This is a genomic window from Marinomonas gallaica, from assembly GCF_049821165.1.
GTDB classification, from domain to species: Bacteria; Pseudomonadota; Gammaproteobacteria; order Pseudomonadales; family Marinomonadaceae; genus Marinomonas; species Marinomonas gallaica.
Genome location: NZ_CP187511.1, coordinates 762,672 through 820,342, shown reverse-complemented (window position 1 = coordinate 820,342; position 57,671 = coordinate 762,672). Strand labels below are relative to the sequence as shown.

52 protein-coding genes and 1 pseudogene (2 of these 53 cut by a window edge) are annotated in these 57,671 nt (G+C 47.3%); 32 read left to right on the top strand and 21 right to left on the bottom strand.

The window, feature by feature from the left end:
* From ACPUEK_RS03795 to ACPUEK_RS03785, 3 genes are all read left to right on the top strand, one after another.
* Positions 1-1,260, top strand: partial view of a TolC family outer membrane protein gene (locus ACPUEK_RS03795; RefSeq protein WP_425642383.1) — the 3' portion only. It extends 381 nt beyond the left edge of the window; the window shows 1,260 of its 1,641 coding nt (coding positions 382-1,641); its start codon lies beyond the left edge, outside the window; its stop codon occupies positions 1,258-1,260.
* A gap of 161 nt (positions 1,261-1,421) precedes the next feature.
* A complete protein-coding gene (gene gshB / locus ACPUEK_RS03790; RefSeq protein ID WP_067222306.1) occupies positions 1,422-2,375 on the top strand; it encodes a glutathione synthase in 954 nt (317 codons plus the stop codon).
* A 6-nt stretch (positions 2,376-2,381) separates the two neighbouring features.
* On the top strand, positions 2,382-3,245 hold the full coding sequence (locus ACPUEK_RS03785) for an energy transducer TonB (protein WP_067222304.1): 864 nt from the start codon (positions 2,382-2,384) through the stop codon (positions 3,243-3,245).
* Between the two features lie 243 nt (positions 3,246-3,488).
* Here the strand turns inward: ACPUEK_RS03785 and rpoH are convergent, their stop codons facing one another.
* From rpoH to ftsY, 4 genes are all read right to left on the bottom strand, one after another.
* A complete protein-coding gene (rpoH, locus tag ACPUEK_RS03780; protein ID WP_425642382.1) occupies positions 3,489-4,355 on the bottom strand; it encodes an RNA polymerase sigma factor RpoH in 867 nt (288 codons plus the stop codon).
* Positions 4,356-4,484: 129 nt separating this feature from the next.
* Positions 4,485-5,507: a permease-like cell division protein FtsX gene (gene ftsX / locus ACPUEK_RS03775; protein WP_067033916.1), complete on the bottom strand. Its 1,023-nt coding sequence runs from the start codon at positions 5,505-5,507 to the stop codon at positions 4,485-4,487.
* Positions 5,508-6,179 carry a cell division ATP-binding protein FtsE gene (gene ftsE, locus ACPUEK_RS03770; RefSeq protein ID WP_067033931.1) on the bottom strand — a complete coding sequence of 224 codons (672 nt, stop codon included), beginning with the start codon at positions 6,177-6,179 and terminating at the stop codon, positions 5,508-5,510.
* 38 nt (positions 6,180-6,217) lie between these two features.
* Positions 6,218-7,510, bottom strand: coding sequence for a signal recognition particle-docking protein FtsY (gene ftsY / locus ACPUEK_RS03765; RefSeq protein WP_425642381.1), 1,293 nt, complete (start codon positions 7,508-7,510; stop codon positions 6,218-6,220).
* 167 nt (positions 7,511-7,677) lie between these two features.
* Here ftsY and ACPUEK_RS03760 point away from each other — a divergent pair, with 167 nt between their 5' ends.
* The 12 genes from ACPUEK_RS03760 (at position 7,678) to ACPUEK_RS03705 (ending at position 20,927) form a co-directional block, all read left to right on the top strand.
* Positions 7,678-8,967: a hypothetical protein gene (locus ACPUEK_RS03760; protein ID WP_425642379.1), complete on the top strand. Its 1,290-nt coding sequence runs from the start codon at positions 7,678-7,680 to the stop codon at positions 8,965-8,967.
* Positions 8,964-9,548: a 16S rRNA (guanine(966)-N(2))-methyltransferase RsmD gene (gene rsmD / locus ACPUEK_RS03755; RefSeq protein ID WP_425642378.1), complete on the top strand. Its 585-nt coding sequence runs from the start codon at positions 8,964-8,966 to the stop codon at positions 9,546-9,548. Before ACPUEK_RS03760 ends, rsmD begins: the two co-directional genes overlap by 4 nt.
* A 92-nt stretch (positions 9,549-9,640) precedes the next feature.
* The gene (locus tag ACPUEK_RS03750; protein WP_425642376.1) at positions 9,641-11,527 is read left to right on the top strand and encodes a methyl-accepting chemotaxis protein; all 1,887 of its coding nucleotides are present in this window, start codon (positions 9,641-9,643) and stop codon (positions 11,525-11,527) included.
* A 161-nt stretch (positions 11,528-11,688) separates the two neighbouring features.
* Complete coding sequence (gene metX, locus ACPUEK_RS03745) at positions 11,689-12,846, top strand: homoserine O-succinyltransferase MetX (protein WP_425642375.1); 1,158 nt, start codon at positions 11,689-11,691, stop codon at positions 12,844-12,846.
* Complete coding sequence (gene metW, locus ACPUEK_RS03740; protein ID WP_067033976.1) at positions 12,846-13,436, top strand: methionine biosynthesis protein MetW; 591 nt, start codon at positions 12,846-12,848, stop codon at positions 13,434-13,436. The genes metX and metW overlap by 1 nt, the downstream gene beginning before the upstream one ends.
* Before the next feature lie 15 nt (positions 13,437-13,451).
* Complete coding sequence (locus ACPUEK_RS03735; protein ID WP_425642374.1) at positions 13,452-13,883, top strand: DUF4426 domain-containing protein; 432 nt, start codon at positions 13,452-13,454, stop codon at positions 13,881-13,883.
* 10 nt (positions 13,884-13,893) lie between these two features.
* Positions 13,894-14,499 carry an RdgB/HAM1 family non-canonical purine NTP pyrophosphatase gene (gene rdgB, locus ACPUEK_RS03730; RefSeq protein ID WP_425642373.1) on the top strand — a complete coding sequence of 202 codons (606 nt, stop codon included), beginning with the start codon at positions 13,894-13,896 and terminating at the stop codon, positions 14,497-14,499.
* Positions 14,496-15,665, top strand: coding sequence for a radical SAM family heme chaperone HemW (hemW, locus tag ACPUEK_RS03725; protein WP_425642371.1), 1,170 nt, complete (start codon positions 14,496-14,498; stop codon positions 15,663-15,665). Before rdgB ends, hemW begins: the two co-directional genes overlap by 4 nt.
* Positions 15,666-15,941: 276 nt before the next feature.
* On the top strand, positions 15,942-17,528 hold the full coding sequence (locus ACPUEK_RS03720; protein WP_067222271.1) for a BCCT family transporter: 1,587 nt from the start codon (positions 15,942-15,944) through the stop codon (positions 17,526-17,528).
* A 264-nt stretch (positions 17,529-17,792) separates the two neighbouring features.
* Complete coding sequence (locus tag ACPUEK_RS03715) at positions 17,793-18,356, top strand: TMEM165/GDT1 family protein (protein WP_425642370.1); 564 nt, start codon at positions 17,793-17,795, stop codon at positions 18,354-18,356.
* Positions 18,357-18,368: 12 nt separating this feature from the next.
* Entirely contained in the window at positions 18,369-20,222 is a 1,854-nt protein-coding gene (locus ACPUEK_RS03710; protein ID WP_067222267.1) for a DUF294 nucleotidyltransferase-like domain-containing protein, read from the top strand.
* 9 nt (positions 20,223-20,231) lie between these two features.
* Complete coding sequence (locus tag ACPUEK_RS03705; protein ID WP_067033996.1) at positions 20,232-20,927, top strand: 3'-5' exonuclease; 696 nt, start codon at positions 20,232-20,234, stop codon at positions 20,925-20,927.
* A gap of 13 nt (positions 20,928-20,940) precedes the next feature.
* On the opposite strand, the gene ACPUEK_RS03700 is transcribed toward ACPUEK_RS03705, so the two are convergent.
* Together ACPUEK_RS03700 and ACPUEK_RS03695 are read right to left on the bottom strand one after the other, a co-directional pair.
* A complete protein-coding gene (locus tag ACPUEK_RS03700) occupies positions 20,941-22,554 on the bottom strand; it encodes an alpha-glucosidase family protein (protein WP_425642368.1) in 1,614 nt (537 codons plus the stop codon).
* 51 nt (positions 22,555-22,605) lie between these two features.
* Positions 22,606-23,577 carry a carbohydrate kinase family protein gene (locus ACPUEK_RS03695; protein ID WP_425642367.1) on the bottom strand — a complete coding sequence of 324 codons (972 nt, stop codon included), beginning with the start codon at positions 23,575-23,577 and terminating at the stop codon, positions 22,606-22,608.
* Between the two features lie 202 nt (positions 23,578-23,779).
* Here ACPUEK_RS03695 and ACPUEK_RS03690 point away from each other — a divergent pair, with 202 nt between their 5' ends.
* Both ACPUEK_RS03690 and ACPUEK_RS03685 read left to right on the top strand, forming a co-directional pair.
* Positions 23,780-24,541 carry a response regulator gene (locus tag ACPUEK_RS03690; RefSeq protein ID WP_067034003.1) on the top strand — a complete coding sequence of 254 codons (762 nt, stop codon included), beginning with the start codon at positions 23,780-23,782 and terminating at the stop codon, positions 24,539-24,541.
* On the top strand, positions 24,516-25,970 hold the full coding sequence (locus ACPUEK_RS03685) for an ATP-binding protein (protein WP_067034006.1): 1,455 nt from the start codon (positions 24,516-24,518) through the stop codon (positions 25,968-25,970). The genes ACPUEK_RS03690 and ACPUEK_RS03685 overlap by 26 nt, the downstream gene beginning before the upstream one ends.
* On the opposite strand, the gene ACPUEK_RS03680 is transcribed toward ACPUEK_RS03685, so the two are convergent.
* From ACPUEK_RS03680 to ACPUEK_RS03670, 3 genes are read right to left on the bottom strand one after another with little or no spacing between them, the layout of a single operon-like run.
* Positions 25,950-27,665 (bottom strand): putative bifunctional diguanylate cyclase/phosphodiesterase, encoded by a 1,716-nt coding sequence (locus ACPUEK_RS03680; RefSeq protein ID WP_425642366.1) that lies wholly within the window; start codon positions 27,663-27,665, stop codon positions 25,950-25,952. The genes ACPUEK_RS03685 and ACPUEK_RS03680 overlap by 21 nt on opposite strands.
* Before the next feature lie 23 nt (positions 27,666-27,688).
* Positions 27,689-28,108, bottom strand: a complete 420-nt coding sequence (locus ACPUEK_RS03675) for a response regulator (protein ID WP_067222262.1) — start codon at positions 28,106-28,108, stop codon at positions 27,689-27,691.
* Positions 28,095-29,672: a sensor histidine kinase gene (locus tag ACPUEK_RS03670; RefSeq protein WP_425642365.1), complete on the bottom strand. Its 1,578-nt coding sequence runs from the start codon at positions 29,670-29,672 to the stop codon at positions 28,095-28,097. Before ACPUEK_RS03670 ends, ACPUEK_RS03675 begins: the two co-directional genes overlap by 14 nt.
* Positions 29,673-29,966: 294 nt before the next feature.
* Here ACPUEK_RS03670 and ACPUEK_RS03665 point away from each other — a divergent pair, with 294 nt between their 5' ends.
* The 8 genes from ACPUEK_RS03665 (at position 29,967) to ACPUEK_RS03630 (ending at position 38,262) form a co-directional block, all read left to right on the top strand.
* Positions 29,967-31,214 (top strand): ABC transporter substrate-binding protein, encoded by a 1,248-nt coding sequence (locus tag ACPUEK_RS03665; RefSeq protein ID WP_067034014.1) that lies wholly within the window; start codon positions 29,967-29,969, stop codon positions 31,212-31,214.
* A 70-nt stretch (positions 31,215-31,284) separates the two neighbouring features.
* On the top strand, positions 31,285-32,214 hold the full coding sequence (locus tag ACPUEK_RS03660; protein ID WP_067034018.1) for a carbohydrate ABC transporter permease: 930 nt from the start codon (positions 31,285-31,287) through the stop codon (positions 32,212-32,214).
* On the top strand, positions 32,207-33,088 hold the full coding sequence (locus ACPUEK_RS03655) for a carbohydrate ABC transporter permease (RefSeq protein WP_067222261.1): 882 nt from the start codon (positions 32,207-32,209) through the stop codon (positions 33,086-33,088). Before ACPUEK_RS03660 ends, ACPUEK_RS03655 begins: the two co-directional genes overlap by 8 nt.
* A 68-nt stretch (positions 33,089-33,156) precedes the next feature.
* Positions 33,157-34,266 carry an ABC transporter ATP-binding protein gene (locus ACPUEK_RS03650; protein ID WP_425642364.1) on the top strand — a complete coding sequence of 370 codons (1,110 nt, stop codon included), beginning with the start codon at positions 33,157-33,159 and terminating at the stop codon, positions 34,264-34,266.
* Positions 34,267-34,446: 180 nt separating this feature from the next.
* On the top strand, positions 34,447-35,610 hold the full coding sequence (locus tag ACPUEK_RS03645; RefSeq protein WP_425642363.1) for a LysM peptidoglycan-binding domain-containing protein: 1,164 nt from the start codon (positions 34,447-34,449) through the stop codon (positions 35,608-35,610).
* Positions 35,611-35,619: 9 nt separating this feature from the next.
* Positions 35,620-36,012, top strand: a complete 393-nt coding sequence (locus tag ACPUEK_RS03640; RefSeq protein WP_425642362.1) for a hypothetical protein — start codon at positions 35,620-35,622, stop codon at positions 36,010-36,012.
* A gap of 283 nt (positions 36,013-36,295) precedes the next feature.
* Complete coding sequence (gene ushA, locus ACPUEK_RS03635) at positions 36,296-37,912, top strand: bifunctional UDP-sugar hydrolase/5'-nucleotidase UshA (protein ID WP_425642361.1); 1,617 nt, start codon at positions 36,296-36,298, stop codon at positions 37,910-37,912.
* Between the two features lie 158 nt (positions 37,913-38,070).
* Positions 38,071-38,262: a YgaP family membrane protein gene (locus ACPUEK_RS03630; RefSeq protein WP_067101292.1), complete on the top strand. Its 192-nt coding sequence runs from the start codon at positions 38,071-38,073 to the stop codon at positions 38,260-38,262.
* Positions 38,263-38,304: 42 nt separating this feature from the next.
* Here ACPUEK_RS03630 and ACPUEK_RS03625 read toward each other — a convergent pair whose 3' ends face one another.
* Both ACPUEK_RS03625 and rph read right to left on the bottom strand, forming a co-directional pair.
* Positions 38,305-38,820 (bottom strand): hypothetical protein, encoded by a 516-nt coding sequence (locus tag ACPUEK_RS03625; RefSeq protein ID WP_425642360.1) that lies wholly within the window; start codon positions 38,818-38,820, stop codon positions 38,305-38,307.
* Between the two features lie 158 nt (positions 38,821-38,978).
* Positions 38,979-39,704: a ribonuclease PH gene (gene rph / locus ACPUEK_RS03620; protein ID WP_067222254.1), complete on the bottom strand. Its 726-nt coding sequence runs from the start codon at positions 39,702-39,704 to the stop codon at positions 38,979-38,981.
* 132 nt (positions 39,705-39,836) lie between these two features.
* Between rph and ACPUEK_RS03615 the strand changes: the two genes are divergently transcribed.
* A complete protein-coding gene (locus ACPUEK_RS03615; RefSeq protein ID WP_425642359.1) occupies positions 39,837-40,703 on the top strand; it encodes a YicC/YloC family endoribonuclease in 867 nt (288 codons plus the stop codon).
* 34 nt (positions 40,704-40,737) lie between these two features.
* Here ACPUEK_RS03615 and ACPUEK_RS03610 read toward each other — a convergent pair whose 3' ends face one another.
* The 4 genes from ACPUEK_RS03610 to ACPUEK_RS03595 form a co-directional block, all read right to left on the bottom strand.
* The gene (locus ACPUEK_RS03610; protein ID WP_425642358.1) at positions 40,738-41,988 is read right to left on the bottom strand and encodes a type II toxin-antitoxin system HipA family toxin; all 1,251 of its coding nucleotides are present in this window, start codon (positions 41,986-41,988) and stop codon (positions 40,738-40,740) included.
* Entirely contained in the window at positions 41,985-42,290 is a 306-nt protein-coding gene (locus tag ACPUEK_RS03605; protein ID WP_425642357.1) for a helix-turn-helix domain-containing protein, read from the bottom strand. Before ACPUEK_RS03605 ends, ACPUEK_RS03610 begins: the two co-directional genes overlap by 4 nt.
* 348 nt (positions 42,291-42,638) lie before the next feature.
* Positions 42,639-43,988 carry a type II toxin-antitoxin system HipA family toxin gene (locus tag ACPUEK_RS03600; RefSeq protein ID WP_425642355.1) on the bottom strand — a complete coding sequence of 450 codons (1,350 nt, stop codon included), beginning with the start codon at positions 43,986-43,988 and terminating at the stop codon, positions 42,639-42,641.
* The gene (locus ACPUEK_RS03595) at positions 43,978-44,301 is read right to left on the bottom strand and encodes a helix-turn-helix domain-containing protein (RefSeq protein ID WP_425642353.1); all 324 of its coding nucleotides are present in this window, start codon (positions 44,299-44,301) and stop codon (positions 43,978-43,980) included. Before ACPUEK_RS03595 ends, ACPUEK_RS03600 begins: the two co-directional genes overlap by 11 nt.
* Before the next feature lie 159 nt (positions 44,302-44,460).
* On the opposite strand from ACPUEK_RS03595, the pseudogene ACPUEK_RS03590 reads away from it, so the two are divergent.
* Positions 44,461-44,679, top strand: a pseudogene (locus ACPUEK_RS03590) (AAA family ATPase); the annotation flags it as partial.
* Between the two features lie 182 nt (positions 44,680-44,861).
* On the opposite strand, the gene ACPUEK_RS03585 reads toward ACPUEK_RS03590, so the two are convergent.
* The 3 genes from ACPUEK_RS03585 to ACPUEK_RS03575 all read right to left on the bottom strand — a co-directional run bounded on the left by ACPUEK_RS03585 (position 44,862) and on the right by ACPUEK_RS03575 (position 48,918).
* Positions 44,862-45,203 carry a type II toxin-antitoxin system RelE/ParE family toxin gene (locus ACPUEK_RS03585; protein WP_425642352.1) on the bottom strand — a complete coding sequence of 114 codons (342 nt, stop codon included), beginning with the start codon at positions 45,201-45,203 and terminating at the stop codon, positions 44,862-44,864.
* Complete coding sequence (locus ACPUEK_RS03580) at positions 45,196-45,420, bottom strand: type II toxin-antitoxin system Phd/YefM family antitoxin (RefSeq protein ID WP_067221141.1); 225 nt, start codon at positions 45,418-45,420, stop codon at positions 45,196-45,198. Before ACPUEK_RS03580 ends, ACPUEK_RS03585 begins: the two co-directional genes overlap by 8 nt.
* A gap of 357 nt (positions 45,421-45,777) precedes the next feature.
* Positions 45,778-48,918 (bottom strand): DUF3427 domain-containing protein, encoded by a 3,141-nt coding sequence (locus tag ACPUEK_RS03575; RefSeq protein WP_425642350.1) that lies wholly within the window; start codon positions 48,916-48,918, stop codon positions 45,778-45,780.
* 199 nt (positions 48,919-49,117) lie between these two features.
* Here ACPUEK_RS03575 and ACPUEK_RS03570 point away from each other — a divergent pair, with 199 nt between their 5' ends.
* The 5 genes from ACPUEK_RS03570 to ACPUEK_RS03550 all read left to right on the top strand — a co-directional run bounded on the left by ACPUEK_RS03570 (position 49,118) and on the right by ACPUEK_RS03550 (position 54,103).
* Positions 49,118-50,035 (top strand): LysR family transcriptional regulator, encoded by a 918-nt coding sequence (locus ACPUEK_RS03570; RefSeq protein WP_425642349.1) that lies wholly within the window; start codon positions 49,118-49,120, stop codon positions 50,033-50,035.
* 195 nt (positions 50,036-50,230) lie between these two features.
* Positions 50,231-50,995 (top strand): oxidoreductase, encoded by a 765-nt coding sequence (locus ACPUEK_RS03565; protein ID WP_425642347.1) that lies wholly within the window; start codon positions 50,231-50,233, stop codon positions 50,993-50,995.
* Between the two features lie 178 nt (positions 50,996-51,173).
* Positions 51,174-51,308, top strand: coding sequence for an entericidin EcnAB (locus ACPUEK_RS03560; RefSeq protein WP_067034048.1), 135 nt, complete (start codon positions 51,174-51,176; stop codon positions 51,306-51,308).
* 225 nt (positions 51,309-51,533) lie between these two features.
* A complete protein-coding gene (locus tag ACPUEK_RS03555) occupies positions 51,534-52,211 on the top strand; it encodes a type 1 glutamine amidotransferase domain-containing protein (protein WP_067221153.1) in 678 nt (225 codons plus the stop codon).
* A gap of 245 nt (positions 52,212-52,456) precedes the next feature.
* Positions 52,457-54,103: a 2OG-Fe(II) oxygenase gene (locus ACPUEK_RS03550; RefSeq protein ID WP_425642346.1), complete on the top strand. Its 1,647-nt coding sequence runs from the start codon at positions 52,457-52,459 to the stop codon at positions 54,101-54,103.
* A 19-nt stretch (positions 54,104-54,122) separates the two neighbouring features.
* Here ACPUEK_RS03550 and ACPUEK_RS03545 read toward each other — a convergent pair whose 3' ends face one another.
* The 3 genes from ACPUEK_RS03545 to ACPUEK_RS03535 all read right to left on the bottom strand — a co-directional run.
* Complete coding sequence (locus ACPUEK_RS03545) at positions 54,123-55,895, bottom strand: sensor domain-containing diguanylate cyclase (RefSeq protein WP_425642345.1); 1,773 nt, start codon at positions 55,893-55,895, stop codon at positions 54,123-54,125.
* 216 nt (positions 55,896-56,111) lie between these two features.
* A complete protein-coding gene (locus ACPUEK_RS03540) occupies positions 56,112-56,834 on the bottom strand; it encodes a TrmH family RNA methyltransferase (protein WP_425642344.1) in 723 nt (240 codons plus the stop codon).
* A gap of 3 nt (positions 56,835-56,837) precedes the next feature.
* Positions 56,838-57,671: the 3' portion of an NAD(P)/FAD-dependent oxidoreductase gene (locus ACPUEK_RS03535; RefSeq protein WP_425642342.1), read on the bottom strand. The gene runs 786 nt beyond the window's last position; only the last 834 of its 1,620 coding nucleotides appear in the window; its start codon lies off the right edge, out of view; it ends in the stop codon at positions 56,838-56,840.

Sequence of the window (57,671 nt, the reverse complement as noted above, 5' to 3'; positions counted from 1 at the left end):
CTTATTCAGGTCGAAAATAAAGCACTTGAAGTCACGCAAGCCTACACAGATGTCTTAAGAAACCGTGAGCTGTACCAGTTGGCTGAAACCAACTTAAATACTCATAATCGAATTTATAAGCAAATTCGTACAGCAAGTGAGTCGGGTGTAGGCCGTCAATCAGATTTTAGCCAAATCTCTGCTCGTCTTGCCAAAGCCGAAGCAAACCGCTTATCTGCTTTAGACAACCTTCGTGCCTCTGAGGCAAATTATAAGAACATCGTGGGCGATATGCCGCCAGCAGAACTGATCTATCCTGAACCTGATCGTTCAATGCTGCCGACGAATTTAGCCGATGCCGTGGATCAAGCGCTAAAGAACAACCCAGCAATTGATTCAGCGAAGTGGGATGTTACAGCAACCGAGCATTACCTAAGCTCAACTAAATCTAATTACTACCCTGAGTTAAATCTTGTCGTTGAGCGCTCTTTTGACGACAACATTGATGGCAGAAAAGGGGCCGACGAAGATCTAACCGCTATGCTTCGTCTTTCTTACAACCTCTATAATGGTGGCGCAGACAAACACACGCGCAAAGCAGCTATTCAACAGAACACTCAAGCTTCTGAGATTCAACGTAATACCGTTCGTGAGGCTGAGCTATCTGCCCGATTGGCTTGGGCATCCTATGAAGCAACGTTGGGTTCAAAGTCATACTTACAACAATATGTCACGGCCACTAAAGAATCTCAAATGGCCTATGCACAGCAGTTTAACCTTGGTCGACGCACCCTACTCGATGTATTAGACAGTGAAAACGAGCTATTTGAAGCACGCCAAGATTATGTGAATGCAGACTATGACGAACTGTATGCAGTCTTCCGTTTGTTTAATGCGAAAGGGGATTTAATGCGCGCCTTACGTATTTACCAACCTAAAGAGCTTGGTTTTGAACAAGAGACGCTACCAAGAAAACGTACAACTGCCTCTGCTGAAATGGCTCAGCCTGTGACTCCGACACCTCAACCTGTAGCGCCAGTGCCACAAGCAACTCAGCCGCAGTATCAGGCACCGGTACAACCACAATACAACGCTCCCACTCAGAGCAGCTATCAACCCCCTGTTAGAACAGCTCAACCTGTAGTGCCAGTGCCGCAAACAGCCCAGCCGAGTTATAATACGGCCGCGCCAAATAGCAGCAATTTCCCACAAGGCAACACCTCTGTTAACGATGACGGTGTTATCTTTATCGATGCAACCGACAACACTGGCGGTTGGTAAACAAACTGAGCGGCACAGCACCTCGCTGTGCCGCTTTTTCTTGTCCGATATTTTCTCACTCAACCCTTATCTTTCCTGTCCCGAGTCCTTATACTCTTCCCTATATAAAACTTTTGCCATAGACCCAATAGGCCTGTGCGCTGTAACAGGAAAAGTACATCATGACCATTAAACTCGGCATCGTAATGGATCCTATCCAAGCCATTAATTACAAAAAAGATACCTCTCTCGCCATGCTATGGGCAGCCGCCGATAAAGGTTGGTCTTTGTATTACATGGAGCAGTCTGACCTCTTTCTCGACAATGGTCGTGCCTTTGCTATGACTAAGCCGCTGAGCGTTTTCAAAGACCCTGATCACTTCTATGAACTCGGTGAAGAGAGCATGATGGCTTTGGGTGATCTGGATGTTATTTTAATGCGCAAAGATCCGCCATTTGACAGTGCATTCATGCACAGCACCATGATTCTAGATCAAGCCCAGCGCGACGGTACACTAGTGGTCAACAACCCAAAATCTCTTTTAGAGTGTAATGAAAAGCTGTTCGCGACACAGTTCCCGCAATGCTGCCCTGAAGTGCTCGTTACTCGCCGTGGTGATCTACTCAAAGCGTTCCATAAAAAGCATAAAGACGTGATTTTCAAACCATTGGATGGCATGGGCGGTAGCTCCATTTTCCGCCTTAAAGAAGACGACTCCAATGTGGGAGTGATCATCGAGACCTTGACGAGTCTGGGGACTGAACAGATCATGGCCCAAAAATACATTCCAGAAATAAAACAAGGTGACAAGCGTATTCTTATCGTCGACGGCAAGCCTATTCCTTATGCTTTGGCTCGCATTCCAGCTGCGGGTGAAACACGGGGAAACCTAGCTGTTGGCGGTCGTGGTGAGGGGCGTGAACTCAGTGAACGAGACCGTTGGATCTGCGATCAAGTCATTCCTACGCTAAAAGAAAAAGACCTAATGTTCGTCGGTTTAGACGTCATCGGCGACTATCTAACGGAAATCAATGTCACCAGCCCAACCTGTGTCCGCCAATTAGATGACCAATATGGATTGAACATTGGCATGACCCTCATGGACGCCATTGAGGCGCGTTTAAACGCTCGATAATTCGCTATGCGCAGCGCAGATCGCTTTTCAATCACCCTGTTTATTGCCATCAGCCTACACTTGATGGCAATTACACTGGTGAACTTTGATTTCTCCATGGGACAAGCTGCTCCTAGGAAAGCGCTCGAAGTAACACTGGTTCAGCACAAATCTGACGCGCCTAAAGAAGCCGATTTCATTGCCCAAGCCAATCAACAGGCAAGTGGCACAGAGCTACGCAAACAGAAGCTAACCACCACAGAAACCGCTCAATTCCGGTCAGACGAGATTCAAGACATCACCCCTCCCGTCCAACCCGAATTGGCGTCAGCAGAACCCGTCAAAGACCCGCAACTCATCGCCAGTCGCAATCAGAGTGATGTCTTTCGGGTACTGGACGACCCAGAACAACAGAACAAAACCCTGGAAGAGCAGTTTCTGGGCAAGACTCAAGTGCCGAGTAGACTGTCGAGCGATATCGCAACACTCGAAGCGCTACTTGATCAACAACGTCAATCCTATGCCAAACGCCCACGTATTCGACGCCTAACCTCAGTCTCCGCAAAATCCGCCATTGATGCCAAATACCTCGATGACTGGCGCCGCAAAATCGAGCGAATCGGTAATATTCACTACCCTTCTGAAGCTAAGCAGAACCACCTTTATGGCCAGCTGCGCCTAGCAGTCGCCATCATGCCGAATGGTTATGTCGAAAGTATTGAGGTACTGCAGTCCTCTGGTATACGCGTGCTGGATGATGCCGCCATGCGAACCGTCCGCTTAGCAGAACCCTTTGATAGCTTCCCTACGGAACTAAAAAAAGAAGTGGACCAACTCGAAATCATCCGCACCTGGCAGTTTGTACCAGGTAATCGATTACGCAGTCAGTAATCTCTCAACAACGCCATTAGCTAAAACCATTAACCTTCCTAGATAGAAAGCGTCTTATGTATCAGGGAAGCGCTGACGCGTCGAAGCATGAGACATAGCGCAAGCCAAACTGATACATAAGACGCTTTCCACACAATAGAATTAGCCAAGTGGCTATAAAGTGCTAGCAGTGAGTTAAGTTTTTCAAGACACAAAAAAGCCCTCACATGAAGGGCTTTTTAGTTGTTAATTAGGGATAGAAGCTTAGTGAAACTGTGCTTCGCCCATGGCTAATCGAATCTTTTTCATCGCATTCTTTTCAAGCTGACGGATACGTTCAGCCGATACCGAATATTCATCGGCAAGATCATGCAAGGTAGATTTATTTTCACTCAACCAACGCTTAATCAATATATCTCGACTGCGGTCATCAAGCTCTAGCATCGCACTTTCAAGACGACGGTTAGAGTCGGCTTCCCAGTTGCCATGTTCAAGCACCATCGCTGGATCGTAGCTCGAATCTTCTAAATAGTTAGCAGGTGCTTGGTATGCGCTGTCATCATCGTCATCACCACTGGCATCAAATGCCATATCAGAAGAGCTCATGCGCCCTTCCATTTGACGTACAACTTCAGGCGTTACACCGAGATCGCTGGCAACCGACTCAACTTCAGAATTACTTAACCACGTGAGTGTTTTCTTAGCACTGCGTAAGTTAAAGAACATTTTGCGTTGTGCTTTAGTCGTCGCGACTTTCACAATACGCCAGTTCTTCAGAATGAATTCATGAATTTCGGCTTTAATCCAATGCACGGCGAAAGATACCAAGCGCACGCCCACTTCTGGATTGAAACGCTTAACCGCTTTCATTAAGCCAACGTTACCTTCTTGGATTAAATCGCCTTGGTTCAGGCCGTATCCAGAGTAACTTTTAGCAATATGTACGACAAAACGCAGGTGAGACATAACCAACGAGCGTGCAGCCTCTAAATCGCTTTGGTAATAAAGACGTTCTGCTAACTCGCGTTCCTCATCCGCTGACAAAATTGGAATGGTACTAACGGCCTGAACATACGACTCAAGATTTTGACCTGGAGTCATCATGTCGATTGGCTGGAGAGCTTGACCCATTTCTATTTTACCTCTTCGTGTTCATACTGAGTATGAGCAAATACTAGCAACAAAGTTCACACTGTGTGTGCGGTAAATGTGGAGAATTGACCTCAATTTGTCAATATTACGAGGGGGATTCTTCCTCAATTACTGCAACTCAATATCGCGGATATGGCGACTTACTGCGACCCAAGAGCCGAACACGCCAATCACTGCGCTGATAGTTAAACACATTATAATTTCAACTGCATTAAAACTTTGTAGCTCGAAACCTGCGTGATAAAGCTCAATCAATTGCTCAGCAGGCGAACTCACCCACCACGACAACATAAGTATGCAGATTGAGGCGAATAAACCGCCTAGCACGCCAAACCAGAACCCCATGTATAAGAAAGGTCGACGAATATAACTGTTCGTTGCCCCTACAAGTTTCATGACAAGCACTTCATCACGACGACTTTCAACCGCCATACGAATCGTGTTACCAACAATCAACAACACTGCAATGACCAGCAAAGCAGAAATGGCGTATACAAAGCGCTCACCAAAGCTGATCATCGTCGCAAGACGCTGCAACCACTCTGCATCTAACTGCGCATATTCAACTTGCGGCAGACTTTGTAAATGGTCTCGTAGTGCTTGTAAGTCCGGCAGGGTATTGAGATCAACAATCGCTTTGGGGATAACTTTTAAAACGATCGGCAACGGGTTTTCAGGCAACGTAGACATGATCTGCTCATAACCGCTGGACTGCTCGAAGTAGCGTAGGCCTTCTTCTTTAGAAATGTACTCGACTGACAATACATCGGCTCGGCTCGACAATTGATGAGACAACGAAAGCGCTTCGGTGTCCTCTAACTGAGAAAACAAATACAGCGAAATAACCGACTGCTGCTCCCAACGGTCAGTCACCGATTGCACGTTTTTCAATAAAACAAATAACCCGCCTGGCAAAGATAGCGAGATCGCAATGACCATAATTGTCATAGCGCTGGCAAGAGGATGACCTAGCAGCCGAGTCAAACTTTCAATAAGGAAGGCTTGATGCTGACGTAGGTACAATTTGAAATCAAACCCTTGGGCACGCCAAGCAGGCTTTTGCTTTGCTGAATGTGCCTGACGAGTCGCGCCACGCTGTGCAGCAGAGCGCTGTTGAGGAGGTCTTGCCATTTAAGCAAACCCTCCATCATTGACCATTCGGCCTTGATTTAACGTCAATACACGATGACGCATGCGCGCCACCAGCGCCAAGTCATGGCTCGCCACCATAACCGTCACACCAACTCGATTAAACTCTTGGAATAAGTTCATAATTTCAGCAGACAACCGGGGGTCTAGATTACCTGTTGGTTCGTCGGCCAGCAGCAATTGAGGTTTGTTAACCACCGCACGCGCAATGCCGATACGCTGCTGCTCACCACCAGACAACGCCATCGGGTTGAGTTTTTCTTTGCCCAACAGCCCCACTTTATCCAATGCCGCGCGTACGCGTTTGCCTGTTTGATCGTCATCCGCTCCGCTCACTTGCAACGGTAAAGCCACATTGTGAAACACGCTACGATCAAACAAAAGTTGGTGATTTTGGAATACCACACCGACACGGCGGCGGTGGTAAGGAATCGCATGTTTACCTAACGTACGAAGATCGACGCCATCGACTAAAATAGTCCCTGTAGTTTGACGTTCAATCATCATAATGAGTTTCATCAAGGTACTTTTACCGGCCCCTGAATGGCCTGTGAGAAAGGCCATTTCCCCTTGTCGTAGATGAAAACTCACCTGCGACAAAGCATCATGACCGCTCTCATATTTTTTCCCTACTCGTTGAAACTCAATTTCCACGCAGACATCCCCTGTTGTTGACTGGTTTAATCTAACTGTTACTCACTCTCAAATAAAGCGTCAACAAATTCTTGAGACTTAAACGGACGTAAATCGTCTGCTTGCTCGCCCACACCAATGTATCGAATAGGCAAACTGAATTGCTTTGCAATCGCGAAGATGATGCCGCCTTTCGCGGTACCATCTAATTTTGTCAACGTAATACCGGACACACCGACGGCTTCGGTAAACAGCTTTGCTTGGCTTAACGCATTTTGACCAGTCCCCGCGTCGAGTACCAACATCACTTCATGTGGCGCCGCCACATCGAGCTTCTTCATGACACGAACCACTTTTTCAAGCTCGCTCATCAAGTTCGCTTTGTTCTGCAATCGGCCTGCTGTATCTGCAATGACAATATCGACACCGCGGGATTTCGCAGATTCGATGGCGTCGTAAATCACAGAGGCTGAATCCGCGCCCGTATGCTGTGCGACCACAGGGACATTATTGCGATCGCCCCATACTTGAAGTTGCTCAACGGCGGCCGCGCGGAAGGTATCACCGGCGGCCAACATCACACTCTTGCCTTCGGCTTGATACTTCTTCGCCAACTTACCAATGGTCGTCGTTTTACCCACGCCATTAACGCCTACCATTAAGATAACAAATGGGCCGTCTTTGTGTTCAGGTACTAACGGTTTTTCGGAGTTCACTAAGATGTCCTGCAACTCACCTTTTAAGGTGCGCATGAGAGCATCGGTGTCTTTCAGCTCTTTACGGCTCAGCTTGGCATTTAAGGAGTCAATTAATGACTGTGTAGCCGCCACCCCCACATCCGCCATTAGTAGTTGCGTTTCCAGCTCTTCGATTAAATCGTCATCGACTTTTTTACTGCCCATGAGAAGAGAAGACAAGCCAAAGCCACCACGAGTACGCGCCAACCCAGCTTTAATGCGCTGGGACCAAGAAAGCGCCGGTACTGGAGTCGGAGCCGGTTCGGGTTGAGCAACGGCATCAGGAGCAGACTCTTCCGGCGCAGCCACAACAACCTCAGGCTTCTCATCTTTTGTTTCCGTAGCCGCTTTTGTCCCCGTAGCCGCTTTTGTCTCGGCCTCGACAATTGGCTCACTAATGCCTTCAGGTTCGGACGACTCAGGTTGTGGCTCGGCAGACGTGTCTAGCGGCTTTTGTTTCGCCGCTTTAATGTCGGCATCCATGCTTTTCATAACAGAACGTTTAATGATGAAAGCAAAGATGGCCAATATCACACCGATAGCAATCGGTGCGAAGCGAGCGTATTCACCAAAATATGGTGTTAAATAAGCGATTATCTGATCTACAAATTCCATTCACATCTCTCTAGATTGATCCCAATGGATGGGTAATTGAATCGCGACGCCGAGCAAACCAAGGCGTAGTTGCGTTAAAAACGGTGATTTTAGCATCATTCCTATTAGCAAAAAGCCCCACTTTCGTGGAAAAATGTACTCTATCTCATTCTTCAAGCGACAATTCTATGTTTAAACGCGATAAGCCGTTATTTAGTCGTCCCGTATTAGCCGTCATTATAGTAGTCACCACTCTTGCTGTTTGGCTGCTAAATTTAACCAGTACGCGTGTTAACCTTGCGACACCTAACATCGAAACTTGGCAAACCGCATCCGGAATTCCTGTGTATTGGCTTACGCAAGATGACTGGGAAGGCAGTGATAAGCTATCACTTGCCATTGTGTTTAATAGTAATGCGCAATCACCTCAGCTCACGGCCGCCACCCTGTCTTTGCTCACAGGCCCAACACTGCCACTGAGCACGGCGACGATTAATCAGCGCTTAACCCCCATTGCAGCCGCGGCAGAAACACGATATTCCGTAAGCCAACAGCAGATTAGCGTCTCACTCAGCAATCGACCGCAGTTTCTTACAGCGACCTTAAATGTGCTCAGCGCATGGCTAAACAAAACGCAATTTAAAGAGGCCGCATTACAAAGTTGGCAACAGCACCAGCGTAACGATATTGGTCAGCAGCAATTGATGCTGCAACTTTTTCCTAACTCCGCACTAGCGACGCCCTCGTCTGTACAACAAATCACCGTAAAGCAACTAACGCAACACTTTGGTTTAATCAAACAGCAGGTATCTCACATCGTCATCACTGGAGCGCTGAACGACAATACCATTGAACCCTTACAGCAAGGGCTCAATGCTCTCACACAATCCATGCAACAAGGTTCTGCAAACAGTGATAGGCAGCTTGCTACAGCACCGTCATCGTCTGAGATTGGTGATCAATCACTCAGTGCCGTGTATGGCGCACTAGGAATTGCTCCAATCACCTCTGTTACGGATTGGCTCACGCTTCAAGTCTGGGCAAAAGACAGCTTACAAGCACAGAAGAAACGTTTTAACAGCCAAGCAGGACAATGGCAGCTGCACTTAGAGTCGCCACAAGCCTTCGTGAATTGGCAAATAGAAACACCTCAGTCTGTATTGTTAGCCGACCCAGCATCGTCTCAATCGCATACAAGCTGGATTGCACCTGACCAGTTACCGAGCTATCAAGAGCAAGCGGCGTTTAACGCGCTGAAAGATCAGCTTCTACAGCAATTACCCGCTCTTAGCCAAAATCCAGATTGGTGGCGTGCAATTGCGACCAGTGTCGCGATGCCGAAATCCCCCTTATCACTGAATGATTTTGCTCAACACTACAGTGAAGCCGCGAACTCTTTTACAATAGAGCAATACCGACAGCACCTCGAACAGCTGTTGATTCCATCATCTCGTCAAGAAGTTCTAATAAAGCTATGAGAAAACCTACTAAGGCCAATAACACTAAAGGCCAATCAAAACTGCGCATCATTGGTGGTGATTGGCGTTCTCGCCAGTTACCCATTTTAGATTTAGACGGATTACGTCCCACCACTGACCGCGTGCGCGAAACGGTTTTTAACTGGTTAAACTTCGATATTCCTGGGGCGAGCTGTTTGGATCTGTTTGCTGGGTCTGGTGCACTGGGATTGGAGGCGCTCTCTCGTGGTGCAAAAGAATGCACGTTTGTAGAACTTAACCGAGCCGTTGCACAGCAGATCACCCATAATCTCACAACGTTAAAAGCCAGCAATGGAAGTGTGATTAACCGCGATGCAATGGCTTACCTTAACACCCCACCAATAGCCTTCGATATCATCTTCTTAGACCCACCTTTTAGAAAAGGGTTGCTTGAAAAAATCATTCCTATGATTTCTGAAGGATGGCTCAAACCCAATGGTTATATTTACATCGAAAAAGAGAGTGAAAACGCCCTGAGCTGCCTACCAAACCACTGGCAGCTCGAAAAAGAAAAGTGCGCTGGACAGCTCACTTACGCCTTATACAAAGTAATAACTTAAAATTACTATTTAAAATTGCACGATGCTTGCATACTGAACACCCAATGCTCTATTTTTGAACGATATCGTTATTTAATGGTTGAAGGTGATGTATGTTGAACAACCTGTCCTTTAGGGCCAAACTGCTGTGTTTGCTAGTTTGTGCTGTCGTTGGTTTTACGCTTGTTACACTGGTCGCTATCAATGGAATGAATGCCCAACAAGAGGCCAATCAAAAACTGCGTGTTTATGGGGATATCGGCTCCAGTGTCGATAAGGTCAGCCTTGGCATTCTGGAAGCCGCCGATCAGCTACGCAATCTTAATGATGCTAACTACACGGCGTACATCACCACACTGGAAGCTCGCAAACAGAAAGACATAGAAATTTTCAAAAAAGACATCAACATGGCTGACCAAGAACAATTGGTCAGTGCCTTACAATCTTCACAGTCTACGTTAGAAAATTATGCTAATGCCCTATTAGATTTGGCAGAAAAGCGTAGCATCATTGGCTTCAGTAATACATCTGGTTTGAAAGGCAAAGTGTCTATGCTAGGCGAGCAAATTGCTACGAATGTCGAGCGCCTAAGTCTATTGCGTCGTGAGTTTGTCAACGTCCGCAAATTTGAAGCCACTTATCTTAGCCATCCAGACGCTGAAGTACTCGCCGATCTGCAAAAAAGCTATGACCGTTTTATTTCCAAGGTAAATGACTTTGGCTTCAAAGACAGCATCGGTCCGGTGGCCGCAGAATATTACGAGGCACTATTAGCTTACGGGCCAGCCTTCGACTCACTGCGACAAGCAGAACAACGCTTCGATCAAGAAAAGAACCAATTTGCCGAAGGTCAAATGGCTCTCGCTGAGTTGATTAGCAATTATGTCCAACAAGCGGAAGTCGCCTCAGACCGACAAAGTAATCAATCGCTTTACACATTAATAGCCGTCTCAATTGCGGTCTCTCTTGTTTCATTATTATTGATGATGAGCATTGGTCGTAGTGCGCGTAATACACTCATGCAAGTCATCGCAGATTTAACCAAGGTTAAAGAAGGCGACATGACCGCCAAAGCCGCTATTAACAACAAACGTAATGACGAGTTTGATGCGCTCAGCAAATCACTTAATGAAATGACCGGCGGTTTAGGCAATGTGTTGAGTGACGTTGTCATGACCACCTCTAGCGTGAGCTCAATGGTCAATGATTTAAATGGCGCCATTACCAATATTGCGGACAATAATCGCTCCGTCACCGAACGTACCAGCTCTCTTGCGGTTGCAACGGATGATATATCCGGCCGTATCACCAACCTATCTTCAACCACCGCTGAGCTTCGCGAGCATTCAAGCGAAACCTATGAATCTGCGAAAGCCGGTGCCAAAACCATTCGTGTGGTATTGGATAACCTGAAAGGCACCGTGGATGCAGTTAACCTAACGGGTAAACAACTCGATGAACTGGGTCGTTTGTCTTCCGACATTGATAACGTGATCGGCATGATCAATGATCTAGCGAACCAAACCAACTTGCTTGCATTGAACGCCGCGATTGAAGCGGCCCGTGCAGGAGAAGCAGGCCGTGGTTTCTCGGTAGTCGCCGATGAGGTCCGTTCGCTCGCCGAGAAAACCGTCGACGCCACCTCAAAAATCACAGACATTGTCAGCACCATACAGACGTCCACCAAAACAGCAATAGAGACGATGGAACAAGGCCAAGAACGTCTACGTGTTATCGAGCAAAATGGTGGTGAAGCAGAAAGTGCCATTCGCACCATCGAAAATAACGCGCAGACCAGCTCACAGGCCTCTGATGAAATGGCGACCTCTATTCAAGACGTTGCCAGCACCGCCGTACAAATGAGCACTGAAATGGATCAAATCGCTCAACAACTGAGCGAAGACAGTCACTCCATAGAACTGATTGTTAACAGCGCTCATCAGATTCACGACATGGCAAGTAGCTTGGCGGACAAAACCCGCGTCTTCACCCTACGCTAATCGTTCTAAAAGCGCCCGACCAGTACGATTACTGGTCGGGTTTTACGTCCCTCTCTTGATGCCCTGTAGCGCAAACGCTAGACTGTGCCTCCATTAAAAGAATTCTATCGGTCGCTCACAGCGCGGCATTTCGCTTACTTTCATCAGGAAACGCACAACCTATGCCGGATACCATTCCTGTCGATTCTGTGGGGCTTATCACACCACAGGTAGCACACTTCGATACACCGTTAGTGCTGGCTTGTGGTCAGACTCTGCCTAATTATCAGCTTGTTTATGAAACGTATGGAGAACTTAACGCTGACGCCAGCAACGCTATCTTGATTTGCCATGCGTTGAGCGGCGATCACCATGCGGCAGGGTATCATTCCATGGAAGATCGTAAACCAGGCTGGTGGGATTCTGCGATCGGCCCAGGTAAGCCGATTGATACCAACCACTTCTTCGTCATCAGTTTGAATAACCTCGGTGGCTGCTCAGGTAGCACTGGCCCAACAACGGTCAATCCCGCTACGGGTAAAGTCTGGGGTGCTGAGTTCCCCATGGTGACCGTGGAGGACTGGGTCGAAACCCAAGCGCGCTTTGCGGATCGTTTTGGTATTCAAACCTTTGCGGCCATCGTCGGTGGCAGTCTAGGCGGCATGCAGGTCTTAGACTGGAGCGTACGTTACCCTGACCGTCTTCAAGCCGCGGCCATTATCGCCTCAGCACCTAAGCTATCGACACAGAACATCGCCTTTAATGAAGTCGCACGCCAATCTATTCGCCGTGATCCACAATTCCATGACGGTCAATACATCGAACAAGACACCATACCGACCAATGGTTTAGGCTTAGCCCGCATGTTAGGACACATTACCTATTTGTCCGATGATTCGATGGGCAATAAATTTGGCCGCCAAATGCGCCACGATACCTACCAATACAACTACGAAGTTGAGTTTGAGGTGGAAAGCTACCTACGTTACCAAGGCGAAGCCTTTACCAAGCGCTTTGATGCCAATACCTATATGCTGATGACCAAAGCTCTGGATTACTTTGACCCGGCGGCGCGCGAAGGCGGTGACTTGGCAAAAGTACTCAGCAAAGCACAATGTGAATTCCTATTAGTCTCGTTCACAACAGACTGGCGTTTTTCCCCTGCTCGCAGCGAAGAGATCGTTGATGCTTTGATTCGCTCAGGCAAACATGTGAGCTACACCAAAATCGAAGCCATTGAAGGCCACGATGCATTCTTATTCCCGATTCCACGCTACATGAATGCCCTGCGCGGTTTTTTAAGTCGTGTTGCTAAACGTTTACCTAAGGAGAATGCCTAATGCGTGCAGACTTACAGCTCATCAGTGATTGGATCCCGTCCAACTCTCGCGTATTAGATTTAGGCTGTGGCGACGGCGCGTTGCTTGCCCACTTAAGCGAGCACAAAAATGTCGCAGGTTATGGTTTAGAGATCGACGCTGAAAACATTAATATGTGTATCGAAAGAGGCATCCCTGTTCTAGAGCAGGACATTGACCAAGGACTTCAGAACTTTGAAGAACAAGGGTTTGAAGTGGTTGTGATGGCGCATGCGCTTCAGCAGTTCCGTCGACCAGATTTGTTGCTCGACGAAATGTTACGCATTGGCAAAGAAGCGATCATCACCTTCCCTAACTTCGGTCACTGGCGCAACCGCGTACACTTAGGCATTAAAGGTCACATGCCTGTGTCCGAGTTCTTGCCTTACAATTGGTACGACACTCCCAACATCCACTTCTGTACTTTTAACGATTTTCGCGACTTATGTCAGGACAAAGGCCTAAAAGTACAACGCTGGGCCGCTGTTGATGGACAATTGCATGATCATTGGTGGACTCGTTTAATGCCCAATTTATTTAGCGAGACTGCTATTTTCAAAGTAAGCCGCTAACGTCGGAGAGAGATTATGAAATGGTTTCTAGGTGTTTTTACCACCCTATTGGTATCGTTTGCCCACGCAGATCAAGTGACGGACTTCGGACCCTATCAGCTGCATTACAACACCTTCGAATCCACTTTTTTAACGCCTCAGATTGCTAATCAATACGGTCTCATTCGCAGCAAAGGTCGAGGCTTGTTAAATGTGGCCGTGACCACTCAAGATCCGGGGGCACTGCCACAATCTCAACGCGCAATCGTGTCCGCTAAGGTAACCAACCTATTGGGGCAGATCGTGTCATTAGAGTTTATGACCATTGAAGAAGGCGACTCGATTTACTATCTAGCGCCTTTCACTAAAACCGATGACGAAATTTTAAAATTTACCGTCCAGGCGAAACTCAGTGCAGACAACCAACCCATGACGGTCACATTCCAACGCCACGTTTACGTGGACTAAAGGTAATCAGATGAGCCAAACCATCGTGCTCGCCAGCAACAATGCTGGCAAGATCAAAGAATTTAATGCCCTATTAAGTCAATTTAACTTTGAAGTAAAACCTCAAAGAGACTTTCACGTTGAGGATGCTGACGAAACCGGTTTAACGTTCGTCGAAAACGCCATTCTTAAAGCGCGTCACGCCTGTGCCGCAACAGGGTTACCTGCATTAGCCGATGACTCCGGTATCGAAGTGGATTTCTTAAAGGGTGCGCCGGGGATTTACTCAGCGCGTTTCGCAGGCGACCACGGCAACAATGAAGCTAACAACGCACTGCTGCTTGAAAAACTTGATGGTGTGCCTGCCGAACAGCGCAGCGCACGTTTCCATTGTGTGCTCGCTTTTATGCGTCATAAAGACGATCCAACGCCTATTATTGCCCATGGCACATGGGAAGGTCGTATTTTGGAGTCCGCTGAAGGTGTCGAAGGGTTTGGCTATGACCCCATCTTTTATGTGCCTGAAAAAGGCTGCAGCTCAGCTAGCTTGCCAAAAGAAGTCAAAAACCAGCTAAGTCATCGCGCCAAAGCCTTAAAAGATCTGGTCGAGGCGTTTAAAGCCCGTCAAATGCTATGAGCCATTTACCGCCTCTAAGCCTTTATATTCATGTCCCTTGGTGCGTACGAAAATGTCCGTATTGTGACTTCAATTCACATCAAGCCGATCGCTTTGAAGAAAATGGTCAACTGCCGGAGCAAGCCTACTTAGACCAATTGCTGGCGGATCTCGACGTGGACTTGGCGTATGTCGCCGGACGTCCTATTCAAACAGCGTTCATTGGCGGTGGCACACCAAGCTTAATGAGTGCGGATTTCTACTATCAGCTGTTTGATGCGCTGCGTGAGAAGCTCGATTGGGTGGATGGCGCTGAGATCACCATGGAAGCCAATCCTGGTACGTTTGAACAAGAGAAATTCGCCCACTTTCGCAAAGCAGGCATCAATCGACTATCCATTGGCATCCAAAGTTTCCAGCCAAACCTGTTGAAAACCCTAGGAAGAATCCACAACCGCGAAGAAGCCATCCAAGCTGTGGATAAGTCTCGCTTAGCCGGTTTCGATAATATCAACTTAGATTTGATGCATGGTTTACCTGATCAAAGCCTCGAAATGGCCTTAGCAGACTTACAACTTGCTATTGATCTCAACCCAGAACACCTCTCTTGGTACCAGCTAACCATTGAGCCAAATACGGAATTTTACCGCCGCCCGCCCACTCTGCCAGAGGACAACACCCTCTGGAATATTCAAGATGCCGGGCTTGAGTTGCTTGAGAAAAATGGCTACCAGCAGTATGAAATTTCTGCCAATGCCAAACAAAACCGTCAAGCTCAACACAATTTAAACTATTGGCGTTTTGGTGATTACATCGGCATTGGAGCAGGTGCGCATGGAAAGATCACACTGGCAAATGGGGAAATATTTCGTACACGAAAGACCCGACATCCGAATCACTACCTCAATAACCTGCCTGAAGCACTGTCTATCAAAGAAGCTATTAATGTAGAGGATTTACCCTTAGAGTTCATGATGAACCGCTTACGTCTGTTTGAAGCATTTTCGCTAAAGGACTATGAAATCTACGCCTATCGTACTGTGCCAACACAGCTTTTCGAGGCTTGCCAGCGAGCGGTCTCGTTAGAATTGCTGGATAAAGAGCGCTTTGATGCAGGAATTATCTGCACCACAGAGAAGGGAAAACTGTTCCTTAATGAGCTGCTTGAGCTGTTTATTAACGAATAAAAAATCCCCTTACAATCATTTGACATCTAAATAACTTACTGCCATTCTCGGTTTTGCAAGCCATAGGCGCTATTTGATGCTTATGGCGTTGCGTATTCAAAAGCTGCCAGCTCAGGGTTATGAGCTGATCGTTATCAACGCGAACGTAATCCAACTTACCGGTATTGCCTCGCAGAGCGACAATTGGAATGGCTGCTTAGAAGTTGTGTTTTATGTTCAGTTTATGGACGGCCTTCATTCCAATTGTTACCACCAAATACGATTTGGAGAAACAATATGAGCAAAGGTTCCTCGGAGAAAGGCCGGGAAGAGTACGATACGTCCTATAAAGCGGGTCAGGACAACGTACAATTCCTCGGATTAGATGTGCATAACCCTGTGTTTGGCATCTCGGCATTTATTATCTTCGCTTTCGTCATCGGCTCCATCGCCTTTCCTGACAACGCTAAAGATGTCTTAATGGCCGCACGTGGCTGGTCGATCAATCAATTCGACTGGTTTTTCATGGTCGCTGGTAACATCTTCGTCCTATTCTGTTTAGCGCTGATTGTCTTGCCTATGGGTAAGATTCGTCTCGGCGGTACAGAAGCTAAGCCGGAACACTCCACTCTTACATGGTTCTGTATGCTCTTCGCAGCAGGTATGGGTATCGGCCTAATGTTCTGGAGTGTGGCAGAGCCTGTGGCGTACTATACCGGCTGGTATGGCACTCCGCTCAATGTTGTGGCTAATACGCCCGAGGCAGAATCACTTGCCATGGGGGCTACCATGTTTCACTGGGGTCTTCATCCTTGGGCTATTTACGCGATCGTTGCTCTGTCGCTTGCTTTCTTTGCCTACAACAAAGGCTTACCGCTTACCATCCGCTCAGCATTCTATCCCTTATTTGGCGAACGCGTCTGGGGTGTACTAGGTCACTTTGTCGACATTCTGGCCGTTATTGCCACCATATTTGGTCTTGCAACGTCGCTTGGCTTTGGTGCACAACAAGCGACCAGTGGTTTGAACTTCTTATTTGATATCCCAAACACTCTGACAACGCAGATTATCGTCATTGCTGTGGTAACAGGGGTGGCTATTATTTCCGTTGCTCGTGGTTTAGATGGCGGTGTGAAGTTGCTGTCTAACATCAACATGATCATTGCGGCATTGTTAGCGGTTTTTGTTCTTGTTGTCGGCCACACAGGTGCCATTTTTGGAGCGATGGGAACCATCTTCGTCGGCTACCTAGAGAATATTATCCCGCTCAGTAACATGGTCGGCCGTGAAGACCAAACCTTCTACCATGGCTGGACTGTCTTCTACTGGGCTTGGTGGATCAGTTGGTCTCCATTTGTCGGCATGTTTATCGCACGTGTTTCACGTGGCCGTACTATTCGTGAGTTTATTACAGCTGTATTGCTAGTACCTACACTGGTGTCTATGGTGTGGATGGCAATCTTTGGTGGCTCAGCGATTGAGCAAGTCCAGCAAGGTGTTGGCTCACTCGCAGAAAACGGCATTACTGATGCGTCATTGGCCATGTTCCAAATGTTTGAGCACTTACCACTTACTTCGATCATTTCATTCATTGCGATTGTCTTGGTGTTGGTGTTCTTTGTAACGTCTTCCGACTCCGGCTCTCTGGTAATTGACGGCATTACTGCAGGTGGTAAAACTGATGCCCCAATGTCACAACGTGTGTTCTGGGCTATTCTTGAAGGTATTATCGCGGTCGCACTGCTTGTGGGGGGTGGCTCTGAAGCCTTAACCGCAATTCAAGCGGCAGCAATTACCATTGGTTTGCCATTTACCGTGTTGCTACTGGTCATGTGTGTCAGCTTGTTTAAAGGCTTACAATCAGACCTTAAATTTGTGCGTTAGTCATAACGTTTAATAATTATAAAGGCGGGGCAACCCGCCTTTATTGTTTTTATAGGGCCGCTTCGTTTATACTGCCCGTCCTCTTAAGGGAGTAATCTTCTTCGTTCACGAAGATCCACTGTCAACATAATTGAGCCTCACGCTCATGGCAATGGAGTCCATACGCATCACGCGCTGGATTGATGAGACTTAAGACGATCGCTTGTTCCAGGTGGGCACAAGCTATTCGTCTTATGTTTAATCGCCCACCGTTGGATACACTTAATGGAAGCCGTCCTTACCTCAATCTCTACCGTTGCTCTAGCCGAAATGGGTGATAAAACCCAATTGCTCGCGCTGTTTCTCGCTGCTCGATTCTCGTCAAAGTTCCAAATAGTGCTTGGCATCGTTGCTGCGACCATCATTAACCATTTAATCTCTGCGTGGATTGGCGTTCAAATTACTAACTGGATTCCGGGTACTTGGGTAAACTGGGTAATCGGTGCTAGCTTTATAGTCGTCGGCCTGTGGATACTGATTCCAGATAAAGATGACAGCGAAGAGAGCAAATTCCTAAAGTCTGGAGCCTTTTTCGCCACTTTTATCTTGTTTTTCATTGCAGAAGTGGGCGACAAGACACAGATTGCTACCGTATTATTAGGTGCTAACTATCATTCGGTACTATGGGTAACCGTTGGTTCAACGATTGGTATGCTGATCGCAAATGTGCCCGTTGTATACGCCGGTCAATGGCTAATGCAACGAATTGATCCCAAGAAAACACGTATCGCGGCATGTGTTTTGTTTGTCTTAATGGGGATCGCTGCCATTTTATACCCTGCCGTATAAGCGAGGACATTTATGGACGTCGAACTCTCGGAAATATTGGATACACTGTGTGAATACGCCCCTTTTATTGATTTAAAAGATGAGCCGATTTTGCAGGACATGGTGAAAGACATTGAAATCACCTACCTGCGGGCGGGCGAATGGGCGATTGCGCCTGAAGCACGTAACCAAACACTTTTCTTTATTCGTTCAGGTGCGATTGAAGCTAAGAACAAGAACGGCAAGCTACTACGTCGTATGCATGAAGGCGATGTGTTTGGCTCGTCCTCCTTGCTACGTGGGGGGCGTTCATCACATACCATGATGGCGTTAGAAGATTCGTTACTTTACCGTATCCCTGCTCGCTGGTTTATTCAGTTTTACAGCGAGTTCGACTCTTTCTCCGACTTCTTTGAGCTTTCTCGTGAAGTCCGTTTGAAGACAGCTATGGACAACCAATCATCCGATTTATCGTTGATGACCTGTCCCGTGCATTCGCTTCTTCGTCGCCCACCGATTACGGCCAACCATGATGTTGACATCAAAACGGCGGCCAATATCATGTCGAACGAGCGTGTTTCTTCTTTGTTGATTACCGAAAATAACAGTCTGGTCGGTATTTTAACCGACCGCGACTTACGTAATCGTGTTGTGGCAAAAGGTTTACCGCTGGATGTGCGTGTCGATATGATCATGACGCAAAACCCAGTGACGGTCGACGCGGGTGACTTTGCCTCCGAAGCGGTGCTAAAAATGATGGCGACCAATATTCACCATTTACCGGTGGTAAAAAACGGTCGTCCTTTCGGCGTGATCAGCACTGGCGATTTGGTGCAACGTGAAAGCCACGGTTCAGTCTATGTCATCAGCGATATTTTCAAACAAGAAGATGTCGACGGATTAGTTGCCATTAGCCAGAAAATGGACCACATTTTTACGCAGCTGGTCAACGCCGATGCCAACACACAAATGATTGGCAATGCGATGTCGCACATTGGCGTAGCCTTTGTGAAGCGATTGTTGCAGCTTGCCGAACGTGAATTAGGGCCGCCGCCTATTCCTTACTGTTTCCTAGCGCTTGGGTCTCAAGCACGAGAAGAACAAACCATCAGTACTGACCAAGATAATGCGCTGATTTTGCACGACCGTTATGACAAAGCATTGCATGGTGACTATTTCCGCGAGCTGAGCGATTACGTCTGTAAAAATCTAGACCGCTGTGGTTACCCTCTTTGTACAGGGGACATCATGGCGATGAATCCACGCTGGCGCATCCCCTTATCTGAGTGGAAGAAAACCTTTGCGGAGTGGATCGAAAAACCGAAAGCCGAAGCCTTGCTTCATGTGTCGATCTTCTTCGATCTACGCGGCATTTACGGAGATAAGACCCTTGCTCGTCAGCTAAACAGCTATATCCGTGAGTTAGCCAAAGAAAATAAAGGTTTCTTATCTGCGCTGGCGCGTAATGCAAACCAGCGTACACCGCCATTGGGGTTCTTCCGACAGTTTGTACTGGATGGCGAGGGGAAACAGTCACGTACTTTTAACTTAAAATCTCGCGGTATTGCACCGATTGCCGATTTGGTACGCGTGCATGCGTTGGCATTAGGCTCGAATAAACTGAACACTTTTGAGCGTTTAGAAGATATTGAGGAAGCCGGCATTATGCCGGATGGTCGAGCTCGCGATTTGATTCTTGCGCTGGAAATGATCGGCATGGTACGTATCAAAAACCAGAAGAACCAAATCGAAGAAGATGAGTTCCCTAATAACAACGTTGACCCAGAAACCTTATCCGAATTTGAGCGCCGTCATTTACGTGATGCATTCAACATCGTTTCACGTCAGCAAGAGTTCTTAAAATACCGTTACCCTGGAAAAGGCTAAGTACTGCCAATGAACCCGAAACAGCTACCGGACAACTGGCAAGAAGCGTTCGCAAAATTAGCAGAGGAGTGCCAATCTCCTGCTTTAAAGCGTTTTTATGGCGCGGGCGTGCCAGGTTTAGATAAGCCATTAGAGGAGACTCCCTTGGTGTCTCTTGATATCGAAACAACGGGATTGGACCCTAATAAAGACGACATTGTCAGCATTGGGCTGGTGGACTTTAACCTTGAGGGCATTCGCCTAAACAGTGCATGTTACTGGTTAGCAAAACCCCATGGCCCACTGACTCACGAATCGGTTGCGATTCATGAGATTACCCATTCGGAAATCCAAGATGCGCCACGTTTATCGAGCTTCTTGGACGAAGTATTGGATGCCATAGCCGGTAAGATTGTCGTGATTCATTGTGCGGCCATAGAACGACCGTTTCTATACGAAGCGGCCATGAAACATTATGGTGAACCACTTCTGTTTCCGATGCTCGATACCATGGCCATTGAAGCCAATGCGATTCATAAGCCTTGGTGGCAGCGCTTTGGACGACAGCCATCACTGCGTTTAGATGCTTGTCGTCAGCGCTATAACCTACCACGTTATCGCGCTCATCAAGCCTTGATGGATGCTGTGTCCTGTGCCGAGTTGCTCCAAGCTCAAGTGTCTCATCACTTAAACAAAGAGCACCTTACCTCAGAATACGACGTCTAATCAGTTAAGCTTATTACGCAAGAGTCGCGTAATAAGCTTGATACGCTGGCAGCGTCAGTGTTTGCCCCAACATTTGACTTTCAAAACCATGCCCTGTTAACACTTCACCGACCGTTTCTGTGAGTGTCGCTTGCTGAGATTGCCCTGTGACGTTGATGACAACCACCACAGTTTCCTCTTCATAACATCGCGTAAACGCCAATAAGTCCTCATTGCCAACGTCGACAAACGTTAATTCACCACGCACCAACGCAGGCTGCGACTGTCGCCAGTGAATCAATTGACGAACCTGATGCAAAAACGAGTCTGGGTTGGCTTCTTGAGTGGCCACACTCAATGGCAAGTGCCGAGCATCTACTGGTAACCACGGTTCAGTGGTCGAGAAACCACCATGTGAAGCATCCTCCCACACCATCGGTGTTCGGCAGCCATCACGGCCTTTAAACACTGGCCACAGCGGAATACCATAAGGATCTTGAATACGCTCAAACGGCACATCCGCTTCCGGCAGACCGAGCTCTTCTCCTTGGTACAAACAGACACTGCCACGCAAAGACAGCGTTAGCGCTAAAATCACCAATGGATACTGAATCGGATCTTCATCAGCGCCCCAACGCGTCCGCATGCGCACCACGTCATGGTTTGACACCGCCCAGCACGGCCAGCCATCACGCACACTGTCATTAGTGGTACGAATAACATCGCGCAGAAATTCTGGAGAACGAGGTTTATTGAGTAACTCAAAGGTATACGCCATATGCAGCTTGTCACCACCGTCCGTGTATTGCGCCATCCGTTTAAGCGGGAAATCATCGCCGATTTCACCCACCGTAGTGGTGCCTGGAAATTCATCCATCAAGGCCCGTAGCTCTTGTAAAAATATCAGGTTTTCTGGGCGGCTTAGGTCATACACATGACGCTGATAGGTATAGGGGTTGTCCTCTGGCGCGCCTTTGGTTTTCGGTTCGCCCGGCGGCACTGGCGGATTGTCTTCTAACCCTTGGCTGTGAAAATAAAAGTTCACCGTATCCAAGCGAAAGCCATCCACTCCCATTTCTAACCAAAAACGCATGCTGTCCAAATGAACGTTACGCACCTCAGGATGATGAAAATTAAAATCCGGTTGAGACTCTAAAAAGTTGTGCAAATAATACTGTAAACGGCGACAGTCCCATTTCCAAGCACTGCCACCGAAGATTGCCAACCAATTATTGGGCGGCGTGCCATCGGGTTTTGGATCTGCCCAAACGTACCAATCCGCCTTCGGGTTAGTACGATCTTGACGGCTTTCTTCAAACCAAGGGTGTTGATCCGAAGAATGACTGATCACCTGGTCGATCATCACTTTCAAGCCGAGCTCATGGGCTCGCTCAATTAAGCGCTGGAAATCCGCTAACGAACCAAACATAGGGTCAATGTCACGATAATCACTGACATCGTAGCCGAAATCTTTCATCGGAGAAGTAAAAATGGGAGATAGCCAAATGGCATTCACTCCCAAAGAAGCCACGTAATCCAGCTTGCCTGTAATGCCCTTTAAGTCGCCAATACCATCGCCATTGGCATCCATAAAGCTACGTGGGTAAATTTGATAAATGATTCCCCCCTGCCACCAGTTCAACGCCATCACCCTACTCCTGTATTTGATTCACCAGCGCACCTTACGTGCGATCTGCGGTTAAATTGTGTCGAGTCGAAGCTGTGCTTGTTCTAACGACGGCAAAGATGGATAGGCACCGGTTTTGGTCACGGCTTCTGCACCACACGCCACAGCAAATCGAATGCACGCTTCTAGCTCGGTCTGTGTAAAGCTTTGCAACGAGGCACGATCACCGCCACGTTCTGCTAATTGATACAGCAAGCCTCCGACAAACGCATCTCCTGCCGCCGTGGTATCTTTTACATCCACTTTAGGAGCAATCACTTCTCCAGAACCTTGCTCACCTGCAAAGTAACGTACAGGATTGCCACCATCGGTTAAGACAAACAGTGACACACCGTCGCTTAGTAACTCGTTGATCAATACCAATGGCTCGTTCGACAACACTTCTAGCTCTTCCAAGCTGGCTTTAATAACGTCTCCTTGGCGCATCCAATCGACCACACGCTGAACTTCAACTTGATGATCAGGCCATAAATTAATACGCAGATTCACATCAATACTGACAATCCAGTTCGCGGCTTTGGCTAGTTCAATGCCCGCCATAGTGGCAGTCGTAATGTCCGCTTCGGTTAACGTATTCGAACAGGTATGAAAAACGCCCGCTTCGTCAGCAAACCATTCCGCTTTAAAGTCTTCGCCACGAAATAACATGTCGGCCGATGGATTGCGATAAAATTCAAAACTACGCTCGCCTGTTTGATCGAGACTCACAAACGCCAGTGCGGTCTTCGCTTCTTTGGTCATCAGCATACTACTTGTGTTCACACCATAGCGATTCAATGATGCTTTTAAATAGTGCCCAAAAGCATCGTCACCCACTTGTCCGGCAAAATGGCTGTTCCCCCCTAAACGAGCAACCGCCACCGCCACGTTAGCGGGTGCGCCACCTGGGTATTTGGTAAATGACTCAAGCCCATCTAAAGCCGTATCGCCATTCGAAAGGAAGTCGATTAAGGCTTCACCAAAAGCCATTACTTTTGTCGTCATCGTGTTGTCTCTCTCTTATTGTTAATATCAGCCGTGTGCCTTACAGCAACTGGCGAATATGTCTGAAACGTCGCGGCTGAATACATGTTACTATAGCCGCCACAGACAATTACTGACTCTATTATCTAGGCCGTTGGTTAACAAACGGTTTCTTGCTAGACTCTTTTCCTTATCTGATTATTTATTATCCAATGATACTTATATGACAAAAACTAAATGCGTCTACGTTGTGGATGACGACGATGAGATTCGTTCTTTGCTCAAATCGTACCTAGAAAAGAATCAGTATCAGGTTCGAACGGCCGATTCGGGCGAATCCTTTTTGGCTGCATTTAACCCGACAGATGATGTAGATTTGGTTATTCTGGACGTCCGCTTACCCGGTGCCGATGGTTTTTCCGTGTGCCGAACCTTGCGCACTCAATCCAATGTACCTGTCATCATGTTGACCGCTAACTCCGATGAAATGGACCGTATTATCGGCCTTGAAATTGGCGCGGATGACTACTTAGCTAAACCGTTCAATCCGCGCGAATTATTGGCTCGCATCAAAGCCATCCACCGTCGCATGGAACACATCAATGATGTGCCCGAACCAGTAGAAGACAGTGTGCCGGATGCTCACCGTTTTTATCGCTTTGCCCAATTTGTGCTGGACACTTTAACTCGCGAGCTCTCCGTTGGAGGCGTTAAAGAATCGTTAAGTGGTGCGGATTACAACTTACTGATGTTATTCGTCACCAACCCAGGCACAGTGCTGACACGAGACTACATTGCGGAAAACACGCGTGGCCGTGATACCACCCCGCTGGATCGGTTTATCGATGTGCACGTCAGCCGTTTGCGCCAACGCTTAAGAGAAGACGCACGCCAACCACAATTGATCAAAACGGTACGTGGACAAGGCTACATCCTCACAGCACACGTCACAGCGACTGATGATGACCACTCTGCATCGAGTTAAACGTTGGTTCCAATCTTTAACAGGCCAAATCGTTATCATCATGACCTTTGGTGTCGCGGCCGTACAGCTGATCGGCTCAAGCATTTGGTTGCATCAAGTCGAAGCTGATACCCGTGAAAACGTTCGTGAAGTGTCCAAGCACATGGCGTTTCGAATCGCCGCGACCGTCAGTTATTTCACGTCATTACCGCAGAATTACCGCCATATTGTCATTGATCAACTGCAAGATATGGGCGGAACACGGTTTTTTGTGACCTTGAACCGAGAAGAGATTTTAATCAACCCTATTGAAGACTCGCCCCTTAAAGACATTGTCAAAGCCGAAGTTCAAAACACGCTGAGCAAACAGCTCGGCATCAGCAATGCCAAGATTGCCTTCTCTAGCCCCGAAGACTTACACGTTATCAACAATCACACGCGATTGGTTGATTTGCCGGAACGCTGGGGACACCACAGTTTACTCGTCAAACCGCTCACACCGCCCATTATCGTGATTCAAATTCCAATCAACGACTCAGATTGGTTGTATTTGGCCAGCCTTATGCCAGATCCCTATTTTCTTGAAGAAACGACGTCACCTCTAAGCCGTGACCGGGTCTTCTCATTAATCGTGTCCGTGACCACAGTACTGCTGCTCACCCTACTCATTCTGCGCCGCACGACACGACCACTGGCAGTACTGGCCAGAGCGGCGGAACGTTTCGGTCAAGGTGACTTTAAACCATTACGAGAAGTCGGTGCACTGGAAGTAAAGCATACGGCCCATGCTTTTAACGACATGCAGGCAAGGATTCAGCGTTACCTGAATGATCGAGAGAAGCTATTTGCCGCCATTTCACATGACCTGAAAACCCCCATCACACGGCTTCGTTTACGCGCTGAAATGTTAGATGACGAGGATACTCGCGAAGCCATGGTGCGCGACCTTGAAGATCTTGATTTGTTGGTAAAAGGGGCGATTCAGAGTGTAAAAGAAACTGATATTCACGAAAACCGCGTCGAAATCGACATCATGCGCTATCTTAAAGACATCCAACACAGCGCCAACCAAATGACGCAAGCGATGACCATTATTGGCACCTTACAGACCCCCTACATCGGCAAGCCTTTGGCTATTCGCCGCTGCTTAGGAAACCTGATCGACAACGCGTTGTACTACGGTCATCATGCTGAAATCCACATAGAAGACGGGGTGGATGAACTGTGTATCCGTATTTGCGATCAAGGCCCAGGGATTCCTGATACGAAGCTGGACCATGTGTTCCAACCTTACACTCAGCTATCAAGCTCTCAAGGCGGACGCACTGGCAGTGTTGGTCTTGGCTTAAGCATTGCACGCAACATTGCCCGCGCCCACGGTGGTGAGGTCTCCCTGCAAAACCGTGAACAGGGTGGTTTAGAAGTACGTCTATGGCTCCCGCGCCATTAAGGGCTGATCACGCAATAACCTTGTTACGACATCGCTTGGTTGGGCTTTGGCAAACAAATACCCTTGCCCTTTGTGACAACCTTGGCTGGCTAAGTCCAATGACTGCTGCTCGGTTTCAACTCCTTCTGCAACCAAATCGAACCCTAGGCCTTCCGCTAAAAACACAATGGCTTGAGTGATCATGGGATCAGACAAGTCTTCACTGCCGCTACCGGACACAAAACAACGGTCGATTTTGATACGATCTATCGGCAAAGTTTTTAAATAACGCATGGAGGAATAGCCAGTGCCAAAGTCATCAATTGCGATGCCCACCCCTACTTTGCGAATTTCATTCAATACATAAAGACTCGTAAGGCCGCTGTCGACAAACACCTCTTCTGTTAGCTCTAGCATCAAGCTCCCTGCTGGAAGTCGGTAGGTTTTTACCATTTTCTGAACCATTTCTTCAAAACCAGCCTGACGCAAATGGCGTGGCGATATATTGACCGACATGCTTATAACAAAGCCTTCATCCAGCCAGCATCTTAGCTGCTGACACGCGGTTTCTAATACCCATTCGCCTAATGCACCAATCAGCCCAACACGATTTGCTTCATCGATAAACTCCCCTGGCATCAGTAAATTACCATCGGGCAATCGCCAACGAATCAGCGCTTCTACACCATGAATTTGGTGACTATCGAGTGACACAATAGGCTGGTACTGCAATTCAAATTCGTTATTGGCTAAGGCTCGCTGTAGGCCATTTTCAACGCGAGTTTCCTTGTGCAAACGAGCCTGTAAGCTGTCACTAAACACCATATGATGTTGATTGCTTTCAAGTTTTTTACACTCATACAATGCCATATCGGCTTTTCGCATGAGCTCAGAGACTGTCTCACCTTGGTCTGGGTACAGCGCAATGCCCATACTGGCCGAGACTTCTAGATGCTTACAGTCGAGTACCGCATAACGAGAAACTTCCGCCAGCACTTTATTAGCAATTCTATTTAAGCTCGAGACATCCTGCACATTGTCTAATAGTAAGGTGAATTCGTCACCGCCAATGCGCGCAACAAAGTCACTGGCGCGAATCGATTCTTGAATACGTTTACCCACTAATGTCAGCAACATATCGCCCACATGATGACCTAATGTATCGTTTACGTTTTTAAAACGATCCAGATCAAGAAACGCCACGGCTAATCGGGTTTTATTGCGCCGCGCACGTGCTATGGCCAGCTCCGCATGCTCTTCAAATATCAAACGGTTCCCTAGACCAGTCAAAGGGTCGCGTTTAATCAGCATTGAGATTTGCTGCTCGGCTTTCTTACGCTCAATTGAGTGCCGCACACTGCGCTCTAGAAGTGCCGTTGTCAGTTCATCTTTGGGAATAAAATCCGACGCCCCAAGTTGCATCAGTACATCGTCTAACTCCGAAGCATCGCCTCCAGTCAGCACAATGATGGGCGTCTCAAGACCAATTAATTTAGCGTGTTTAAACAAATCCATGGCCGTATGACCATCCAAAAAATAGTCTGCCAGTATGGCATCGAATTCCTGCTCGACTAATGTCTTCACAGCCTCTGAAAAGCTTGCCGCGTGATGCAAGTCAAAGTGAGAGCGATGAGCACGCGCAAGATAGGTACGCAGGAGAATAAAATCTTCGTGATCGTCTTCGATTACCAGAACTGATAAGCTTTTCTTATCCACGATTTCTCCTTCTAGGTTGATTGCTACACATAGCGTCGGCACAAAATATCAAGTTTACGGGTCAGATCTTGTACTCGGTCTGGTTTACCAAGATGCTCATCAGCCCCTAAAGACAAACTTCTCACTCGCTCTTCTGTCATTCCCGATGTGGAAAAAACAACAATAATAAGGTCTTTATATTGCGCTTCGGAACGTAATTCTTTCAGCCATTCTAAGCCGGTCTTACACGGCATATTTAGATCTAATAATAAGATAACAACAGATTCCAAAGACTGCGTTATATAGTCTTCAGAAAGGTAAGACGTAAACGCTTGGCTCGTCTGTATGTGCTGAAACGGCACATCATACTCAAGACGCTTAATCGCCGTTGAAACCAGCAGTGCATCTTCAGGGTCATCATCGAGCATCACGATGCGCACCGGATTTGCGTTAATTTGAGACATGCTGATCCACCTGCTGTTTGGGTAATTCAATCAACATCGTTGTACCTTCTCCCTCTTGCGACTGAGCAACAATTGTTCCGCCGTGTCGTAACACTATCTTGCGGCAAATGGCGAGCCCCATACCAGTACCAGAATAGTCCTGACGATCATGTAATCGCTTAAAAATATCAAATACTTGTTCCGAAAATTGTGGATCAAAGCCAATCCCATTATCACGCAATTCAAGATAAATGCTGTCTTCTTTTTCCTGTCCGGAAATAAACACTTCAGGCACACGATCCGGGTGATGATACTTCAAGCTGTTACTGATTAGGTTCTGAAACAATTGCCGCATTTGTACTTGATCCACCTCGGCACTGGGCAGCGATTCGATGTGTATCTGGGCTTGAGTTTCTTCGATGATCAGCTGCAAGTCTTCCAGCACTTCCTCTAATAAAGGGTTCAGCCTAACACTCTTAAACGGATTCGCCTTTGATGTCACACGGCTGTACGCCAATAAATCCGTTAATAAATCTCGCATGCGTTGGGCCGCATTGACAATATAACCTGAGAACACTTGGCCTTCTTCGTTGAATTTCCCATACTCACCTTCTTGTAACAGGATCGAAAAGGAAATAATTTTACGCAGTGGTTCTCGCAAGTCGTGGGACGCAATGAAAGCAAACTCCTGTAACTCTCGGTTCGATACTTCCAATGCTTCATTACGTTCATGTATGCGCTTTTCGTAAGCTTTACGCTCACTAATATCAACAATGGCCGCCACAATTTCAGTATTGCCATCCAGTTCAACAGGATGCAAGCCTACTTCCAGCGGCACATACGAGCCATCTAACCGTGCGCCATACAAATCACGCCGTGCCCCCATTTTGCGTTTCGAGGGCTTAGCCTGAAAACCATCGCGATCCACTTCATGGCGCTCTCGTAATTCACTCGGTACTAAACTGTCGACAGACCGTCCGACTAACTCTTGCACCTGACAACGGAAAATGGAAGCGACCATGCTGTTCGCTTGAGTAATGATGCCATCACGATTCACTACCAACATACCATTGGGGGCCGACTCAAAAATGCTCATCATGCGTTTGTTGGCTTGTTCTGTAGCCTGCACTTCCAGCTCTAACTTGTCTTTAATTTCTTGCAGCTCACTGGTACGCAGCGCGACTTCATGCTCTAAAGAGTCCGACAAACGACGTAATTCCGCTTCGACACTGCGTCGACGATCAATCTCTTCTTGCAGCCGTTGATTGTTTAAATGCAGGGATTTCGATCGATTACGCTCGCGCCAATTAAATAAAAGATACAACAACGCTAGCGTCGCACCGATGCCATAGGCAGCATTTAGAATCATGGTCACCATGCCAGAGAAGGACTCAGGATGGTAATGTGAATGGTCAAACACCAGATCCGTGACAGACAAAATGATCAGCATAATCGATAACCAAAATAGGCTGCTTGGCCTCTCTTGATCTGCTTTATTGCGGGAAATTTTCCAAATGAAAACAAGCATTAATGAATAAAGGGCGAGAAAAAAAACATCGACCGCTAAATAGGTTTGCGTGTTCACACTGCCTCCTTGCCCTATTAGGTAAAACCTAAATCAAATTTCAGTATAGCTGAAGATTATTAGCGCACAGTAACATGACATGCATTAGAGAAATTTATTGCATACCAAATACTTCCCTCTTGTCAAAACAGCACTTTGCAAGACTTTGATACATTTGGTTGCTCTACTTTACTACTTACGTGCATAAGGTTTGCTACATTTGTTATGTCTAAGTGAGCATTTCTTATGCTGATGATCTAGATTGATAAAAACGTTAGTTACAAAGTCCCATAACAATAACAAGGGTTACTGACCATGAAAAAGATTGCATTAGGTTTATCGAGTCTTGCCATTTCTGTTGCTGCAGCGACAGCGCACGCAGGTGAAGTAGAAGTACTGCATTGGTGGACATCCGGTGGTGAAGCCGCTTCGATCAACGTTCTAAAGGACTTGATGACAGAAGAAGGCCACACTTGGAAAGACTTCGCTGTTGCGGGTGGCGGCGGTGAATCTGCAATGACCGTTCTAAAATCTCGCGCGATCGCTGGCAATCCGCCTGCGGCGGCACAAATCAAAGGCCCTACTATTCAAGAATGGGGCGATCTTGGCTTCCTAACAAACCTTGACGCTGTTGCCGAACAAGGTCAATGGGATGTTGTCCTACCTCAAGTTGTCAGCGATGTGATGAAATACGACGGTCACTATGTGGCAGCGCCGGTTAACGTGCACCGTGTAAACTGGATGTGGGCGAACCCTGAGATCTTCAAAAAAGCGGGCGCTAGCATTCCAACAACGTGGGATCAGTTCTTCGAAGCAGCAGACAAAATCAAAGCAGCCGGCTTCACGCCACTTGCTCACGGTGGTCAAGCTTGGCAAGACGCGACGCTATTCGAAGCCATTGCACTGTCCAAAGGTTCACAGTTCTACAGCGCAGCCTTTATCGGTCTAGACGATGCAACATTGCGTGGCGATGAAATGGTTGATGTGTTCAAAAAGTTCAAGAAGACCCGTGACTACGTAGACCAAGGTTTCTCAGGCCGAGACTGGAACATTGCCACCTCGATGGTGATCAACGGTGAAGCAGCGATGCAAATCATGGGAGACTGGGCCAAAGGCGAATTCACAGCGGCAGGCAAAAAAGCTGGCATTGATTACGTCTGTTACGCAGCGCCAGGCACAAGTGGCCAATTTACGTTTAACATCGACTCTCTAGCGATGTTCCAAGTGGATGATGAAGGGGCGCAAAGCGCTCAACAAGATCTTGCTAAGCTAATGCTTGAGCCAACGTTCCAAGAAACCTTTAACCTAAACAAAGGCTCTATCCCTGCACGTTTGAACATGCCTCGTGACAAGTTCGATACCTGTGCACACTCTTCAATGGATGCTTTCCTAGCCAGCTCAACAACGGGCGATCTCGTACCAAGTATGGCACACGGCATGGCTGTGAACTCAATGGTGCAAGGTGCGGTATTTGATGTGGTCACTAACTTCTACAACAGCGAATCTATGACCGCTGAAGAAGCAGTAGATCGCCTTGCTCGTACCATTAAGGCAAGCATGTAACACGCGTTACAATCTGAGGCCAACCCAAGGGTTGGCCTCTCTTCTCTCCTCTAAAGTAGAAGCCCCGATTATGAACAAAAACGCCGCCAATGCTGGGTCTGGAGCGACTCAAGCTGGTCGTCCTGCGCGCCTGAGTTTGGCCGATTGGATGCCCAAAATCGTCATGGCACCGACTGTCGTAGCGGCCGTCGTGTGTATCTACGGCTACATGATATGGACTGCCGTACTCTCTTTCACAAACTCTCGTATGCTGCCTTCGTACAAATTCGTTGGCCTAGAACAATACGAGCGTTTATTTATGAATGACCGCTGGATCGTTGCTCTGACTAACCTTGGGGTATTCGGTGGTTTGTTTATCCTGATTTGTTTGTTTCTTGGCGTCATGCTGGCGATCTTCCTAGATCAGAAGATTCGAGCAGAAGGCGCGATTCGTACCATTTACCTTTACCCAATGGCGATCTCATTCATCGTAACGGGTACCGCGTGGAAGTGGTTGCTTAACCCAACCAACGGTATTGAGAAAATGATGATCGAACTGGGCTTTGAAGACTTCCGCTTCAACTGGCTATCTGACCCAGACATGGTCGTTTACTGTTTGGTCATTGCGGCCGTATGGCAAGCATCTGGCTTCGTCATGGCGCTTTTCTTAGCAGGTCTGCGTGGTGTGGACGGTGAAATGATCAAAGCCGCTCAACTCGATGGCGCGGGCATTATTACCACTTACCGACGCATTATTTTACCATCGCTAAAACCCGTCTTTTTCAGTGCGTTAGTGATCCTGTCACACATTGCCATCAAGAGTTTCGACTTAGTCGCCGCGTTGACCAATGGTGGTCCAGGCTACTCGTCTGATCTACCGGCAAACTTCATGTATGCCCACGCCTTTACCCGTAGCCAGATCGGTTTAGGTGCGGCATCAGCAATGGTCATGTTGGGCTGTGTTTTGGCGATCCTGATCCCTTACTTGTACTCAGAACTACGAGGTGAGCGCCATGAGTAACGTAGCAAAACGTCAGACTTCTGGGTTAGACAAAGTATTACGTGTGGCGCTGTATGTTTGCCTACTGGCGATGGCAGCCGTGTACTTAGCACCGTTCATCGTCATGCTGCTTACGTCCCTAAAAGACGTAGAAGAGATTCGCAGCGGCACCTTGTTGTCACTACCAGGTTCCATAGACTTCAGCGCGTGGTCAAAAGCATGGAGCGGGGCGTGTACGGGTAGCCAGTGTGAAGGCATGGCACCGTACTTTATGAACTCGTTCAAGATCGTTATTCCTGCTGTGGCGATTTCGACACTGCTGGGTGCGATCAATGGTTACGTCATTTCCCACTGGAAATTCCGTGGCAGCGACTTTTTCTTTGCCGCACTGTTGGTGGGTTGTTTTATTCCGTTCCAAGTGATCCTGTTGCCAATGGCGCGTACTTTGGGTTGGCTAGGCATTGCTAACACCACAACGGGCTTGGTGCTGGTACACGTGGTGTACGGTGTGGCGTTTACGACTTTGTTTTTCCGTAACTTCTATCAATCCATTCCAGGAGAATTGATCAAAGCGGCGCGCTTAGACGGTGCCGGTTTCTTTACCATCTTCTACCGTATTATCTTGCCGGTTTCGACGCCGATCATCGTCGTTACGGTTATTTGGCAGTTCACGCAAATTTGGAACGACTTCCTATTTGGCGTGGCGTTCTCTGGCTTCGACACACAACCTGTGACGGTAGCCCTTAACAACCTCGTTAACACCAGCTTCGGTGGTAAGGAATACAACGTCGACATGGCCGCCGCCATCATCGCCGCCCTACCGACCCTATTGGTTTACGTGTTAGCAGGTAAGTATTTCGTACGCGGCCTCACAGCCGGTGCGGTTAAAGGTTAAGTTTGTAAGGTTGAACCGTGCGCCGGCGACAACATCCGCCGGCCCGTTACAGAATTTGGAGAAACAACATGGCAAATCTCGTCATTGAAAATGTTAAAAAACGCTACGGCCAAACGGAAATTCTAAAAGGCATCAATATTTCCATCGAAGCCGGTGAGTTTCTGATCCTAGTGGGTCCATCAGGTTGTGGTAAATCCACGTTAATGAACTCGATTGCGGGTCTTGAAGACGTGTCTGAAGGGCGCATCTTAATCGACGACAACGACGTTACTTACTCAAGTCCGAAAGACCGCGACATCGCGATGGTGTTCCAGTCTTACGCACTGTATCCAAATATGACCGTCGCGCAAAACATATCATTCGGTTTAGAAATGCGTAAAGTGCCAAAAGACGAGCGCGAAGCCGAAGTACAGCGTGTTGCAGATATGTTGCAAATTGGTCACTTGTTGAAACGTAAGCCCGCTCAGCTGTCTGGTGGTCAGCGTCAACGTGTCGCCATGGGTCGCGCCTTAGCTCGCCGCCCTAAGATGTACCTTTTCGACGAGCCATTGTCGAATCTTGATGCCAAGCTGCGTGTTGAAATGCGTACGGAAATCAAAAAGCTACACCAAAAACTGGGCACCACCATCGTCTACGTGACCCACGACCAAATCGAAGCCATGACACTGGCCGACCGCATCGCCGTTATGAAAGACGGTGAAGTACAGCAACTGGGCACACCACAGGAAATCTACGACAACCCAACCAACTTGTTCGTAGCAGGTTTTATGGGTTCTCCAGCAATGAACTTCGTCCCAGCGAAAGTGGTTGAGCAGAACGGTGCATTCGCATTGGAACTGCAAGCCAGCAAGCCCACCGTTGTCCCCTTCCCAGATCAAGAAAGCCTGAAACCCTACTTAGGCAAGGAGATTCTATTGGGACTGCGCCCTGAAATGATTACCGAGCCGCAGCCACACAAAGAAGGCGCTGAATTTGTCGTCACCGCGGACATTGATGTCGAAGTCACCGAGCCAATGGGTGCCGACACCATGGTGTTAACCCGTATTTCAGAAGCCGAAGTCAACTGCCGCTGTAATCCTGTTTACCCGACCAAAGCCGGTGAAACCATCGCCATGATGCTTGATACCTCCAAAGCCGTCGCGTTTGATAAAGACACTGGCGAACGTATCGATCGATAGCTTTTAACCGTTGTTTAAGAGGAAGTTTGCCGGCCCTAGGGCCGGCTTTTTTTGGCGCGCTGGAAAGTGGGATAACTGTATAGGCATCGAAAATTTTACGTAAACAGGCTTTCTGTTGAAGGAATGATCACTTAGAGTTTCGAGCATTATAAAGTTTATCAAGATAAGGATATCTGACTGATGCAATCACTCGTCAATAACAGCAATGACTATTCTGCAGAATTCGAACGCCGCTTTTACCAGAAGACCGCTTATCAAAACTCTTATGAGCCTGTTTTCTATTACGTAAAACCGGGTGATACACTCAGTCAGATTATTACCAGCTACTACGATATTCGCTACGGCACGACAGAATACGACTATGCGCTTTTGCAAGTTCTATTCAATAATAAACACATCACCAACCCTAACTCGATCCAGCCTCGACAAGTTATCAGCTTACTTCCTATGACACCGCGCTATGGAGTATCCATGTGTCTAGAAGAAGATGCGGCTCAGCAAGATTTTGAAGTGCTCAGAAACAAAGCAATGAATAACAACTCAGTGATGGCATTTCGACCGAACGATTCAGCAACCCAGCAATTTCTTAGCAGCATTCCAAGCGACCCTCAAGAACGAGACATGTTTTGGACATTAGCTTGGCTACAGTCAAACTATGACATTTTATCGACTGGCGCAGCAGCAACAGCCAATGTACTAGGAGAACTCGCGGGAGAGCAAAACAGCAGTTTAATCAAGGAAGTAGATTCACTTTACATTCAATATCAGAACAAAAAACTAACTAAATCCCAGTACGATTATAAAAGAAGGCAAGTGTTAAAAAACTACTCTCAAAGAGTAGGCCCTGTTTTCGAAAGGGCTGTGTTCAATGGCCAAACCACCCAACAAGCAATACGCATTAACCGAACAAAAGCCTTACCTGCAAATGCCAATATATTAAAATATGCTGGCCGTCTAAATGAGCTTGCTAAACTAGCATCAAAAGGTGGCTTAATTTTGACGGGCTTCGGGGTTGTTAAAGGGGCGCATGATATGTGTCAGGCTGATAATATACATGAGAAAAATGAAATTTTTGTAGAGACTCTTAGTGGAGCAATTGGTGGAACGCTAGCAGGAATAGGCGCAGGTATAATTTTAGCATCTACTCCTATTGGCTGGGTAGGCATATTAGCTATTGGGGCAGTTTCTGCTTTGGCTGGGCTTGGAGCAGGAAAGCAAGCTAGATCAACATACAACATGTTTGGTGACCCAGTGGATATCGTATCATTAACAAGAGCACAAGCAATTTGCGACTTGGGCATATATAGCCCTAGTAGAAGTTTTGATAACTTAAAAGCACTTTAAAGGAAAGAAATGAGTCTAACACAATCAACGTTTGATAGCCTTGCAACTATATTATTTTTTTGCATAATCTTTGCTTTTCTTACCGTACCTACTCTTTGGCTTTTATTAACTTTTTTAACTCCAAAAAAGGTCTTGGAAAAATATCTAAAACAACCTCACTTCAAAGATAGTGAAATAGAAATAATGACTAGCTTCCCAACGTCTTTATTACGAACCTCCATCTTATCTTGGATAACTGTATTTCCATCATTGGGGAAAAAGAGAAAGCTGGAAGGCATAAGAAAAAATATCCCCACTTGGTATAAAGCACTAATTTTTTTATGGATTGCAATAGTAATACCATCGATGGTTATTATATTCGGAGGCCTTATTTTTTTACCTAGTGTTAACATAATCAAATAATTATATGAACAATAATGGTTCTCAGACTTTATCTTTTTGAAAGTAGATGCTCTGAATTACCCATAAACGTTGAAGGGCTCGGCATATCCACATATGTCTTGCTGCTGTCCCTTAAACTGCATTTTGAAATGCCCCTCAAAACCTGTCCATTAGATCCACTTTCGTCTCGCAGTTGTCATCTTGTTGGGTTACATTATTTTATAAGTGAGCGCTAGTCTCACCATGGAACCTTGAAGCTTAGCTTCGCTGAATGAACTCTGGTATTACAAGAAAGGACAACAAAATGAACGCAAAACGCTATGCCGCGCAATTTGCGCTTTCGGGCGTTGTTATTGCCCTAGCGGGCTGTTCAACGATGAACAACGAGCCTGCATCAACAGCCCCGATGTGGCAAGCCGGTCAGGAATATCACTTAACCATACTGCATACCAATGACCATCATGGCCGCTTCTGGGAAAACAGCAATGGCGAGTACGGTATGGCCGCTCGCAAGACGCTGATCGATAACATTCGTGAAGAAGTCATGCTCAACGATGGCAACACCTTGCTGTTGTCTGGCGGTGACATCAATACCGGTGTACCTGAATCGGACCTACAAGATGCCGAGCCTGATTTCAAAGGCATGAACATGCTGCAGTACGATGCGATGGCGCTGGGCAACCATGAGTTCGACAACCCTGTTGAGGTGTTAAGAAAACAACATGATTGGGCGGGGTTTCCGTTCTTGTCTGCCAACATCATAGACAATAAAACCGGCAAACCGCTGTTTGATGCCTACAAAATTTTCACCGTCGATGACCTACGCGTGGCGGTCGTCGGCTTTACCACCGATGACACCATCAAAATTGGTAATCCAGAATACCTTGGTGGCTTAACCATCAAATCGCCTATCGAAGTCGCACAAGATCTCATTCCAGCATTGGAAGACAAAGCCGATCTCATTGTTGCTGTCACCCACATGGGCCATTACGACAATGGCAACCACGGTGGAAATGCACCTGGCGACGTCACTCTAGCCCGAACCGTACCGGGTATTGATGTCATCGTTGGCGGCCATTCACAAAACCCATTGTTTGAGCCAGATGAACAGAGTGGCACGCTGATTCTACAGGCGCATGAATGGGGCAAATACGTAGGTCGTTTGGATATGACCATCGTCGACGGCGAAATTAAGTACTCGGACTACGAGTTAATCCCAGTCAACCTGAAGAAAAAAGTGAAGAAAGACGACGGCACCAGTGAACGCGTCTTTATCGACAAAGAGATCGAACAAGATCCAACCATGCTGGCGATGCTGCAACCGTACCAAGACATTGGTCAAGACAAGCTAAACGTAGAGATCGGCTTTACCGATGGCAAGCTGATGGGGGATCGCAATACCGTTCGCTCAGAAGAAACCAACCTCGGCAATTTAATTGCCGCTGCCATGATGAAGAAAGTAAACGCCGATGTTGCCGTCATGAACGCTGGCGGTATTCGTGACAGCATTCCTGCGGGCACCATTACGTACAAATCGGTTCTGCAAGTGCAGCCTTTTGGCAACGCATTATCGTACGTAGATTTAAACGCTGATGAGCTGACCGACTACCTATCGGCCGTGGCCAGAAAAGAAGCCGGTTCTGGCGCGTTTGCTCAATTCCAAGGCGTCTCTCTGGTACTGGTTGACGGTAAGGCAACGGATATTAAAGTCGCTGGCAAGCCACTTGAACAAGGCGAAAGCTACCGTATTGCCATGAACAGTTATACGGCAACAGGTGGTGATGGCTATCCAAAAGTCACAGATCATGCGAACTACGTGAACTCAGGCTATGTGGACGCGGATGTACTCATGGGCTACATCAAAGATTACTCGCCTATCATGATCACCGATTACGCACCAACAGGTGCCGTCATCCGTTAATCGCTGCATAGCAAGCGATGCAAAAAATAACGTCCAAGGTACACAGCATCTTGGGCGTTTCTTGATCTAAGTCCAACTCCATTAACTTTAGATTTTACTAATATTAAATGACTTTCTATACTGATGTTATTCATTGAGACATTTAAGAGAGAATCATCATGAAAGCAAATGTAGGCGGACTAGATAAAATCTTACGCATTGTTGTAGGGGTTCTGTTGATCGCTTTAGCGCTCACAGGTGTCATCGGGGCGTGGGGCTACATTGGTGTGATTCCCCTAGCAACCGGCGTATTTAACTTCTGTGCACTGTATACCTTACTCGGTATCAACACCTGTAAGTTAAAAAAGTAACCGTCTGATCACCAAGACAAAGCGAGCTACGTGCTCGCTTTTTTAGGGGGCTACTTTCTCGTACACCAATGTCCACTGTAACGGTTTAGGCAGTTTCTCTGACACGATCGTCGCACGGTAGATTAAGCGTTCGTCTTGTCGCTCCCATCGATAACGGCGCTCCCCTCGTTCCGAGATCAGCGTGGCTTGACGGCTAGTATCCGTCGCTTTGTATTGCGCGATAATATCGCGACCATCTTCCCCTTTAAGGTTCGTAGGGCTGGCACTCACGGCCACTTGCCACGACGGCTGCTGCGCACATTGAAAAGCAAACGTCTCAGCGCTTTCAGTTAATGTCCACTGCTGACATACTGTCGCTTCGTCTTCCAAGCGTGAACGGGCAATGCTGCGGACAAAGAAATTCATCTCTTTCACAACGCCATCGATCGCGTCGTCAATCACTCCTTGAGCAGAAGCTGGGTTTTCTAATTGCCATGTTCCAGACACCACAGATTCAGCATAAACCGCACTCGATAAGCCCGTTGCCAATAGTAGCGCGACGATTTTATTGTTATTCATATCGCATTCTCCTTTTAAACAACTCGCATCATGACACAGCCATTTGTTCAAATAACAACCAGAAGCCGTCGATTGCAGTAACAAATTCCGTCATCTAATAAACGTCCGACATGAAAAAGGGGAGCCAATTGGCTCCCCCTTACAAATCACATCACTGTTTACTCAGCGGCGTCAGCCAATACCTGACGCTGCATTTCTAGGATTTCAGTAATGCCTTTGCGAGCCACAGCCAGCATGCCCACCATGTGCTCATCACTAAAGGCTTCGCCTTCTGCCGTGCCCTGAATCTCGATAAAGCCGCCCTTATCGTTCATGATCACATTCATATCGGTTTCGGCGCTTGAGTCTTCTGGGTAATCCAAATCCAACACAGGCGTACCTTGATACACCCCCACAGAGATCGCGCCAATCTGCGACACGATGGGGTTTTCCTTGACCTTCTTCGCGTCGACTAAAGTCTTAACGGCATCAGCCAATGCAACAAAACCGCCCGAAATGGACGCCGTACGTGTGCCGCCATCCGCTTGAATCACATCACAGTCGATGGTAATGGTGTGCTCACCTAATTTTTTAAGATCAAGCGCGGCACGCAACGAGCGACCAATCAAACGCTGAATCTCAACCGTGCGGCCACTTTGCTTACCACGTGCCGCTTCACGATCGACACGATTGTGCGTGGAGCGTGGCAACATGCCGTATTCGGCCGTTATCCAGCCTTGGCCTTTGCCCTTGAGAAAACGTGGCACGCCTTTTACGACCGTCGCAGTACAAATCACTTTGGTATCGCCGCATTCAACTAACACGGAGCCTTCCGCATGCTTGGTAAAGTTACGCGTAAACTTCATAGGACGTAATTGATCGGCTGCTCTACCACTTGGACGCATAGTTGTCTCTCTGTCATTCGTTTCAAAAGGGTGATTATAACGAACCTTGAACAAAATGCCTGCCTATCCTGACGTGAAAGTCACACATGGGTTACACTACAAACCACTTTTATTTAGCTGCTAGGGATTGATATGACTGCAAGCATGACCGCCTTTTCGCGCCAAGAAGCCGTATACGATTGGGGCACCATTAGCTGGGAAATACGCTCGGTAAACCAACGCTATCTTGAGCCACACTTTCGTCTTCCGGAACAATTTCGTGAATTGGAATTCAGCTTTCGCGACGTGCTACGTAAAAAACTGAACCGCGGTAAAGTGGAATGCCAACTACGCCTACATGCCGTAGATACCGCCGCGACAGGTCTAAAGATCAATGCTGAAAACGCTCAAGCCCTTGCCAATGCCGTAAGCGAGCTAGGTACTTGGTTCGATGGCATTAAAACACCATCACCTTTGCAGATTCTGCAATGGCCAGGCATTTTAAGCGATGACAGTGTCGATGCCGACGACATGAAAAAGGCCGTCATCGCTCTATTCAACAAAGCCGTCGACGAAATGATCCAAGTACGCAAACGCGAAGGCGAACAGCTCGACGCCATCATTATTGAACGCTTAGACGCTATTGACGCCATCGTCGCTGACGTCAAAGACAAACTACCGACCATCATCGCCGCGCAGAAACAGAACTTACTGGACAAACTGGAAGCCGCCAAAGTGGAACTCGACCCAATGCGTGTCGAAGCGGAAATCGTCATGCTGGCACAGAAAGCCGACGTCGCCGAAGAAGTGGATCGCCTAGCCACACACACCAAAGAAGTCCGCCGTCAGCTCAAAGAAAAAGGCCCCATCGGCCGCCGTCTAGACTTCTTAATGCAAGAACTCAACCGCGAAGCTAATACCCTATCGTCTAAATCGATTGTGGTAGAAACGACGCAAAGCGCCGTGGAATTGAAAGTTCTGATTGAACAAATGAGGGAACAGATTCAGAATATTGAGTAATTTCGGTCTGGAAGGGAATAGCGGTGCTATTCCCCTACACATTAAACGCACTTTGCTTTATCAATTGCTCCCTACGGCTAATACCTAACTGACTGGCTACATCCTGCCAGCCTTCCACTGCGCCCAACACTTCATCGTAGATGCTAGTAGCTTCTGCGTCTGATAAACGAAAGAGTTCAGCGACTTCAAACGCTAGGTCGTAATCCAGTGCGTTAGAAACATCTGAGATATTAAGATGTAGGCCCGTTTTGCCTGTAATAGGATTTAGGTCATACGCTGGTGACAGTTTCCAGCCATTTTTTGTGAGTAAGAAGCCGTGATTTCGAAGGTGATCATCGGTATTGGACACAGCGATATTGAAGACAATACGACGCCACAGTTGCGCTAAGTCTTGTTTTGTTTGCGCCCCTTGGTTGGTTAGAAACTCTGCGATTTCAAGGTAGCTCGCACCGTCCGCATGCTTGCCATCATAGTAACCAAGTTGCGTCATGGCTGAAGAGAAGTGAATACGCTGAGCACCATCGCGATCAAAGCGTTTGGTTAAAAAGGTATGGTGCTCTGATGAGTATTTTTGCAGCATACATGGGTACATATCGACCCCAGCCCCAAGCGCTAACTGATGACAGAGCATTTCCCATGCGCCCACATCATGATCATCACTTAAATTAGGAAATTTGGCGATCCATAAATGCCCCTGTTCATCCGTCACGCAGGCTTTGGGCCTTGCACCGCCGAGTGACGAGCCAGGAGAGATAAGCATCTTTAACCAACGATAGTACTCATCACTGTCGATATTATCGTCTTTTTCGATTTGTATGGCGGCGTATTCTAGTTCGCGTAGCGATGCCATAGGCGGTGCGGCAAACTCAGCGTTGTCATCCAAAAAAACATCTGAGTCTGGTCGCTTAAAACGGATCCCGCCCATACGATAGGAGTCATGCACTCCGAGCAGATAATCCAGCTCTGTCAGTCGACTTGTAGGTCGAATGCCCTTATTCGCTTCAATAACAGCGCGACGCTGCATCAAGATACGTCCCCAGCGATCCGGCGAAGAGTCTAAGAATGCACGGAAGTTTTTATCTGCTTCATCATTGTAAAGCTCACCTGAATGAAGCGTTAACATAGGATCAATTTGCAAGCGATAGGCTGAGGCTAGAAACGCTTTATCGTAGGCAAAACTAAACACACCACCTCGACTGGTGTCACTGTAAGCAAGCTGCCCTATTAGCAGTGGCGCTTCAATTGGTTGCCAGTCGCCATAGACTTCAACGATTTCGCGGCTCATCTTGAACCTTCCAACAATTTTATATTTTGCAGCTTGATACCCACTTCATCATGCGCGGCCATTTCTGCAAAATTACTCTCCATACCAAGTACGGCCATAATCTTTAAGTAAGTACCTATGGCGACGCCCGGATCACCTGCGAAGACTTTGTTCACGGTTTTATGATCAAAGCCTGTGCGTTCGCAAAGTAACTTCTTTGTGTAGCCACGACGCTTCATCGCTAATAACAAATCTTCACCATAATGCGTCAGGATTTTTCGCTGCTTTGGAAACAGAACATTGTGTAAATCACGCTTAGCCATATCACCACCCAAAGGGACTGAATTCCCATTATTCAAGCATTAATGGGAATATAGTCTAACCCCGAAATTCAAACAACTCTAATGCACAACCCATGGGACTATATTCCCGCTTTACTTGGTATTATCGGATTAATATCCTACTTTTAGGCTTGGCTTACGCGTTATCTAAGGCAATGACACGAGAGTCTGACTGTCACAAGCCACCAAAATACACCTGAAAGGACATAGCGCCAATCTCGGCACGGCTTGAAAGACCCCTGAGTGCTTGGCGCACTTTAGCGTCTAAATACCCATCTAGACGATGACCTTGCTATGTATTTATTGTGAATTGAAACGTCTGTTTTACTTTCATTTAAACAGCGCGGCATTTTCCTGTTTGCGTTGATCCAATGTCTTAGCAATTGCCGATGCTGTCGTTTTACTGACCCCTTGTTGCTGTGCAAGGTGAGTAAATTGGCTGATGGCTTCTGCGACTTCTTCAATGACTTGCTTTGCCTCATGCCAACTCCCATAGCCAGCACTGGTAGCAAGTTTTTGCATCACCTTAAGTGGTGGCGCTTTGCCATAACCTCCGAACGCAGTGGCGTGTTCGTTGAATGGATGTGGACTGTAGGTAACATCGTAAAAAGGTGCAGGATTCCATTGGCCGTCATCCGCTTGCAAAAACGCCCAGTTTTTACTGTGGTCGTCTTGGTTAGACGACAGCAGGTTAAACATGGCGCGGCGAAATTGCAGTCGTCCAGCAGCGGGAGATTTACACAACTGGCGGCTGGCTTTGATCAAGTCAATATAATCTAAGCTTGGCGTTCGAAAGTCTGCATCAAGCAGCCCGCAAGCGCTGTGCATATGCAATCGACCAGCACTGAGTTGACGGCCTGAGTCGGCCTGTTCAGTGACATAATCAAAACGCTTGAGCGCTAACCAGGCAGATGCACCGCTTAAAGATGGTGCTTCAATGAGTTGCCATTGCGGCGGTTGACACTTAGCTTGTTCAGCCATTTGTAAATAAACGGCCTCACACAAACCTTCTTCATGGCCGAGCGCTAGATTCTTCGAGGTAAATTTAATCAGCCACGCTTCATCGCCAGGCTTTGCAAAGGTTCGGCATTGCTGAGTTTCTGCGTCAGGCATATAAATCTGTGCCTTTGGTCTTGCCCCTCCCGAACTACCTCCGGCGACTAATGCGGCCAACACCTGTTGAGTATGCCCATCTAACTCATCGTGGTTATCGTCTATATAATCTAACATTGAAGCATCGAACAGCATTTGTGCTTCTAAGCCCAAGGTGGCTAAATCAATATCCGCATGCGTCGTAGCTGAAAACTCAGACACCGGAGAAAAAGACAACCCTCCCATGCCTTTATCACCAACAAAAGCTAACCTATCCATCGCGGTTAATTGATTAGGCAGGATGTCCTTTTGCCGGAAAATACGATCTTGTAACAGCATGCCCCAGCCATCAGGTAAACAATCCCCAAATACGCCATGTACACCTTGATGAGGTGCTTTAGGTGCGGCTTGAACTTGCGCGTTCGCTTGCAAGGTAAAAGGTGATAAATTGCCAAACTCCTGCAAATAGCCGTCTGCATACTGAAAAAAAACGCCTTGCCGATTCTGCGCCAAGACCCCTACAGCAACCTGCTCACCTGAGCTTAACGTACGAGTTACCATGAGTTTTTGAATGGGTTTAAAACTCATCTTTTAGCACCTCATCAATACTCGTGGGTATAGCAGCGCGTTCTTTGCTAGGTTGCGTGAGCTGATAAAGCCTATCCAACGAGTCGAGAGTCTGCCAAAGCAACAGCAATTGGCGAAATGAAATTTGCCCGGTCAGCTCAAATTTCTTAATGGTGGCCGCAGGTACACAGCTTCGTTCAGCCAACGCTGCTCGTGATAGCTTTGCTTGTTGGCGTAACCCTCGCAAATAAGCCGCATAGGCTTGGCTGACATCGGTATCATCAAGTAAGGTAAAATTCATCTGCAAAGACCAATTGGATACAGTAATATCCATTATAGACAAATAAAACAAAAAATGGATATTACTGTATCTATTTATAAATAAAGTATTGGAATTTCACTCGATAAAGCCTTTCAAAACTGCTATTTCTTACCTCTGACAGAAAAACAAAACTTACATTTTTATGCGCATAAAAGTGCTAAAGGGATTACCGAAATCGAATTTATTTTGGCAACCGATGAAAGCGATATCGTCCCAGTAGAAGTCAAAAGTGGCAAACGTACCCGCGCAAAGTCACTTGCGTCTTACATTGATAAATGCGCACCAAACACAACATTCAAACTCACTGGCACCCAAGGCTTATCAGCGTTAGAACAAACCAACATCGTGATGCCATTGTATTTCACCCAGTATTTATCGCAGAGGTGGTAAAAGAGCGTTGCGAACCCTGTGTTCTAAACAAAGTGACTCTAAGCTTAATTGAACTCTGACCCGTTTTACTTACTAGCGCTCTAATTCTGGCTCTAAACCGACAGGATTAATGGGAATTTTAGGTGCCATATTTTACTTCTCTCCCAGTCCTTCGCTTTCAGATTCTTGGGCTCTTTCATCCTCTAAAGCACCAGCATGGTTTCATAAAGCAGCTGTTCAATGCTTTGTCGACTGTCCATCACAGCAATAAGTACAACCTTGTTCGCCTCTTCATCGACCCGATAGAACACTAAGTTATGCTGAGCGACCAGCATTTGGCGATAGTCCATAAAACCCAAAGCAGCTAACCGCTCACTAATCGGGGAGGAAAAGGGATGATGACTCAGTTCCAGAACCTGTTGCTTAATTAAGTTCCTTGCGTCACCAGCTGCAACGGCTCCATGTTTGCGTGTTAAAAATGCTGATAGCTTTTTGAGTGTCTCTTTAAATACTGGGGTAGCAACAACTTGAAAAGACTCAGACATCAAAGGCCTCATCCAAAGACAGCTCACCCTTTTGATTCAAACTGCGCTCAGAAAGGTTAATCAGCTTAAGCAAAGCAATGGTTTCTTGCTGCTCATAGTAAGCCTGCGAGTCTTGTACAACATACACTTCTTTTCCGTTTTGAGTGACGTGCAAAGGATCATCTAAAGAGAGGTTATTGGCATTTGCTTTCAGGTAGGACACGGTTTGAATATTCATAAAAATCCCATTAGTCTAAATATGGACTAATTATAGACCGATAATTTACTTTAGCCTACCTCACGTTTTCTCTATCACTGGGAATCTCGAATGGACTCGCCTTAATATAGCTTAGAACTATAGCTTATGATTAACAGATAGTTTATGTCGAACTTAACATTACCAAAATGATCACTATTATAAGTCTTACAACTCAGCCTTGTACGCAGCGATTCAGTTACGCTTGCTGTTAAGGCGAAAAAATCGGCTTCGGCCGATTTTTTCATATCTGAGGAGCAAGAAAGAACGGGGTTCTTCAATGATGGGCATCCCTCTTGGACAACTTAGTTGCTAACCACTGTAGTGATCTAACATAACCTACCCCACCGCCAGTTTCGCGGCCTGTTGCCACATAAAGTGCGGCATGGGTGTTTTCAGTTGCCATGTAATGCTCATCGGTTGTGAACCGGTGTGAGACACGTATTCCACTTCCCCGTAGTTCACAAAGCCCATCGTGCGGCTGTATTCATCTTTGCTTTGCTCTCGTACAAAGAGAAATAAACGCTTCCCTATTTCGCGGTGGCGGATGTAATCGCGGCCTCGCCCACGATCCGGTCGAGCGCTGTTCTGTGATTGCCAGTGAAACAGTGACTCGTTGATGGCGTAGTCATGATACATAGTGGTCGGTGAAAATTGCTTTTCATTTTTATCGAGCGTGACAAACAGCAACTCAATATTATCGTCTTTAATAACAAACACACCTTCTCGTGCCGGCGGTTGACGCTCAAACGTGGTCGCACCAAATGCTGCTAATATCTGCTCGCGGGCGTAGCGAGCATGCACCTTAAGCGTCACCTCTGACAGATCGTTCATATCCACCAATTCATGTTTGATACGAGCAAGTTGCCAGCGAATCACATCAGCAAGTTCTTCAGCTACACCTAGGTGACTAAGCTGTTTGATGCTCTGTGCTAAAGACGCAAAGCCTACATCAGGACCCGGCTTTTGCCAGAAGTCATAATGGCACATTACCGTACGTCGATCGTCCACGTTGGCACCACTAAAGTCAGTCTGACAAAGTCGTTCAAGGAAGTTTAAATAACCATGATCGTCACAGGTCAGAATGCGGTTATGTATCGCTTTGCGCACTATTTTAAAGGCTTCATCGATCTGCGAGCCTTCTTTGACTTCATCTTTGGATTTCGCTACCAATTCAGCCCAGCTGCCGCGTTTGTAAAGTTCGTTTAAGTCGATATGTGGATGTTGCGCGATAAAGTTCGCTAGTGTCAGAGGTTGTGTCGAATGCTGGGGAAATTGGCGGATCATAGCCGCCAGACGACTTTTTATAAGTGTCGCTTGGCGAATATGGCTGAGCACCATTTCTTGGGTGCGCTTTGTCAGCTCGATTCGACAACCTAACGGCGCATGCGGAAAGCCTTGTTTGATTTCATCACTGATCGCTTTTGGACTTCTACCGACTAACGCCCTGAATTTATTAGCAAAATCGTACTCAGGTCGTGAGTTACCAACAAAGTCCAATACCGTACAACACTCTTTACCCTCGGCTAGACGCAAGCCACGCCCTAGCTGTTGTAAAAAGATGGTGAGACTTTCGGTAGGACGCAAGAACAACAAAGTATCGACTTCAGGAATGTCGACACCTTCATTAAAGATATCCACGACACAAAGCACATTGATTTGTCCGCTACGGATCGCCTGCTGTTTCTGCTGACGCTCAGCGCTGTTATCACTGGTCAGTACGTCAGCTTTAATACCTTTGAGCAGAAATTGGCTCGCCATGTACTGTGCATGTTCGCGGCTGACACAAAACGCTAACGCCTTCATTTGGCTAATATCGGTAACGATCTCCTGCAAACTAAGCAGTATCTTGTCAAAACGCGCTTGGTTATGGGTATAAAGGTTAGTCAGTTGTGCAATATCGTAGCGCCCACGGCTCCAATCGATATTCCGAAGGTCGGTATCGTCATCGATACCAAAATATTGAAATGGCGATAAGTGACGGCGATTAATGGCTTCCGGTAAGCGAATTTCTGCCGCAACCACACCACCAAAGTCTGCCAAAATATCGCCACCATCATGGCGTTCAGGCGTCGCCGTTAAGCCCAGCAATAAACTCGGCTGGAAATAGGCCAATACAGCACGATAGCTGCTTGCCGCGATGTGATGGACTTCGTCAATCACAATGTAATCGTAAAAGTCTGGCGTCAGGTTAAGGTGTTCTAGTTGATTATTCAGTGTTTGAATCGATACAAACAACTGACGATAGTGGGCTGGCGTATGACCACCCACCCAAAGCTCGCCAAAGGAACCATCTCGTAATACGCCACGGTAGGCCGCTCGGGCTTGCTTTAGAATTTCCTCTCGGTGCGCCACAAACAAGAAAGTCGCGTTCGGCTTCTGCTTCACAAAACGCGCAAAATCAAACGCCGAAATCAAAGTTTTACCTGTGCCAGTGGCCGCGACCACTAGGTTGCGAAAGCGCTGATGAATATCTCGCTCTACGGCCAGCCGTTCCAAAATCTCACTTTGATGCGGGAACGGCGTAATATCAAAAAAGTGTGCGGTATTATGTTCATCGCCAACACGCTGCTGTCGCAAGGCTTTATTAAGTTTTTCAGTACTGCTGGCATCGCCACTAAACGGCTCAAACTCATTGGATACCCAGTAGGTTTCAAAGGTACTGAGCGACTTATCGATGATATGCGGGATTTCTTGCGAGGTGATCTTTAAGTTCCACTCAAGGCCATTGGTCAATGCCGAGTGCGATAAATTAGAAGAGCCGATGTAACCTGTGTGGAAGCCCGAATTGCGAAGAAACAAATAGCTTTTAGCATGAAGACGTTCACGCTCGGTGTTGTAGCTGAGCTTTACTTCGGTATTCGGTAACTTTGCCAAATACTCCACGGCTTTGGCATCGGTCGCGCCCATGTAAGATGTAGTGATGATCTTAAGTTCTCGACCGCTGGCAGTGAACGCCTCCAACTCCTTACGAAAGGTGCGAATCCCAGCCCATTTGATGAAAGACACCAGCCAATAGATTTTATCTGCCGAAAGAATCTCACGTTTTAGCTCAGACTCTAACGACAACCCTGCGTTGCTGCCGCAAAACAGCTCACTTTGCGTCAGGCCTGTTAGCGGAAAGATATCTTCTACGTATTGCTTAAGATTGGCCGCGACCGGGTTTTCTAGCTCGTATAAAGCCGTGAGAATTTTGCCTTGGCTATCGAGCAAGTTCTCTTCAATCAGGTCATCATCCTGCAAACGCTCTTTCAGCCATAACAGCAGTTCGTTGGATAAAGTGATTTGCTGCTGCAGTTGGTCGTTGCTAGTCGGCACAGATCCGATGGCATACTCCAAAATATTACCTAAAAAGCGGGATAGCCAAACCGATGCTTCGGCTGCTGAAAGCTCACGCTCACCGACATAAAAACGCTCGCGGTCCAAACGCCTCTCCACCAACTGGGTAATCAGTTGCTCGTAGATTCCTGATTGCTGCATAAATCCCTGTACTACCTCATCAAGTTAAATCGTCTGGGCTAACGGTGTACACCCAACAGCGCAAAATAAATTGTGTCTGCCGTCATTTTCTCACCCCGCTACTTTACTAAAAATTCGAGGTCGACCAATAGCGGAGTGCGTCAATCGTACCTCTATACGTTACAATGAAAACGAATGTTTAGTTGTATGGATTACAATTATGAGTGGTATTAATAGGCTCGATATCAAGCAATTACGGGTGCTGCAGTTGTTGTTGCAAGAGCGCAATGTGTCTCGAGTGGCGAATGTGATGGGGCTGACGCAGCAGGCGGTCAGTGAGCAGTTGCGTAAATTGAGGGGGACGTTTGACGATCAACTGTTCATTCGAACCAGTAATGGCGTGGTGCCGACCCCGCTCGCAGAATCGTTAGAGACTCAGGTAAATCAGGTGGTTCAAGACATCGAGGCATTGTTTCCGGACCGTGCTTTTGAGCCATCGACACTCGAAGGGGTGTTTCACATTACCGCCTCTGATTATGCGCTGATGACGGTTTTGCCAGCGCTATTGGATGCGGTCAACAAGGCAGCGCCCCATTTAAAAATCATTGTCCGAGATTTCGAGTCTGACGCGCTCAATAAGCTCATGCTTACGGGCGAGGTGGATTTGGCCATTTCCTTTCCGCACTTTATCCCTGAGACGTGTCCTTCGATGTTTTTATTTCATGAGCAACATGTCTGTGTGGTCTCAAAACACTCGCCCTTGGCAGGACAACAGTTGTCCATTGAGGCGCTGGCGCCTCATCCGCAGTTGATCATTTCGCCGTCACGCGCCAATTTGAAAGGCTCACACGATCATTGGTTTGCCGAAAAAGGCCTACGTCGCAATGTTGTCATGTCCATACCGAGCTTTTCGGCGGCCCCGAGCATCATTGGCGCGTCCCATTTGGCGTGCTTTTTACCGTCTCGATTGTTGCCCAACGATCACTTAGCCAAGGTGGAACTGGATGAATTACCCCCCTGCTTTGATGTGATTGCCGCTTGGCACCAACGCTCGTCTAACAGCCCTATCTTAAAGTGGATGCTGGCGCTTATGCATGCGATGTTTGTCGAGCCTCAGGCCTTAGAACAGACCCGCTAAGGGTCTAAACGCTTTTATTGGTCTGCGGTCTATGGGAAATGGCTTGTATCCCATACCGCGACAAGTTGTTTCAAAGCGTCTCTCTTTTTCATTACCCTAGCGGATAAGGTTAGACACCGCCGCCGCGAATCACGGTGGCTTAGCAGGGCATCGTCACATACCACACATTCAAGTGATGAGCCGATAGGAGACGATATGAACACTGATAATTTTTTCGTCGTCGCGCGTGAGCCCGGCGCACAAAACCCAGCAATCCCAACATGGGCCAGCCGAGTCGACAATGCTTTTTCGTTAAAGCAAGGCACACCAAATGTGTCTCGCATTGATCACTCGGGTGTTCCAGGCGCGTATCAATTGTTAAATGTCTTGGATGAAGCAGAGGTACAGCAATTCATCAAGCTGTCTGAATCCTTGGGCTATTTGAAAGATGCTGCCGTCTCTTTGCCGAGAGACGTGCGCCACAACGATAACATCACCATCGTCGTGGACGACGGCACAGAGCGTCTCTTGTGGTCTCGTATCGCCGAGGCCGTGAACCAAAATCTAGACCTGTTTGAAGGCAAAAAGCCGGTTGGCATCAATACGCGTTTTCGTTTTTACCGCTACCAAGAAGACGACTTTTTCAAGTTTCACGTGGATGGCGATTGGCCTGGCTCAAAAGTCGTCGGTGACGAGCTGATCACCAATGCCTACGACGACCGATACAGCAGAATGACCTTCTTAATCTTGCTGAACGACGATTTCGAAGGTGGCGAAACACGTTTCTTAGTGAATCAAGACAACCCTGAAGCGCCAGTAAGACGCGGCGATCCCACCACTGAAGTGGATATCCGAACGCCTGTAGGCGGCGTCTTGCTGTTTCCTCATGGTCGCCACCCACTGAGTTACATCCACAGCTCTAACGCCATCACCAAAGGCACTAAGTACATCATTCGTACTGACTTGCTGTTTGAATGGTAGCAACATCACGCCCTCTTCGCGCAGCACAAGAGGGCGATCATCGAGCCTACTTAACGGCCTCTTTGCTTATTCTCTTTCTCCCCAGTGTGGTTTAACGCAGCAAAAAATTCACATCGTGTTTTCTTCGATAAAACTTCTGCTAGGGTTAATTCACCTAAAACATAAAGGAGTGATAACTATGAAACTTCCATTATTAGCGATGGTTGCAGCGCTTTTCTTAGGTGGCTGCTCAAATACTTGGGAAGGTGTGAAGGACGACTCATCTGAAATTTATAATGAGTCGAAAGAAACGGTTCATGAGGCGACTGAGTAAGTCACTCAACACGACAAGTTGAAGCAAACCCGTTTTTATTCCCATTAAAAGCGGGTTTGTTGTTTCTGAACTAGAGTGAATCATTACGTTACATAGTTATGTCGTGTTTCTACTAAGTTGCAGTAAATGCGTTAATTCTCATGTTTTGTACTGTTGCCTGTTGCGACGATTGATCGAAACAACCAAGCTGTAAAAAATCAAAGAATACGAAGAGGTAAGAACACAATGAAAATTTTGATGGTTTTAACGTCTCATAACCAACTTGGCGATACTGGTGAGAAGACCGGTTTTTGGTTAGAAGAGTTTGCATCACCTTACTACACCTTCCTTGATGCTGGGGCAGACGTTACATTGGCATCCCCTGCTGGTGGGCTTCCGCCGCTTGACCCAAAAAGTGATTCTGATGACGCCCAGACAGAGGCAACAAAACGTTATAAGAACGACTCTGAAGCACAAAAAGCTTTAGGCAGTACAGTGATGCTTGAGACAGTTAAAGCTGAAGATTACGATGCTGTATTTTACCCAGGTGGTCATGGCCCGCTATGGGATCTTGCCCACTCTCAAGACTCGATTAATTTGATCGAAGCATTTTACCGCGCGGGCAAGAACATTAGTTTTGTTTGCCACGCCCCGGGCGTACTTCGTCATGTGAGTGCTGAAAATGGCGAGCCATTAGTTAAGGGTCGTAAGGTCACAGGGTTTACTAACTCAGAGGAAGAAGGTGTCGGCCTGACCGACATCGTGCCATTCCTTTTAGAGGATGAACTCAAACAACTCGGCGCCAATTATCAAAAGAGCTCCGATTGGGAAACGTTTATTGTCGAAGATGGCCAACTGATCACTGGCCAAAACCCAGCTAGCTCCGAAGCCGTAGCAGAAGCACTGATCAAACGTTTAAGTTAATCTCATAGCGCCCTCTTGAGTCGATTGAGAGGGCGCTCACCTCTAACTCTGCAACACCTTAGCATTGTTTCATCTAATATAATCACGACCTAGCGCACGCCTAAAGGCGCTTATTTTGACGTTGTCCGTTTACTTATCCTTTGAATATGTGACTATTAGAAAGTCTATCGATTACGCATCGGTTAACAGCTGATTCAACAGCCCCGCTTTCTATACAATGCACAAAGGACAGATCAACAAACGTCATGATAGATTTTGCCCCTGTAAAAACAGAATACGCTGATACGACAGTGCTAAATGCGGTTCCGTTCGTAGGCTTTAAGGACGATGTCTTGACGCCAGACGAATGCGATTATTTGATTACCCTAGCCTCTGGAAAAATGCAGCGGGCGAAGGTCTCGTTGGATAAAGACAGTGACATCATTGACGGTCGCAGTGGCAGTAATTGTTGGTTACGTTATACCGAGGACGAAACCGTACGACGCATAGGACAACGTATTGCAGACAGGGTTGGCATCCCGTTGGAAAACGCAGAAGCCATGCAGGTCATTCATTACGGTCCAGAGCAAGAGTACCGTAGCCATTACGATGCTTACGACCTGACCTCTGAACGAGGGCAGCGCTGCTGTCGCTATGGTGGGCAGCGCTTAGTGACTGCATTAGTGTATCTTAACGACGTCACGCAAGGCGGAGGGACACGCTTTGCCAAGTTGGATACTGAGGTCAAAGCAAAACAAGGTCGAATGGCGCTGTTTAATAATGTTGGAGACGACTACCTCTTCGCTCATAAAGACAGCTTACACGCTGGAGAACCCGTCGTAGAAGGTGAAAAGTGGGCTTTTAATATCTGGTTTCACGCGAGGCCCATGACAGAAAAGCAAGACTTCCAGCTGTACCCAAACATAAAACAAGCCACTGCCAAGTCATCGACTCAAACTGCGCGTGCGTTACCGAGCGGTAGCACATCGTTAATGGCGAATAAGACCAATCGCGCTACGCATATTTTTCAACACGCTATTAATCAATTAGACCCCGTGTTAATAAAGAAAGCTCAGCCAATTTGTTTTACTTATTGGGACACATACGGCGATTCTCATCCAGATTTAACCGACTTAAGCGACGCTACGCGTGTATTGAAATTGATCAACCGACGCATCACCAATCCCCTAGCGAATAAAGCCGCACTGGCTCAAGCGCTGATTGACCACAATCTCGAATCTCTGGCGCCTAAAACCTACTTTACGGTACACGATGCGGTCGATCATAAAGGTGAGCCGACCCCAATCTGGTTTATCAAAAATGCGTATGGTACCGGTGGCAAAGGTATGCAGTGCGTAGCAAACAGTGACTTGGCCAATACCGATTTAAAGACGAACCATATTATTCAAGCGGGTGTAACGGACCTTGCTTTATTTGAAGGGAAAAAGTTTACCGTTCGTGTGTATTGTTTAGTGTGGCGCCACAAGATCTATCTTTATCAGAACGGTTTCTTGGTGGTGCATGGCGTTGCCTACGACCCTGACAGCACGGACTACCGTGTCCAAATCGATCATACGGGCTATCAGAACGCCAATGGGCACGTTAAGATGATTCAGCTTATTCATTATCCTGACTATGCTCGCTGTTATCCAACCATCAAAGCCTTGGTCAAACACCTTAGCCCCGTGCTGGAAGATACACGTTTAGCGGCCGATGACTCAAGCTATACCCTGCTGGGGATTGATGTTTTGCTGCGTAACGACGGCTCTACGCGGCTATTAGAAATTAATACGGTACCCAATTTCATTCACACACATGAAATTATCAATCAAGTAAATATCCCATTTTTTACTGCGGCGCTGAGAACCATGCTGGGGGATTCATCGGTTGTCCTAGAAGACATCCGTGAATGATAAGCCTCTAAATGAGTATTTAATCAACGATCTTATCGCGTCCCGTGTTTTTAGCTTGGTACAGTTTAGCATCCACATCGTTCACCAGCTCTTCAAGTGTCACGTGGGTAGAACCATCCGTGCAGGTCACACCGAAGCTTAGAGTGATTGGAAAGTCTTTGTGGGTAGGCTGTTTTATCAATGTTTGACGCACTTTATGTAATCGTGACACAGCGTCATCTTTGCCCATGTCGACCATGATAAGCATAAACTCTTCTCCGCCGTAGCGCGCGACGATGTCGTGAGGACGAAAATGCTGTTTGAGTACCGCGGCCACGGCAATCAGTGCTTTATCCCCTTCCACATGCCCTAAGGTATCGTTGACCCGTTTAAAATGATCAATGTCGCAGAGCACGGTACATATGGACTTATTCTGTTGTTTAGCGAGTTCAAATGCTTGCTCAAACAGTAAGTTAAACCCGCGGCGATTGTATAATCCGGTCAGTTCATCGGTCGTACTTTGTGCAAGCAGCGCTTCATTTTCATTTTTTAAATGCGAGGTTCGCTGCGCGACTTTCTGCTCTAAGTTTTGCATGACATCTGACAGCTTATTCGCCATGCCTTGCAACCCTCGCCCAAGGGAGTTGATTTCATGGACGTAACTCAGAGGCTGCGGGATGGCTCGTATACGCTCTAAAGAGTTGGCGTTTACCGCTTCGTTTAGTCGCAGAATGGGCTTACCGATAAAACGTGCGATTAAAGAGCCCGCTAACGCGATACTGATAAAGATCACTAATACAATAAAAAACAGTGCGCTCGAATACTCAGTCAGCATGTTTCGATAATATGACTCAGGAATTAAGACACCTAGATACCATACTTCTCCATAAGGTAACTCAATCGGATGCAGATGATACAAGAAGCGCTCACCGTTGACGTCAAGCTTTTGATCCCCTTCTATTAACGCCTCTCCTGCGCGCTTCAGAACGCTATTAGAGTGAGAACTCAGAGACATGCGCTCAGTTGAGCCATTGGTCTCACTGAACAGCGCCTCGTCACTTGAGGTGGCAATTAAATCGCCATTTCTTTCTGCTAAAAAAACATACGAATCATCCACCAGTTCGATCGACTGTAAATATTTATCCAATGCCACCAACGCCACACTCGTCGCCGTCACGCCTAATAATGTGCCTTGCTCATCATAAATCGGTGTGGATAAGCCAACACCTAATGAGTGATAGCCAAAATAAGGGCTGATCGAACTCCATGTCATGCCTTGCTGCTTAACCGCGTCTTGATAGAAAGGCCGTGTTCTAGGGTCGTAGTTTGGATAGCTGGGTTCACTCGCTATACGAGGTCCAATATATTGGATCGGATCGTACTCAAACGCCTCTAAACTGCGAGGCTCGCCAGTGTAATTGTTAGCGAGGTGGTGATCACCGCGGCTGCCAAACGGGTCACGGGTTGAATTGATATAACGACCGTCCGCGGTCGCCAGTGAAATAAAGGTCATGTAAGGATAAGGCACCGCTTGCTCGTAGAATCGCCCTCCTATCGTATCGAGATCCGCTAACCATTCTGGATGGTGGGCAATCGCATCTCGGTTCAATTCGGCAAGGATGCTCAACGGTGCCATAAAATCCGTGACGCGATCATACACCCGAGACTCGGTCTCTTTAATATAATGCAGACCCACATTATCTGAAACATTAGAAATAGTGGCGGTAGAAAATAGATACACTGTGACGCCGCCAAGCGTTGCTAATAGAGCAAAAGGGACAACAATCAATCCCCATAATGAAATATGTTTCATGCGACCCCAACCTTGTCTCATGTTTAAATACTAGGCAGTCCCTGCCACTCGTTATTAACTAAAGTATCGACCAAACGCCAAAGAACATGAGGTATTGGCTAATATAACGTGAAGTATAGACACGAATAATGGCGGGGCCCTGTTAACACAACATGAAAAAGGGAGAAAGCGTCGCATTCTTTCTCCCTTTTTGAGGCATCATAAGTTGGAGCGTGGCTAACGCTGACGTTCGTAAACGCTCAAGTTCACAGCCGTCGCGAGGTTTAATGACTCGATCAAGCCAACACCAGAAATCGTAAACGCTTGAGCGTTTAAGCCTTCAAGATGTTCGCGCGGCACGCCGCGGGCTTCGTTACCGAAGATGTAACAGTCACAGACTTTAAATTCCGGTGAACTTAGCGGCGCACCTTGCATATCCAAGCAGCCAATCGCATTAAAACGCTGCGGCAAGGTCGTGATGTCGACATCCAATTCCATCGGCACATGGAACAAAGCGCCCATGCTGGAGCGAACCACTTTGGGGTTGAACGGGTCGACACTGCCAGAACTTAGCAATAAGCGAAAACCGCCAAACCACGCCAGCGTGCGTAAAATCGTGCCTAAGTTACCGGGATCTTGGATTTCATGCAGATAAATGGCGGTTAATTGATCGTCGCACGCGGGCGATATCGCCTCCAGCGGCACCACGGCCAAGATCCCCTGCGGGCTCTTGGTATCGGACATCCCCGCCATCTGTTTGGTACTGACTTCAATCTTTTCAAATTGCGTCGACCAATCGGCATACTCCGATGTGACATAGAGCGTTGCTGGTGCTAGCTTAGGATTATTCTGTGCCGCTTTTTCTAACTCCAACACTAAATGCTCGCCTTCCACTAGGCAGTGGCCCAGCTCCTGACGGTATTTTTTCTGCTGCAGTTTCTTGATCTGGTCAATTTTCATTGATTAGGCGCCCTGTTGTTGCAACATGTCCAGCGCCACGGCTTCCGCCACTTTGATGCCATCAATGCCTGCCGATAAGATGCCACCCGCGTAACCCGCGCCTTCTCCTGCCGGGTACAAGCCTTGCGTGTTTAGGCTTTGCAAGCTCTTGTTGTCACGGGTAATACGAATCGGCGATGACGTACGTGTTTCTATACCCGTTAAGATCGCATCGTGACGATCAAAACCGCGAATTTTCTTAGCAAAGGCTGGCAATGCTTCGCGAACGGCTTCGATGATAAAATCAGGCAGTGCATCGGCTAGGTCGCATAATTGCACACCGGGTTTGTAAGACGGTTCTACTTCGCCCAGCTCAGTTGAGGCCTTACCTTTGATAAAGTCGCCAACCAGCTGTGCAGGGGCTTTGTAATCTGAACCACCCAGCTTATAAGCCACTTCTTCTAAACGCTCTTGCAGCTCGATACCCGCCAAGATGCCCTCTGGGTAATCTTGCTCAGGGTTAATGCCCACCACGATACCGGAGTTGGCATTGCGCTCGTTACGTGAATACTGACTCATACCATTGGTCACCACGCGACCTTCTTCGGACGTTGCCGCCACGACTGTGCCGCCTGGGCACATACAAAAACTGTAGACGGCACGACCGTTTTTAGCATGGTGGATCAATTTATAGTCCGCGGCACCCAACTCTGGATGGCCGGCGTATTTACCCAAACGCGCTTTGTCGATCAATGACTGCGGGTGCTCAATACGAAACCCCACCGCGAACGGTTTCGGTTCAATAAAAACCTCTTTTTTATGCAGCATACGGAACGTGTCACGAGCACTGTGGCCCAA

Excerpts from the sequence above, each read along its gene's own strand:
- ACPUEK_RS03715 (WP_425642370.1), top strand. The coding sequence starts at position 17,793 with ATGGAAGCCGTCCTTACCTCAATCTCTACCGTTGCTCTAGCCGAAATG.
- ACPUEK_RS03645 (WP_425642363.1), top strand. The coding sequence starts at position 34,447 with ATGCAATCACTCGTCAATAACAGCAATGACTATTCTGCAGAATTCGAA.
- ACPUEK_RS03610 (WP_425642358.1), bottom strand. The coding sequence starts at position 41,988 with ATGAGCCGCGAAATCGTTGAAGTCTATGGCGACTGGCAACCAATTGAA.
- ACPUEK_RS03660 (WP_067034018.1), top strand. The coding sequence starts at position 31,285 with ATGAACAAAAACGCCGCCAATGCTGGGTCTGGAGCGACTCAAGCTGGT.
- rpoH (WP_425642382.1), bottom strand. The coding sequence starts at position 4,355 with ATGGGTCAAGCTCTCCAGCCAATCGACATGATGACTCCAGGTCAAAAT.
- gshB (WP_067222306.1), top strand. The coding sequence starts at position 1,422 with ATGACCATTAAACTCGGCATCGTAATGGATCCTATCCAAGCCATTAAT.
- ushA (WP_425642361.1), top strand. The coding sequence starts at position 36,296 with ATGAACGCAAAACGCTATGCCGCGCAATTTGCGCTTTCGGGCGTTGTT.
- ACPUEK_RS03555 (WP_067221153.1), top strand. The coding sequence starts at position 51,534 with ATGAAAATTTTGATGGTTTTAACGTCTCATAACCAACTTGGCGATACT.
- ACPUEK_RS03640 (WP_425642362.1), top strand. The coding sequence starts at position 35,620 with ATGAGTCTAACACAATCAACGTTTGATAGCCTTGCAACTATATTATTT.
- ACPUEK_RS03710 (WP_067222267.1), top strand. The coding sequence starts at position 18,369 with ATGGACGTCGAACTCTCGGAAATATTGGATACACTGTGTGAATACGCC.
- ACPUEK_RS03630 (WP_067101292.1), top strand. The coding sequence starts at position 38,071 with ATGAAAGCAAATGTAGGCGGACTAGATAAAATCTTACGCATTGTTGTA.
- ACPUEK_RS03600 (WP_425642355.1), bottom strand. The coding sequence starts at position 43,988 with ATGAGTTTTAAACCCATTCAAAAACTCATGGTAACTCGTACGTTAAGC.
- metW (WP_067033976.1), top strand. The coding sequence starts at position 12,846 with ATGCGTGCAGACTTACAGCTCATCAGTGATTGGATCCCGTCCAACTCT.
- rph (WP_067222254.1), bottom strand. The coding sequence starts at position 39,704 with ATGCGTCCAAGTGGTAGAGCAGCCGATCAATTACGTCCTATGAAGTTT.
- ACPUEK_RS03785 (WP_067222304.1), top strand. The coding sequence starts at position 2,382 with ATGCGCAGCGCAGATCGCTTTTCAATCACCCTGTTTATTGCCATCAGC.
- metX (WP_425642375.1), top strand. The coding sequence starts at position 11,689 with ATGCCGGATACCATTCCTGTCGATTCTGTGGGGCTTATCACACCACAG.
- ftsX (WP_067033916.1), bottom strand. The coding sequence starts at position 5,507 with ATGGCAAGACCTCCTCAACAGCGCTCTGCTGCACAGCGTGGCGCGACT.
- ACPUEK_RS03565 (WP_425642347.1), top strand. The coding sequence starts at position 50,231 with ATGAACACTGATAATTTTTTCGTCGTCGCGCGTGAGCCCGGCGCACAA.
- ACPUEK_RS03605 (WP_425642357.1), bottom strand. The coding sequence starts at position 42,290 with ATGGCTAAGCGTGATTTACACAATGTTCTGTTTCCAAAGCAGCGAAAA.
- ACPUEK_RS03735 (WP_425642374.1), top strand. The coding sequence starts at position 13,452 with ATGAAATGGTTTCTAGGTGTTTTTACCACCCTATTGGTATCGTTTGCC.
- ACPUEK_RS03760 (WP_425642379.1), top strand. The coding sequence starts at position 7,678 with ATGTTTAAACGCGATAAGCCGTTATTTAGTCGTCCCGTATTAGCCGTC.
- ACPUEK_RS03655 (WP_067222261.1), top strand. The coding sequence starts at position 32,207 with ATGAGTAACGTAGCAAAACGTCAGACTTCTGGGTTAGACAAAGTATTA.
- ACPUEK_RS03545 (WP_425642345.1), bottom strand. The coding sequence starts at position 55,895 with ATGAAACATATTTCATTATGGGGATTGATTGTTGTCCCTTTTGCTCTA.
- ACPUEK_RS03705 (WP_067033996.1), top strand. The coding sequence starts at position 20,232 with ATGAACCCGAAACAGCTACCGGACAACTGGCAAGAAGCGTTCGCAAAA.
- ACPUEK_RS03575 (WP_425642350.1), bottom strand. The coding sequence starts at position 48,918 with ATGCAGCAATCAGGAATCTACGAGCAACTGATTACCCAGTTGGTGGAG.
- rsmD (WP_425642378.1), top strand. The coding sequence starts at position 8,964 with ATGAGAAAACCTACTAAGGCCAATAACACTAAAGGCCAATCAAAACTG.
- hemW (WP_425642371.1), top strand. The coding sequence starts at position 14,496 with ATGAGCCATTTACCGCCTCTAAGCCTTTATATTCATGTCCCTTGGTGC.
- ACPUEK_RS03585 (WP_425642352.1), bottom strand. The coding sequence starts at position 45,203 with ATGTCTGAGTCTTTTCAAGTTGTTGCTACCCCAGTATTTAAAGAGACA.
- ACPUEK_RS03685 (WP_067034006.1), top strand. The coding sequence starts at position 24,516 with ATGATGACCACTCTGCATCGAGTTAAACGTTGGTTCCAATCTTTAACA.
- ACPUEK_RS03570 (WP_425642349.1), top strand. The coding sequence starts at position 49,118 with ATGAGTGGTATTAATAGGCTCGATATCAAGCAATTACGGGTGCTGCAG.
- ACPUEK_RS03650 (WP_425642364.1), top strand. The coding sequence starts at position 33,157 with ATGGCAAATCTCGTCATTGAAAATGTTAAAAAACGCTACGGCCAAACG.
- ftsY (WP_425642381.1), bottom strand. The coding sequence starts at position 7,510 with ATGGAATTTGTAGATCAGATAATCGCTTATTTAACACCATATTTTGGT.
- ACPUEK_RS03695 (WP_425642367.1), bottom strand. The coding sequence starts at position 23,577 with ATGACGACAAAAGTAATGGCTTTTGGTGAAGCCTTAATCGACTTCCTT.
- ACPUEK_RS03595 (WP_425642353.1), bottom strand. The coding sequence starts at position 44,301 with ATGGATATTACTGTATCCAATTGGTCTTTGCAGATGAATTTTACCTTA.
- ACPUEK_RS03665 (WP_067034014.1), top strand. The coding sequence starts at position 29,967 with ATGAAAAAGATTGCATTAGGTTTATCGAGTCTTGCCATTTCTGTTGCT.
- ACPUEK_RS03675 (WP_067222262.1), bottom strand. The coding sequence starts at position 28,108 with ATGTCTCAAATTAACGCAAATCCGGTGCGCATCGTGATGCTCGATGAT.
- ACPUEK_RS03560 (WP_067034048.1), top strand. The coding sequence starts at position 51,174 with ATGAAACTTCCATTATTAGCGATGGTTGCAGCGCTTTTCTTAGGTGGC.
- ACPUEK_RS03540 (WP_425642344.1), bottom strand. The coding sequence starts at position 56,834 with ATGAAAATTGACCAGATCAAGAAACTGCAGCAGAAAAAATACCGTCAG.
- rdgB (WP_425642373.1), top strand. The coding sequence starts at position 13,894 with ATGAGCCAAACCATCGTGCTCGCCAGCAACAATGCTGGCAAGATCAAA.
- ACPUEK_RS03720 (WP_067222271.1), top strand. The coding sequence starts at position 15,942 with ATGAGCAAAGGTTCCTCGGAGAAAGGCCGGGAAGAGTACGATACGTCC.
- ACPUEK_RS03700 (WP_425642368.1), bottom strand. The coding sequence starts at position 22,554 with ATGGCGTTGAACTGGTGGCAGGGGGGAATCATTTATCAAATTTACCCA.
- ACPUEK_RS03750 (WP_425642376.1), top strand. The coding sequence starts at position 9,641 with ATGTTGAACAACCTGTCCTTTAGGGCCAAACTGCTGTGTTTGCTAGTT.
- ACPUEK_RS03625 (WP_425642360.1), bottom strand. The coding sequence starts at position 38,820 with ATGAATAACAATAAAATCGTCGCGCTACTATTGGCAACGGGCTTATCG.
- ACPUEK_RS03615 (WP_425642359.1), top strand. The coding sequence starts at position 39,837 with ATGACTGCAAGCATGACCGCCTTTTCGCGCCAAGAAGCCGTATACGAT.
- ACPUEK_RS03690 (WP_067034003.1), top strand. The coding sequence starts at position 23,780 with ATGACAAAAACTAAATGCGTCTACGTTGTGGATGACGACGATGAGATT.
- ACPUEK_RS03580 (WP_067221141.1), bottom strand. The coding sequence starts at position 45,420 with ATGAATATTCAAACCGTGTCCTACCTGAAAGCAAATGCCAATAACCTC.
- ACPUEK_RS03550 (WP_425642346.1), top strand. The coding sequence starts at position 52,457 with ATGATAGATTTTGCCCCTGTAAAAACAGAATACGCTGATACGACAGTG.